This is a genomic window from Nocardioides sp. NPDC054178 (genome assembly GCF_055585005.1).
This window is the reverse complement of record NZ_JBVJKY010000003.1, coordinates 277,234-331,495: the sequence shown is the minus strand read 5'-3', so window position 1 is coordinate 331,495 and position 54,262 is coordinate 277,234. Positions and strand designations below refer to the sequence as shown.

Below are 54,262 nucleotides of genomic sequence, written 5' to 3'. Positions count from 1 at the left end.
CCGTCTGGTTGTGGAGCAGCTGCTCCCACCAGCGGCCGACGACGTACTCGGGGATGTAGACAGCCACCACGCCACGCGGGTTGGCGTCACGGATCGCGGAGGCGTACTCGACGACGGGGCGGATCAGCTCGCGGTAGGGCGAGTGGAGCACCTTCAGCGGCATCGGCAGGTTGCGCTCGTCCCACTGCTTGAGCAGCTCGGCGGTGTCGGAGTCGGTGGTCGAGACCGTCACGGCCTCGAGCGCGTTGGGCCGGGTCGCTTGGGCGAAGGCCAGCGCGCGCAGCGTCGGCTTGTGGAGCTTGGAGACCAGGACGATCGCGTGGACCCGGGTCGGCATGACCTTGTCCTGCTCGTCGGCGGCCAGTTCGCGGGCGACGTTGTCGTAGTGACGCCTGATCCCCAGCATGACCAGGTAGAAGAAGCCCATCGCCAAGATCGTGATCCATGCTCCGGCGAGGAACTTGGTGATCAGCACGATCACCAGCACGACCGAGGTCATCCCGAGACCGAAGGCGTTGATCGCTCGCGACCGCTGCATCCGGTGGCGCTCGCCCGGGTCCCGCTCGGTGGCCAGGTGGCGGGTCCAGTGGCGGATCATGCCCAGCTGGCTGAGGTTGAAGGAGACGAAGACGCCGACGATGTAGAGCTGGATCAGCTTGGTGGTCTGCGCCTCGAAGATGACGATCAGCGCGATCGCCAGCACGGCCAGGAAGACGATGCCGTTGCTGTAGGCGAGCCGGTCGCCGCGCGCCCCCAGGGACCGCGGTGCGTAGCCGTCCTTGGCGAGGATCGAGCCGAGGACCGGGAAGCCGTTGAACGCGGTGTTGGCGGCCAGGACCAGGATGATGCCGGTGACGGTGATGACGAAGTAGAAGCCCGGCGGGAAGTCGCCGAAGACGCCGGCCGCGATCTGGGAGATCACCGGGTGCTGCTCGTAGCCCGCCGGCACGGCGTCGCCGGCGGCGGTGCGGAGGTTCTCGAGGCGGTGCGGGTCGACGTAGCGGATGCTCATCTGGTTGGCCAGCACGATGATGCTCATCATCATCGTCACCGCGATCAGGCCGAGCAGCAGCAGCGTGGTGGCGGCGTTCTTGCTCTTGGGCCGCTGGAAGGCGGGTACGCCGTTGGAGATCGCCTCGACACCGGTCAGCGCCGCACACCCGGAGGAGAACGCCCGGGCCAGCAGGAAGACCAGCGCGATCTGGTTGAGGGTGCCCTCCCAGCCCGCCTCGGGCTGGATGTGGAGGGCCGCGCTCTCCGCCTGGGGCAGGTTGCCGCCCACCAGCAGCACCAGCCCGTAGAGGCCCATGCCGAGGATCGCGAACATGAACAGGTAGGTCGGGACCGCGAAGAACGTCCCGGACTCGCGTACGCCACGCAGGTTCATCGCGGTGAGCAGCACGACCGCGACCGAGGCGACCAGCACCTCGTGGCCGATCAGACCGGGGATCGCGCTGGCGGCGTACTGGGCGGCGTTGGAGATCGACACCGCCACCGTGAGCACGTAGTCGACCAGCAGCGCGCTCGCCACGGTCACGCCCGCGTTGCGCCCCAGGTTGACGGTCGCGACCTCGTAGTCGCCGCCGCCGCTGGGGTAGGCGTGCACCGTCTGCCGGTAGGAGGCGACCACGGTGAGCATCACCAGGGCCACGACCAGGCCGATCTTCCAGGACCAGGCGTACGCCGAGGCTCCAGCCACCGCCAGCATGATGAAGATCTCGTCGGGCGCGTAGGCCACCGAGGAGAGCGCGTCGCTGGCGAAAACGGGTAGCGCGATGCGCTTCGGCAGCAGCGTCTCGCCCAGCTGAGAGCTTCGAAGCTTGCGACCGATCAGGATCCGCTTGGAGACATCACCGACACCCACAACGGCAGACGCTACGGCACATCGCGGCTTCCTCGCGCTTCCGGATCGCCACACCCACCGGGACACGCCAGCGAACACGCCAACTTCGAGGGCGTAGGCGACGCGCGACCCGGGCGAGTGCAATCATGACACGGTGCACGTAGTGATCATGGGCTGTGGCCGTGTCGGCTCGACCCTGGCCAGGAGCCTCGAGGACCGCAACCACACGGTCTCGGTCATCGACCAGAACTCCGACGCCTTCCGTCGGCTCGGACCGGGGTTCAACGGCGACAAGGTCGCCGGGATGGGGTTCGACCGGGAGGTCCTGCTCAAGGCCGGGATCAAGCGGGCCGAGGCGTTCGCGGCGGTCTCCAGCGGTGACAACTCCAACATCATCTCCGCCCGGGTGGCGCGCGAGGAGTTCGGCATCCAGCAGGTCGTGGCGCGCATCTACGACCCCGGCCGCGCCGAGGTCTACCAGCGCCTCGGGATCAGCACGGTCGCGACGGTGAAGTGGACCGCCGACCAGGTGCTCCGCCGGCTCCTGCCGGCCGGCGCCGAGCCCGACTTCCGCGACATGTCGGGCAACATCCGCATCGACCAGATCATCATGCCCGAGTCCTGGGTCGGCGAGCGCACCATCAAGTTCCAGCGCCAGTCCGGTGCGCGGATCGCGTGGATCGACCGGCTCGGCGAGGGGATCATCCCGGTCCGCGAGAGCGTGATCCAGGAGGGCGATGTGCTCCACATCGTGATGCGCGAGGAGAACACCGCGCAGGCGTACAAGACGATCAAGAACGGCCCCGAGGAAGACTGATGCGCGTCGCTATCGCCGGGGCCGGGGCCGTCGGCCGGTCCATCGCCCGTGAGCTGATCACCAACGGCCACGAGGTGCTCCTCATCGACAAGAACCCGGGCTCGATCAAGCCCGAGCGGGTCGCCGACGCGGAGTGGCTGCTCGCCGACGCGTGCGAGCTCTCCTCGCTCGAGGAGGCCAGGCTCGACAACTGCGACGTGGTCATCGCCGCGACCGGTGACGACAAGGCCAACCTGGTCTGCTCGCTGCTGGCCAAGACCGAGTTCGGCGTCCCGCGCACCGTGGGCCGGGTCAACCACCCCAACAACGAGTGGCTCTTCACCGAGGCCTGGGGGGTCGACGTCAACGTCTCCACCCCGCGGATCATGTCCGCGCTGGTCGAGGAGGCCGTGACCGTCGGCGACCTGGTGCGCCTGTTCACCTTCCGGCAGGGTCAGGCCAACCTGGTCGAGATCACCCTGCCCGCCGACTCGCCCTACGTCGGCAAGCCCACCGGCCTGGTGCCGTTCCCGGAGAACTGCGCGCTGGTCACGCTGCTGCGTGACGGCCAGGTCTACGTGCCCACCCCCGAGCAGCCTCTCGAGCAGGGTGACGAGCTCCTCTTCGTCGTACCCACCGAGAAGGAGGACGAGCTCGAGCGTCTCCTGGCTCCGACCGGCCACGGCGGCTGACGCCGCAGACCTCGTCCGCAGCAACCCCACGATCTCGGCAGGACGACAGTTGGCGCGCTCTCCCCTCCTCCAGACGCTTCGTCCTGTCCGGGGAAGGCTGGTCGCCAGCCTGCTGCTGATGGTCGTCTCGACCGTCGCCGGGCTGGTGCCGCTGGTCGGGATCGTCGAGCTCGCCCGGATCCTGCTGCCCACGGCCTCCGGAGACGCCGTCGACGCCGACCGCGCCTGGCTCGTGGTCTGGGTGAGCGTGGCGGCGCTGCTGGTGCGCCTGGCGACCGTGCTCGGCTCGTCCTGGCTCTCCCACGTCGCCGACCTCGACCTCTCCATCCACCTGCGCCGGCTGCTGGTCGCCCGGCTCGGCCGGGTGCCGCTGGCCTGGTTCACCGAGCGCAACTCCGGCACCGTCAAGAAGGCGGTGCAGGACGACGTCGCGGCGCTGCACCATCTGGTCGCCCACTCGGTCATGGAGCTCACCGCGGCGATCACGCTGCCCGTGGTCGTCGCCGGCTACCTCTTCGCGGTCTCCGCGCCGCTCGCCCTGGTCACCCTGCTGCCGCTCGCGCTCGGGCTGGTCGGGTTCCGGATCTCGATGCGAGGTGCCGCGAGGCTCTACCGTGACTACGACGCCGGGCTGGCCGAGCTCGCTGCGGCGACGGTCGAGAACACCGGCGGGATCGCGGAGATCAAGACGTTCGGCGCCACCGGACAGGCCCATCGGCGGCTGGCGGAGGTCGCGACCCGGTTCGGCGGGTTCAACCGGGCCTGGATGCGCCACTCCGCGCTCGGCATGCTGCTGATGGAGCTCGCCCTGACACCGGCACTGACCCTGGTCCTCGTGCTCGGCGCCGGGATCTGGATGCTCCGGGCCACCTGGATCACCGGCCCCGACCTGGTGCCGTTCCTCGTCCTCGGGCTGGCGATGACCGCGCCGGTCACCGTCGCCGGCTACGCCGCCCGCGAGCTGCGCGAGGCCACCGAGGCGGCCCGGCGGATCCAGCGGCTGCTGGCCGAGCCGGAGCTCCCCGAGCCGGCCGTTGCCGCCCCGGCCCCGGCCTCTGCCCGGGTGGAGATCCGCGACGTCTCCTTCGCCTACTCCCCCGGCGCCCCGCCGGTGCTCCACGACATCGACCTGGTCCTCGAGCCCGGCACCGTGACCGCGCTCGTGGGCCACTCCGGGTCGGGCAAGTCGACGCTGGCCAAGCTGCTGCCCCGCTTCGCCGACCCGAGCGCCGGCGGGATCACCATCGCCGGGGTGGACCTGCGGGAGATGACGAGCGCCCAGCTCTACGAGCAGGTCTCCTTCGTCTTCCAGGACACCGGGCTGCTGCGTACCTCGATCCGGGACAACATCCGGCTCGCCCACCCCCAGGCGCCCGACGAGGACGTACGCCGCGCGGCGGAGGCCGCCCAGATCGCCGACCGCATCGACGAGCTCCCACGCGGCTACGACTCGGTGGTGGGCGAGGACGGGCAGCTCTCCGGTGGCGAGCGGCAGCGGGTCGCGATCGCCCGCGCCCTGCTGTCCGACACCCCGATCCTGGTCCTCGACGAGGCCACCGCCGCGGCCGATCCCGAGTCGGAGGCGCTCGTCCAGCGGGCCCTGTCCCGCCTCGTCGCCGGACGTACGCTGCTGGTGATCGCGCATCGGCTCTCGACGGTCACCGCGGCCGACCAGATCGTGGTCCTCGACGAGGGCCGGGTCGCCGAGCTCGGCACCCACGAGGAGCTCCTCGCCCGGGGCGGGCGCTACGCCCGGCTCTGGGCCGCCGACCAGCGCGCCCACCCGGCCCCCGTCGGTAAGAAGGAGTCGGCATGATCACCATCGTCCGCCTCCTCGCCGACCTCCTCGATCACCCTCACCGGCGCCAGCTCGCCCGCGTCGTGGCGATGTTCGTCGCCACCGGCGTACTCCAGGGTCTGGCCTTCGCCTGCGTGGTGCCGGTCCTGGACGCCGCGCTGCGCCAGGACTGGGACGCCGCGACCACCTGGCTGGGCGTGCTCGCCGGCCTCTTCGTGGCCCATCACATCGCCCTGACGGTGGGCAACCTGGACGGCTACGACCTGGCCTGCGACCTGCTCGACATCACCCTGGCCCGGCTCGGCGACCACACCGTGCGGCTGCCGCTGGGCTGGTACGACCAGGACCGCACCGGGCAGCTCTCCCGGATGGCCTCCAAGGGCGCCACCGACATCGCCTCGGTGCCGGGGCACCTCCTGCGGCCGCTGATCGCCGCCGTGGTCAGCCCGGTCACGGTGGTCGTCGCGATGGCCTTCCTGGAGTGGCGCCTGGCGCTCGCGCTCCTCGTCGGGGTGCTCGCGGTGCTGGCCGCCACCCGGCTTCTGGCGCGGATCGTCGGCCGCGGCGAGGGGGCCTACGACGCGGCGATGGCGGAGGGCTCGGCACGGGTGGTCGAGTTCGCGCTCAACCAGCCGGCGCTGCGGGTCTTCGGGCGCACCGTGCACGGCAACGAGCTGGTCGAGACCGCGCTGAGGGAGCAGCGGCGGGCGTCGCGACGGCTGCTGGTGACCGGGTTCGGCGGCCTGGGGATCCAGCTCCTCTCCATCCAGGCCCTGCTCACCCTGGTGATCGCCCTGGCCGTCCACCTCAGCCTCGGCGGGACGCTCGCCCCGGCCACCGCGATCGGGCTCCTCGTCCTCACGGTGCGGTTCGTGGAGTCGCTGATCGACTACGGCGAGCTCTCCAGCGCGCTGCGGATCGCCGAGGGCTCGTTGCGACGTGTCCTCGACGTGCTCGCGCTCGACCCGCTCCCCGAGCCCGCCACGCCCGGCGAGCCGGCCGACAGCGGCATCGAGCTGCGCGGCGTGGCCTTCTCCTACGACGGCACCACCCGGGTCCTCGACGACGTCTCCCTCCTCGCACCGCCGCGGTCGCTGACCGCCGTGGTCGGCCCGTCCGGCTCGGGCAAGAGCACCCTGCTGCGCCTGGTCGCCCGGTTCCACGACGTCACCGCCGGCTCGGTGATGCTCGGTGGCGTCGACGTACGCGATCTGGGGACCGAGGCGCTGATGCACCGCGTCTCGATCGTCTTCCAGGACGTCTACCTCTTCGAGGGCACCCTGCGCGACAACGTGATGATGTCGCGGCCCGAGGCCACCGACGACGAGCTGCGAGAAGCCGCCCGCCTGGCCCGCGTCGACGACATCGTCGAGCGCCTCCCCCACGGCTGGCAGACCCGGATCGGCGAGGCCGGCTCCACGCTCTCGGGCGGCGAGAAGCAGCGGGTCTCGATCGCCCGGGCGCTGCTGAAGGACGCCCCCGTCGTCCTTCTCGACGAGGCGACCGCCGCCCTCGACGCCGAGAACGAGGCCGCCGTGCAGGAGGCGCTCACCGCGCTGTCGGCCGACCGGACCGTCATCGTCATCGCCCACCGCCTCCAGACCGTCGTCGCCGCCGACCAGATCGTCGTCCTCGACGGCGGCCGGATCGTGGAGCGCGGGTCCCACGAGGAGCTTCTCGCCCACGGTGGCCGCTACCTCGACTTCTGGCGCGAGCGCACGCAGGCCGAGGGCTGGCGGCTTCTCGCCGGAGAGTAGCCGCCGGGCCGTCCCCGAGGACGACCCGGCGGGCCGGGCGAGCGCCCCGTTCAGAAGGCGTCGGGGTGCAGTCCCTCGGCGATCGTGCGCACGGCGGTGACGTTGCCGAGCGTGCCCGGGAACGTGTCCGGGGTGCGCAGGGCGATGAAGCGGTCCTCCTTGACGGCCGTGACGCCGGGGAAGGTCTCGCGCAGGTAGGCCTCGACCCGCTCGGCCTCGGACGGCTCCCGGACGGCGAACACGATGGCGTCGGGGTTGCGGGCGGCGACCTCCTCCGGCGAGACGACCGCGGAGAAGAACCGGGCGAAGAGCTCCTCGTCCGGGCTGAAGACGTTCTCGCCACCGGCTCGCTCGATCATGTCGTACTCCACCCCGGCGCCGATCGCGGAGAGCGTCGTGCCCTCGACGAAGAGCTGGGCGACCGTCGGCCGCGGGCGGTCCGCCACGGCCTTCTCGACGGCCTCGAGGTCACCGCGGGTCTCGGCGACCAGCTCGTCCGCGGCGGCCGTGACCCCCAAGATGCTCCCGAGCGCCTCCAGGTCGGTGAACAGGTCGGCGACCTCACCGGTGGAACGACGCTCGGGGCAGCCGCCCGCGGCGACGTAGGTCGTCACGCCGGCATCGGTGAGCTGGTCGATGGTGGCGAACCCCTGCTCCGCGGTGAACTCGTACTCGGTCGGGGCGACGACGGCGTCGGGCTGCACGTCGAGCAGCTGCTCACGGGCCGGCGGGGCGTCCGTGCTCAGCTCGGGCACGTCGTCCGCCTCGGCCGCCACGTCCTCGGGGAGGTCGTGCATGGCCGTCTGCGCCTGACCGACGAGCCGGTCGGCGACCCCGAGCCGCAGGAGCAGCTCGGTCTGGGCCGGGCTGAGTCCGACGATGCGCTCCGGGGCCGACTCGACCGTGACCTCGCGGCCGCAGTTCTCCACGGTCACCGGGTAGCCCTCGGCGGCCTCCCCCTTCGCCGCGGAGCCGTTCTGGAGGCCGGTGGCGCCGCATCCGGTCGCGGCCAGGAGGGTGAGCGCTGCCACCGGGACGGTGCGCAGCAGTGGGGTGGTGTTCATGTGTTCCTCTCTCGAACCCGCGCGGACGTCCCGCGCAGGAGCAGGTGTGGGGTGCCGGCCTCGGGGTCGGTGATCCGGCTCGCCTCCACACCGAAGACCTCACGCACCAGATCGGGGGTGAGGATGTCCGCCGGCTTCCCGAGCGCGACGACGTGCCCGCGGTCGAGCACGGCGACCCGGTCGCAGTAGGCCAGCGCGAGGTCGAGCTCGTGCAGCGCGACCACGGTGGTGATCCCGAGCTCGGCCACGGTGTGCATCAGCTCGAAGCGGTAGGAGACGTCGAGATGGTTGGTGGGCTCGTCGAGCAGCAGGAGCTCGGCCTCCTGCGCGATCGCCCGGGCGAGCAACGTACGCTGCCGCTCCCCGCCCGAGAGCCGGTGGACCGCACGGTCGGCGAGCGCGGAGACACCGGCGAGCTCCATGGCCCGGCCCACCACCAGCCAGTCCTGCGGGCTGTCACGGCCGAGCACCCCCCGGTGCGGCGTACGTCCCAGCAGCACGCTCTCGGCGACGGTGAGGCCGAACTCGTCGGGCGGCTCCTGGGCCATCACCGCGACCCGGCGAGCGATCTCGCGACGGCTCATCGTGGCGACGTCGGCGCCGTCGAGGCGCACCTGGCCCGAGACCGGCCGGAGGGCGCCGAAGCAGGCCCGCAGGATGGTCGACTTGCCGCTGCCGTTGGCCCCGAGCAGGCCGAGGACCTCTCCCGCCTCGACCACCACGGAGGCCCCGGTGACGACCTCCCGGTTGCCTCGGTTCAGGGTGAGGTCCAGCGTCTCGAGCCTCATCGCGCCATCCCCTGCTCGTCGGCGGCCCGGCCGCGCATCAGCCACAGGAAGAACGGCACCCCGATCAGCGCCGTGACGATGCCCAGCGGCACCTCCGCGGGCGCCGAGACCGTCCGCGCGAGCAGGTCGGCACCACACAGGAACAGGGCACCGCCGAGCACCGCCACCGGGACGATGCGCCGGTGGTCGGAGCCGACCAGGACCCGGGCGATGTGCGGGACCACCAGCCCGACGAAGCCGATCCCGCCGGCGACCGAGACCACGGTGCCGGTGAGCAGCGCGGCCGCGAGCAGCAGGACCGACCGCAGCCGGTTGACCCGCACGCCCAGCGCCGTGGCCGTCTCGTCGCCGACCTGGAGCGCGTTGACCGCGCGCCCGGTGGTGATCGAGACGCCGAGCGCGACCACGAGGGCCACCAGCGGGCCGGCCAGGTCGGTCATGGTGGCGGCGGAGACCGAGCCCAGCAGGAAGAACATCACGCTGAACACGTTCTGCGCCTCGGTGGTGAGGGTCAGGTAGCTGGTGATCGCACTGAAGAACGTGCCCAGCGCCACCCCGGTCAGCACCAGGCGCTGCGGGGCGATGCTGCCGTTCTTGTACGCCACCCTGAACACCGCCGCCGTGGCGACCGCGGCGCCCACGAACGCCGCGGTGCCGATCCAGGCGCCGACCGCCGCCGCGCCCAGGACCACCACGGCGACTGCGCCCACCCCGGCCCCCGAGGAGACACCGATGATCGCCGGCTCGGCCAGCGGGTTGCGTACGACTGCCTGGATGAAGACCCCGGCCAGGCTCAGCGCCGCCCCGGCCAGAGCGGCCAGCAGGGCGCGCGGCAGCCGGAACTGCCAGACCACCTGGTCCTGCAGCGGGGTGTAGGTGCCGTCGCTCATCCACGGCATCCCGGGCAGCAGGTGCCCGGTGACGAGCCTGGCGGCGTCGAGCGCGGTCAGGTCGACGGTGCCCGAGGACGCGGACAGCGCGATCACGACGACGAGGACGACCGTGAGGCCGACGGTGAGCAGCCGGGCGCGCCATCGGCGCCGGGCGACGGCGGCGGGCACGACCACCTGGTCGCCGGGTCGCCGCAGCGCCGGTGGCGAGACGTCGGCGGTGGTCGCGGAGAGATCGGTGGGGATCATCACACTCCTGGGGAGACGCATGCTGAGTCGAGGGCGAAGTCGAGGACGGAGGCGGCGAAGTCGTGCACGGCGTCGAGGTGGTTGCCGCCGTGGCCCATCCGGGGGCGGTGGCTGCGTACGACCTCTGCACCACGGGCCCGTAGGACGTCGGCGAGCCGGTCGGTGGAGGCGGGCGAGACCCGGGAGTCCTCCGCGAACGTGGTCAGCAGGAAACGAGGCCAGCGGGTGCCCGCAAATCGGCCGGCACGCTCGATCGGCGAGTAGTCGTCCATCGCGGCCCGCACCTGCGGGTCGCTCGGGTCGCCGAACTCCTCGGCCCAGTGCCGCGCGCCCGGGTGCTCACCGATCCGGTGCGGGTCGAGCGGTGCGGTCGTGCAGGCGACCCCGGCGACGAGTCCCGGTTCGGCGAGCGCCGCCGAGACGGCGACCAGTCCCCCGAGCGAGGCCCCGGCGAGCACCAGCCCTCCCGGCCGGGTCAGGCCGAGCCGGACCAGCTCGCGGGCGACGGCGACCGCGTCCGCGACCGTACGCGTCTTGCCCACGCCCTGCCCCGAGAGGTGCCAGGGCGTGCCCGCCCCGCCCCCGCCACGCAGCCGGGCGGTCACGTGCAGCCCGCCGAGCTCGCACCAGGCCGCGACCGAGGGCTCGAAGGCCGGGAGGTCGACGATCCCGAACCCGCCGTAGACCTCCAGGAGCGTCGGGCCGCCGGGCTCTCCGGTCAGGATCAGCTCGATCTCGGCGCCGTCGTCCGCGGTGACCGTGGTCAACCGCGACCGCCGGCCCTCGCCCGTGGAGCGTGTCGCGTGCCCGAGCGGCACCACCCGCGGAGGGTCGGCCGGCGACTCGATCCGCACCCAGGCGCGCTCCTGCGCCCAGGAGAGGCCGGAGACGGTGCGTACGTCCTGGTCCTGCGAGATCGCGAGGGTCTGCGTCGGTGCGAGGACGCCGGCCTCGGTCACGAGCCGGACCAGCCGCGAATGACCGTCGCCGACCACGTGCACCAGGCAGCCGCCGGGGACGGCCTGGGCGTGCACCGGGACCCCCGGCAGGGTGTTGAGCCGGCACCGAGCCGGAGCCGGTCCCGGGACCCGGAGACTCACCAGCTCCTCATGGGTCACCGCCAGGACGGTGTCCTCGGCCGGACTGATGCTGCGGATCGGCGGAAGCTCGAGGATCGTCCCGCCGTCGGCGCCGACCAGCCGGGTCCGGTGGGCCTCGGTCCGGGCGATGACCATCCGCCCGTCCACACCGATCGGCGTCGCACGCTCCGCGGCGGCGGTGGTGAACAGCGTCCGCGGCCGCTCGCCGGGCCGGACCCGCAGGCAGCGCCCCGCCGCGTCGACGAGGAACAGGTCCGCGCCGGCCCAGGCCATCCGCGCGTGCCGGACCGCCACTCCCTCGAGCTCGCTCGACGCCCCCGAGGAGGCGTCCACGACGACCACACGCCCGCTCTCGGAGCCGTCATCGCTGACCTCGAGGGCGACCCGGCGCCCGTCCGGCGACGGCGCGAAGCCCTGGATCCTGACGCCCGGGTCGAGGACGAGGCCACCGGCCTCGTCGACCAGGACCGGAAGCAGGTCCCCCGGGCGTCGGGACAGGCGGAATCGCCCCAGCGGCAGCCCCGGACGGCCCGACCGCTCGGCACGACGCAGCGCGTCGCGCACGCTCGAGCGCCTCATCGGCCCACCCCGTCGACCCACGTCTGCGCAGGCCGGATGACGCCCAGGTGCCCGCCCTCGTCGAAGGGGGATCCCAGGTCGATGCTCGACTCGATGCCCGAGCTGCGGACGAGATGGAGCTCGCCGTCTCCTCCGCGCGTGACCGCGGCCAGGTCGCCGGAGACCAGGGCCAGCGCGCGGCGCTGGGCGGACCCGCCTCCGACGGGGTCCCAGGGTGCGACCCCGGGGCGCGGGGCCGCGCTCATCGGCGGTAGCTCGACCTCGCTGAGCCTGCCGTCGATGAGCATGGCCAGCCGGTCACCGTCGGGATGGACGATGGTCCAGGCGAGCGTCCCACCGGCGGCGTCGGGCCGGAAGACCAGGCCGTCGCCGGTCCGGGTCACCTCGGCGGAGCCGTCCGGGTGCCAGCGCACCAGGTGGTTGGTCCAGGTGTGCCACCGCGCCGCGTCCGAGTCGGCCCCACGGACGGCGGCGACGATCCCCGCGGCCGGGTCGAAGCGGAGGAAGTACGCCCGTCCGGGCACCGGCCACGGCCAGGTCTCCAGGCGCTCCGGCCTGCCTCCGGTGACCCGGAGCCGTTCGATGCCCGCCTCGGTGGAGAGGTGGACGACCCCCGAGCGGTGGTCGGCGGCGTCGCCGTGCCCGAGGTCCCCCGCGAGCTTCAGACGCTCGCCGCGTACGACCGGGCAGTGGGGCCCGGCCCGGAGCAGGTCGTGCAGCGAGATGACCTCCGCCTCACCGGGCTCGCGGTGTCGCAGCACCACCATCGGCTCGCCTGTTCCGACATCCGGAACGATCACGACGCCGGGTTCGCCGACGCGGACCCGCACCCGCACCGCGGTGGTGCCGCTCGGGTCGGCCAGGTCCACGACCGTGACCAGGTCGCTCCACGGATCCCACGAGGCGCCCAGCCCCGTGGTGAGGACGATGTAGCGCCCGGTGGGATCGCAGGCGAGATGCTCGGCGGGGATGGCGACCGGCACTCTGCGCGCCTGACCTGCGTCGTCGAGCACGACGAGCGTGCCGAGCGCGTCGTCCGCGAACACCGCCCGCGCACCACCCGGGGCGCCCGCCGGGAGGGTGAGGAGGCCCGCGTGCTCGGCCAGCGTCGCCCTGCTCCACGGACCGGGCGCACCGCCGGGTTCGGAGGTCCGCCAACGACCGGCGCGATGGTCTGCCAGGACCAGTGTGGGGTTCATGGTCGGACACCCTACTGGTATTGGGAATGATTCTCATATACGTTTTGCTGCTGTCCGCACCAGCGGGCCCCGGCGACGCCGGGCCGAACGATCCGACAGAGGAGACAACCGATGAACAACGACATCGTGAGCGAGATCGAGGACACCGAGCAGCTGGCTCACCTGTCCGCCACCCACTCCAACGCGCTGGTCGAGAACCCCTTCGACTGATCGCCGACGGGTGAGCACTCAGTGCCGTTCGGGCGACCTGGCCACCGTCTGATCGCGGGGGTGCCGGGCTGACGAGCCCGGCACCCCCGGCCCTGTCCGAACCATCACCACCGAGCAGCCCACCGAGCAGCCCACCGAGCAGCCCACCGAGCAGCCCATCGAGCAGCCCATCGAGCAGCCCATCGAGCAGCCCATCGAGCAGCCCATCGAGCAGCCAGGAGACCCCGATGTACCCCAGACACGACTGGCGCCCACTCCCCGCCGCCCGCGGGGAGGTCCGCCTCTCCCCCGACATGCCGGCGCTGCGTACCGGATCGGGCTACTTCCTCAGGCTGCACGACCTGCCCGGCCCCGGCCGGTTGTCGACCTACCGCTACCTGCTTCGCGTACGCCGGGCCGCACGGGAGCGGGACCGGAGAGCCCGGTCCTCACGGTGGCCCGAGGGCCGGCGCAGCGTCCTCGTCCTCGGCCGCGGCCGGATCGGCCGCGCGCTCGCCGCCGAGCTCACCCGCTCGGGCGCCGAGGTCGTCCGCGACGACGGGGCCCGCCGACCTCCGCGCGCCGATGCCGTCGTGGACGTGCGCGAGGTCCCACAGCGGCCCGAGCTCGACCAGCGTCTCGAGCACCTCACCGCCACCGGAACGGCCCTGCTGTACGGCCGGCGCGAGGGCAGCCGGATGCTGATCTTCCCGCTCGTCGTCGACGGCAGCGAGGCGACCCCCGACCAGGTGAGCCGCCGTCGGCTGGCCGCCTCGCCGGCCGCGCCCGAGCTCTCCTCGTGGCTCTCGAGCAGCCGCCGCGACCCGCGCCCGCTGCAGCGGGCGACGCTGACCCTCACGGTCGCTCGCTGCCTGGCCATCCTGGAGGACTGGGCGGCCGGCGATCCCGCGGTCGCCGAGCACCGGCGCCTGCTGCGCGTCGTCGGCGACGGGCCGCGCGAACGCGCCCACACGGTCCTCGGCTTCGACGAACCGGCGCCGCGCCCGCAGGAGTCCGCGCGGTGACCGATCCGGGCGCCGATCCCTTCCCGGTCACCACCCGCGACGGCGTCGTCCTCGGCGGCTGGCTCGTCCGCTCGGCCGGCACCGCACGTGCCGTCGTGCTCGTGCGGACCCCCTACGACGCCCGCGCGCACCTCCCGCTGGCCAGGTCCCTGGCGCGTCGCGGTTTCGACTGCCTGGTCCAGGACGTACGCGGCCGCCACTCCTCCGCCGGGACCTGGCGGCCCTACACCACCGAGGCCGTCGACGGGACCGACACCGTCGACGCCCTGCACCTGCGCTGCCCCGGGACACCGGTGGTGACCTACGGCGCCTCCTACGCCGCCCACACCGCCCTCGAGACCGCTCGGAACGACGCCCGGGTGACCCGCGTCGTCGCCGTGGTGCCGGCTCTCGGTCCGTACGAGACGGCCTACTCGGCCGACGGCGTCCCGCAGCATCTGGACCGGCTCGGCTGGTGGGCGGTCCACGGGTTCGCCCGCGAGGACGAGGCCACCCTGGACCCCGCTGTCCTGCGAGCCGCGGCGGCCGTCGCCGACCGCGAGGGGCCGGTCGCGGCCGCCGCACGTCTCGGCTGGGACCCGGCGCGCCTCGACATCTTCCGCGAGCTGTGGACAGCGCCCGCGATCGAGCCGTCCGACCACTTCGGCGACGTCACCGCGCCGCTGCTCGTCGTCACCGGCGATGCCGACCCGTTCGACGCGTACGCCCGCGGGCTGGCCGACGGCTGGGGCGCCCGCAGCGGAGCGGGCTGTGCGCTGGTCAGCGGTCCGTGGGGCCACGACCTCGGCATCGGCACCACGGACCCCGCGCTGCGGGCGGCGTACGACGCGGCCGGCTCCCCCGGCCGCATCATCCTGCGCTGGCTCACGCACGCCGAGCCCGCTCCCGGGCGCGAGCTCCGGCTCGATGTCGCCGCCCGGACCTGGTCCGAGCGGCCGCGTGCCACGACAGCGCCGGCAACCGAGAGAGGAACCGCATGACCGGGTCGCCCACAGCCATGCCACCCCTGGACGTCGAGCGCCTCGTGGACGAGGAGACCGGAGTGATCCGGCGGGTGCGTGAGGTGCTGCGCCCCGAACGGGCGCCGTTGCGCTACACCTCGCTGACCGCCGAGGTCTCCGATGCCCGCCGCCTCGGCGACTGGCCGGCCGACCGGGTCTCGCTGGGCACCACCTTCGGCGACGTCGCCGGCGCCCGGATCGCCGCGATCGCGGAGGGGGTGGAGCGCTACTGCGGCAACTTCGTCCCCGACCGGCTCGACCCCGCCGACTACCGGACCGGGACCGCCGCGGAGCTGCGGGACCAGGGCCTGCGCGTGGTCGACCTCGACGACCTTCCCCGCTGGAGCGCGGCACAGCTCGCCCGGCCCGGCTTCCCCTATCGAGCCCTCGACGACCAGGTGCCGACGCTGTGGAGCCGCTGCCAGGAACACCCGGCCGCGGGTCGGGCCGATCCGGCGACCGAGATCTGGATGCCGCACGCCCTCATCGGTCTCAACTGGCGCCAGCGGCGGTTCGCTCACCTGGACCGCGTCTTCCACCTCAACTACGCCGGCATCGCCACCGGCCAGGGCGCCGCCGACGCCCACGACCGGGGTCTGCTCGAGGTCGTGGAGAGGGACGCCCTCGAGGTCTGGTGGCACCACGGCGGACCGGCGCAGGGGATCGAGACCGGCTCGGTCCCGGGACTGAGCGCCGATCTGGAGGGAGCACCGCTCGACGTGCACGTCGTCCAGATGCCCACCGAGCTGGCGCCGGCGATGGCCGCCCTCGTGCGCGACCGGGAGACGGGCGTCTACGCCGCGGGTTTCTCGGCGTCCACCGATCCGGTGCGCGCGGTCCGCAAGGCCGTTCTCGAGGCGGTCCACACCTGGATCTACACCCTCGGCTGCCGCGACGCCGACGGCTGGGTCTTCCAAGCCGTACGCGCCGGGCTGATGGCGCCCGGCCTCTACCTCGACCACCGCGAGGACCGCCGCTACCTGGACGCGGCGGGGACGGACTTCGCGAACGTCCGCGATCTCGGCGCCCATGTCCAGGTCTGGCTCGACCCGCGGGTGCACCGGCTCGCCGAGCGGTTCACCGCACCCGCCCTCGGCACCGCGCCCGTCTCCGAGGTGGCTGTCACCGACGTCGCCGAGGTCCGCCGCCGGCTGGACGAGGGTGGGCATCGGGTCATCACCCGCGACCTCACGACGCGAGACGTGGCGCAGACATCGCTGCGGGTCGTACGCACCTTCGTCACCGGCCTGGTGCCGAACGCCCCGGCCGCGTTCCGCTACCTCGGGATGCCGCGCTTCACCGAGGCCGCGCGCGGCCGGGGCTGGACCCCCGCCGACCCCGACGAGCCGCTGGCCCTGTGCCCGCCGCCCCACATGTGACCAGGAGACTCGAGATGACCGCGAGCACGGCGCTGCTGGAGACCGCCTTCTCCCCCGACCTCCCGGGCGATCCGCTGCCGCCCGGACCCCGCGAGAACCGCTGGCCCGGCGAGCTCGTCGAGGTCAGCGGCACGGTAGCGACCGCCGTCCACCGGCTGTGGCGCGCACACGGTCACCATCTCCGCCCCGACGGGAGCCCGACGAGGATCCCGCGCCGGGCGGTCCCCTCCGCGGGAGGCTCCTACCCCGTGCAGTGGCACCTGGTGGTCCCACCCGGGGACCGCGGACCGCTCGGCCCCGGCCGCTACGTCTACCAGCCGTCGACCGAGATGCTCGTACGTCGCTCCGAGCCACGACCGGACCTGCGCGCGGCGGACCAGGCCGAGATCGTGCTCACGGTCCAGCCGGGACGCACCTTCGGCCGCTACCGCCACCGGGCGTGGCCGCTGTGGGTCGCTGATGCGGCGTACGCCCTGGAGGCACTGCTCCTCCTGGTCCCGGGCGCCCACCTGGCCGAGGACTGGTTCGAACTCGCCGCCGCCCGCCGCGCCCTCGGCCTGCCGCCGGCGGCGCAGACCGCTTGGTGGCTGGAGCGCGGCCTCGTGCCCGAGATCGCTCTGGCCCGGATCGGGCTGCCCCGCGACCCGCACCTCGACGAGGTCGCCTCCGCCGCGATCTGCTCGCGGCGCAGCCCCGGGCTGGAACGCTTCCTCGAGCGTCGCGGCCAAGTCCCCGCCATCGGGCCCGGCGCCGAGACCGCGCGGCAGAGCGGCCAGGCCTGGGTGCTCGGCGCCGACCGTGTCCTCGGCTGGCCGCGCCCGCCGCGGCTCGACGCCACCGGCTGTGCCCGGCTGTGGCAGGTCCATCGCGAGGCCGCCCGGCACACCTACTCCCTGACCGCCCGCGGCCATGGCGTCCGCGCCGTCTCCGGGTTCTGCGCACCGGCGACGGGGACCCGACCGCTGGTCCATGCCATCGCCGTCCTCGAGGACGGAGCGGTCGGATGATGGTCGACACGCTGCTTCTGCGCACCGCGCTGCGACACCCCGCCCCTGCCGCGGCGACCGTCGGGCTGCAGGTCCTCGTCACCGCGACCCATCTCCCGCAGGCCTACGCCCTGGCCCAAGGCCTCTTCGCGGTCGTCGATCACGACGACGACCGCGCGGTGACGGCAGCACTGTGGATCGCCGGGATCGTGGCGGCGCGCTGGCTTCTCTCCTGGCTGCAGGCGAGCGCTGCGGGACGACTGGGTGAGGACGTACGCCTGGGGGTGCGGGACGAGGCGCTGCGAGGCGTCCTGGTCCCCGAGGCGCTGCACGACCCCGCCCGGCGAGACGGCGGCCTCCGCACGGCCCTGGTCGACGGGGTCGACGGGGTCGACGCGTACGTCACCCGCTATCTGCCGGCGCTCGCCCAGGCGCTCGTGCTGATCCCGTCGGTGACGGTCCTGCTGGCGCTCCTCCACCCGCTCACCGGCCTCATCGCGGGGCTGGCTGCGGCTGGCGCCCTGGCCGCTCCGCTGCTGTGGAAGCGCCTCATGCGACGGCGCTCGGACGACCACTGGGACACCTACGAGGGCCTCGGCTCCGACCTGCTCGAGGCCTTGCGCGGGATGGCCACGCTGCGTCTGCTCGGGCAGGTGGACAGGACCCGTGCCCGGATGGTCCGGCGGAGCGAGGACCTGCACCGCGCGACGGTGAGGGTGATGCGTACCTCCCTGCTCGACACCGCGCTCATCGACCTCGCCGTCCAGGGTGGCACGGTCGCGGCCGCCGGGCTCGCGCTGGTCGCGAGCGTCGGCGGAACCGGGGTGCCGCCGGCCGAGCTCTACCTGGCGCTCATGCTCGTGAGCGAGGTCTTCCGGCCCATCCGAGACCTCTCCGGCGCCTGGCACGCGGGCTACCTCGGGACCTCCGCCGTCCCGGCGCTCCGCAGGCTCGGGGTCGGCACGCATCACGACGCCCCGAGCGGCCCGGCCGAGGCGGACCGGACGGTGTCGCCCTCGGCGGCACTCGTCCTCGACGACGTCTCGTTCGCCTACCCCGACGGCCCGGCCATCCTCGACGACGTCCGGGTGCGCTTCGAGCCCGGCGCCGTCACTGCCGTCGTCGGCCCGAGCGGCGCCGGGAAGACCACCCTCCTCGACCTGGTCCTCACCCACCTCTCCCCCACCGGCGGCCGGGTCCTTCTCGACGGGCGCCCGGTGCGTACCTCCGATGTGGCCGTGGTCTCCCAGCGCCCGGTCCTCTTCGAGGGAACCGTCCGGGAGAACCTCCGCGTGGCCCGCCCGGACGCGAGCGAGGAAGACCTGTGGCAGGCGTGCGCGGCGGCCGGCATCGAGCAGGAGGTACGCAGCCTCCCCACCGGTCTCGACACCCCGATCGCCAGCGCCGGAGCGAGCCTGTCCGGTGGTCAGCGCCAGCGGATCGCGCTGGCCCGGGCGGTCCTCTCGGACCGGCCGGTCCTGCTCGCCGACGAGCCGACCAGCGCCCTCGACCCGGCCTCGGCGCGCACCGTCACTGCCACGCTCGCCCGGCTCTCGGCCGACCGCATCGTCATCGTCGTCGCCCATCGCGAGGAGTCGCTCGACGAGGTGGAGCGCATCCTCGAGCTCAGCGACGGCCGACTGGCTCCGCTGCTCGACAGGAGCCGGGTATGACCGCACCAGCCCGCCCTCTCACCGCACTGCTCCGCCATCTCGGTGGCGAGCGCCGCGCCATCCTCGCCACCATCGCGCTGGTCGTCGTCAGCCAGGTGTGCCTGGGCGCGATCTCGGTGCTGCTCGCCGCCGCCGTCGGCCAGGCCGTCGTGCTGCGCGACGCCCCGCCGGGCTGGTTCTGGACCCTGCTGGCCGGCCTGGTGATCCTCCGGGCACTGCTGACCTGGGGTGAGATGGATGCCTCCCACGCTCTCGCGTTCCGGGTGCTCGCCCGGCTCCGGATGGCGCTCTTCGACCGCTACGCGGTCGCGTTGCCGACCAGGCGGCGCGAGAACGTCGGCCGCGCCGCCTCGACCGCGATGACCGACACCGAGCGCCTGGAGTTCTTCTACGCCCACACCGTCGCCCAGCTCGTCGCCGCGGCCCTCAACGCGCTCCTCGGCCTGGTCCTCCTCGTCCTCGTGGAGCCGGCGCTCGCACCGGTCACCCTCACGGCGCTCGCGCTCGTGCTCTCGACGGTTCCGCTCGGCCGGCGCCGCCTGGAGGCTCTCGGGCAGGAGGTCGTCGAGGCGACCGGCGCGCTCTCCGACCGTGTCGTCGACGTGCTCGGCGGCCTTCGCGAGGTGCTGGGCTACGGCATCCACGAACCCGTCCGCGGTCAGATCGGGGAGACCGGCGCCGTGGCCGCCCGCGCCGCGGGCCGGCTCGAGACCACCCATCGCGTGCTCGCCGGAGCGCGGGAGGCCGCGGTGACCCTCGCCGGCGTGGGCGTGCTGGTCGGCGTGCTCGGCCGTGACGTCGCCGCCGAGCACGTCGCCGCCCTGGTCGTCCTCGCGCTCGCGACGGTCGCCCCGGTCGCCGACGCCGCCGCGACCTGCGCACGCCTGCCCGCGCTGCGCGCGGCCGCCGCCCGGGTCGGTGCGGAGCTCGCCCGCCCGTCCGTGCTCACCCGTGAGACGCCGCGGGCGCCCCTGCCCGAGGGCCCGCTCGGTCTGCGGATGAGCGAGGTCGGCTTCGGGTACGACGAGCGGCGGGTCCTGGACGGGTTCGGCCTCACCATCGCCCCCGGGGAGCACGTCGGTCTCCGCGGGCCCTCAGGAGCGGGCAAGTCCACGGTCGTCGCGCTCGCCAGCCGGCTCTGGGACCCCGACACCGGGACCGTCGACCTCACCGACGCGGCCGGCGGCAGCGTACCGATCTCGGCCGTCGAGGACGCCGCCCTCCGGGCGGTGCTGTCCACGGTCGAGCAGGACGGCGCGCTCTTCTCCGGCACCGTACGCGAGGCGGTCGCCGGTCCCTCGACGACCGATGCCGAGATCGCGGACCTGCTCGTCCGGCTCGGCCTGGCACCCACGGTCACTGTGGAGAGCCACCTCGGCGAGGACGGCCTGCGCCTCAGTGGTGGTCAGCGAGCACGGCTGCGGTTGGCGCGCGCGGTCCTGAGGCATCCCCGGATCCTGATGCTGGACGAGCCCACCGCCGACCTCGACGAGGCCTCCGCCCGGCAGGTGAGCGACCTGCTCGCCACCATCCCGGCCACGATGCTGGTCGTCTCCCACCGTCCCCAGACGCTGGCCGCGATGGACCGGGTGGTCGACATCGCCCCGAGCAAGGCCTCCGAGGTCTCCCCGAAGGCCCGCAAACCGCGTAACCACGCGGGACACGCGGCGCGTGAACGTTGAAGATCTCCAGGTCTGGCCTACGCTGGCGACGAGCCGCATCTCGTCAACCTTTGCGGCTCGGATCAACGATTAAAGGAGATCGCATGAACCGCACCGACCTGGTGAGCGAAATCGCCAAGCAGGCGGAGATCACCCAGACGCAGGCCTCCGCCGCCCTGGGTGCCGCTATCGAGGCGATCAGCGCGGCCGTTGCCAACGGCGACAAGGTCACGCTGCCCGGCTTCGGTACGTTCGAGTCGCGCGAGCGCTCGGCTCGCACCGGCCGCAACCCGCAGACCGGCGCCGAGATCAAGATCCCGGCCTCGAAGGGCCCGGCTTTCAAGGCCGGCTCCGCTTTCAAGGAGCGGGTCGCCAAGGGCTGAGTCCCCTGGATACCTGAGAAGGGCCGGATCGATCTTCGATCCGGCCCTTCTCGCGTCTTCTGCTCTTGAGTCCTCGCGCTACACTATTGATGATAACCGTTGTCATTAGTATTAGAGGTCGAGCATGGCAAGCAGGTCATCGGACGTACGCCCCAAGATCAAGCTCCGTTCCACCGCAGGCACGGGCTACACCTACATCAGCATGAAGAACCGCCGAAGCACTCCTGACCGGATCGTGCTGCGCAAGTACGACCCGGTGGTGCGACGCCACGTCGCGTTCCGCGAGGAACGCTGAGACTCGCAGCACGCCGTGCCGCCCTCTGGCGATCATGGCTCCCGATACACGACGGCGCCGAGCCCCGACCAGGGACTCGGCGCCGTCGGCGCGTCCGATCAGCCCTGCCGGGCCTTCAGGCGCGGGTTCAGCTTGTTGATCACGTAGACCCGGCCGCGGCGGCGTACGACCTGGGAACCGGGCTGGTTCTTCAGCGAGCGGATGGAGTTGACGACCTTCATGGGAACTATCCCTTCGTGCTCGTGTAGGGCAGCAGCGCGACCTCGCGGGCGTTCTTGATCGCCTTGGTCACGGCGCGCTGCTGTTGCGGGGTGAGCCCGGTGACGCGACGCGAGCGGATCTTGCCGCGGTCGGAGATGAACGTACGCAGCAGCTGCACGTCCTTGTAGTCGACGTAGGTCACGTCCGGCGCCAGCAGCGGCTTGCGCCGCTTGCGGACCGGAGACGGCGGTCGCTTGGGCATCTGATCGGTTCCTTTCGGCAGAGTCGCTCAGCGGAGCTTGGCAGGGTCGAGGTAGCCGCGCTGGACCGCACGGACCAGGCGACGGGGTACGTCGTAGCTCTGGCCGTCGACGGTCACGGGCACGAGCGCTACCGGGGTCGCCTTCCAGCTCGAGCGGCGGTGGCGGGTGTTGCTGCGCGACAGCTTGCGCTTGGGTACGGCCATGGCGGCCTCCTTCGGGGTGGTGTGATGCGATTCAGGCGGCGCGGCCGATGGGGCCGAGCCAGTCCTCGAGCCCGTCCCAGGACTCCTCCCAGATCTGGCCGCGCCCGGCGATCTCCTGGTCGGTGAGCAGGGCGCGCTCGAAGGCCCGCGGGATCTCCTCGGCCTCGTCGTCGATGCCGACCACGACGATCCGGGTCAGCCGATCGGTGCGGCCCCACTTCTGGGTCGAGCCCACGCTCGCCTGACCGCCGGCCCCGTCCCACACACAGATGTCGTCGGGCCGGGTCGGCACCCAGAAGCAGCCGCGCGAGCGGCGCGGGCCACCGCCCAGGACCTCCAGCTCCTCCTGGAAGCGCACCGGGTGGATCGGGCGCTCGGAGCGCAGGTCGAGCCGCCAGGCGCCGCCCTCGGGCAGCGGCGGCAGCGGGTTGCGGCGCACCTCGGCGACCCAGGCCTCCACCGCGTGGTGGCGGTGCACGCCGGCGACCAGGCCGGCGGCGTCCAGGAGCGAGGGATCGGTCACCACCGGCGTCCCGGGGCGGGCGAGGGTCGCGACCAGCGACTCCTCCTCGGGGTCGGGGGTCTCGGTGATGCTGACGACGTCGGCGTACTCGACGATCGCGCTGGCGACCTCGGCGACCCCGCGACGATCGTCCTCGGAGGTGGCCAGGCCACGCTCGTCGAGGAGATCGGGACCGAGGAGATCCTCGGCGACCGTCGCGCCCTCGAGCGCCGCGACGACGGCGGCGACCGCGATGTGCGGCGCCATCCGCGGGGCCCAGGCCAGCACCCGGCAGACCTGGATCGCCTCGGCGGCGACCGGCAGGCAGGCCACGATGCTTCCCCAGCGGCCCTGCGCGGCGAGACGCTCGAGCGTCGGCACGATGTCCTCGCGGATCGCGCAGGCGACGCAGGCGTGGGCGAGGTTGATCTCCTCGTGCTCGATCACCCCGCTCAGGTCGCTGACGACGCGGGTGAGGAGCTGGCGCTCCGGGTCGATCACGTGGCGCACCATGACCGCGTCGGGGAGGCCGAACTGGAGCGAGATGGTCGCCGAGAGCATCGCGCTCTCCGCGACCCCGCCGACCAGGATCACCGGCACCTTCGGGCGGGACAGGTTGCGCGGCGACGACCGCGGCCTGGGCGCGCTCATCAGCCGCGCCCGTAGCGGCGCTTGAACCGCTCCACTCGGCCCTCGGTGTCCACCACCCGGCCCCGCCCCGTCCAGAACGGATGGCTGGCGCTGGAGACGTCGACGTCGACGACCGGGTAGCTCTCGCCGTTCTCCCAGGTGACCCGCTCGTGGTCCTCGGCCAGACGCTCGAGGATCGTCGACTGCATCAGGAAGAGCGTGTCCGCCGAGCGGTCGCGGAAGACGACCGGCCCGGAGACGGGGTGGATGCCTTGCTTCATGGGGACCTCCCGTTTTCGTTAATGATAACGATTCTCATCTTACTCACATCGCGTCCCCATCGCTCACATCGAGGCGAACATCACTCCTCGGCGGTGTGGGTGTGCATGCGTACGCCGTCGCTGTTGAAGATGCTCAGCACCTGCGCCGGGCGCGACCCGGTCGCGAACATCGCGTGCGGCACCCGGGTGTCGAACTCGGCGGCCTCGCCCCGGGTCAGCACCAGGTCGCGGTCTCCCAGCAGCAGCCGGAGCTTCCCGGAGATGACGTAGAGCCACTCGTAGCCGTCGTGGACCCGCGGTTCCGGCACCTCGGTCACCGGCTCGTAGGTGATCTTGAACGTGCTGACCGGCGAGCCCTCGGGGGTCAGCGGCGCGATCACCATGCCTTCCTTGCGGATCACGGGCCGGCGGATGCGCGGGTCCGGGACCGAGGGGGTCACCAGGCTGTCGAGCCCGACGCCGAGGTGGCGGGTCAGCGGGATGAGCAGCTCCAGGCTCGCCTGGCGCTTGCCCGACTCGAGCCGGGACAGCGTGCTCGGAGACATCTCGGCCATCGCGGCCAGCTGCTCCAGGGTCCAGCCCTTGCTGTGCCGGATGGCCCGGATCCGGGGGCCGACCTGCTTCAGCTCGTCGATCATGTGCTCCATCTCCCATTTGCCATTTCAGCAAGAATCCTTGCCGTTTCTTCATTGTGCCACTGAACTGGAGGACATGAACGCACACGCAGAACACCTCGACGCGATCGTCATCGGCGGCGGTGCCGCCGGGCTCTCCGCGGCTCTCATGCTCGGCCGCTCCCGCCGCAGGACCCTCGTGGTCGACTCCGGCCTGCCCCGCAACCGCTTCACCACGCACATGCACGGCGTCCTCGGCCACGAGGGCATCGACCCTGCCGAGCTCCTGCGCAGAGGACGCGAGGAGCTGGCGGCGTACGACGTGGGGATCCGTCCCGGGCGCGTCGCCCGCCTCGATGAGACCGAGGAGGGAGTGAGCGTCCTCCTGGAGGACGGCGAACGGCTCACCGGCCGCATCGCGATCGTCGCCACCGGAGTCACCGACGAGCTTCCCGACATCCCCGGACTGGCCGAGCGCTGGGGCACCACCGTCCTGCACTGCCCCTACTGCCACGGCTGGGAGGTGCGCGACCGGCGGATCGGCGTCCTGACCACCTCACCGCTCGGGATGCACCAGGCGCAGCTCCTCCGGCAGTGGAGCGAGGACGTCGTCGTCTTCACCGCGGGGCTCGGTCCGCTCGAGGAGGCCGACGAGCAGCGGCTGCTCTCGCGCGGGATCACCCTGGTGACCGCTCCGGTCACCGAGGTGCTCGGCGAGGGCGACCAGGTCACCGCGGTGCGCACCGCGGACGGGTCGACCACCGAGGTCGGCGCCATCTTCACCGCCGGCACGCTACGGCCGCACGACGGCTTCCTGGCCCATCTCGGCCTCGACCGCGCCGACACTCCGGTCGGCAGCTTCCTCGCCGTCGACGCGACCGGCAAGACCAGCAGCGACCGGATCTGGGCCGTCGGGAACGTCTCCAACCCGATGGCCAACGTGCCGATCAGCATGAGTGCCGGCACGATGGCCGGCAGCGTCGTGAACGCGACCCTGGTGACCGACGACTTCGACCGCGCCGTGTCCGGGCCGGCCCCGGTGGACTTCTGGCAGGAGAGGTACGCCGGCTCCGACCGGATCTGGTCCGGCAAGGTCAACACGGTGCTCGGTGACATCGCCGCCGACCTCTCGCCCGGGACCGCGCTCGACCTCGGCTCCGGGGAGGGCGCCGACGTGATCTGGCTGGCGCAGCACGGCTGGCAGGCGACCGGAATCGACATCTCCGAGAACGCCGTCGCCCGCGGCCGTGAGGCCGCCGCGGCCGCCGGCCTCTCCGAGGAGCAGGCACGGTTCGTCGTCTCCGACCTCTCCTCGCCGGCCGGCCTCGACGGGAGCTACGACCTGGTCACCGCCAGCTTCTTCCAATCCCCCGTCGAGCTCCCACGCACCGACATCCTGCGGCGTGCTGCCGACCTGGTGGCCCCGGGCGGACACCTTCTGGTCACCTCCCACGCCGCCGCACCGTCGTGGGCCGACGCCGCCGCGCGCGAGCACCGCTTCCTGGACGCCAAGGAGGAGCTGGAAGCACTCGACCTGCCCGAGGACGCCTGGGAGACGGTCGTCCTCGAGCACCGCGACCGTCCCGTCACCAGCCCGTCCGGCGAGCCCGCCACCCTCGAGGACTCGGTCGTCCTGCTCCGTCGGCGCTGATGTGACTCGCGTCCGCTCCGGGCGGCGTCGGAGACGCAGTCCCGGCTAGGCCGCGCCGCAGCTCTCGGTGAGGAACTCGCCGAGGCGCTCGTAGGCGAGATTCTGGGCGTCGCTGCGCGCCAGCGGGTCCTGGCCCCGACCGGTGCGCAGGGCGTCCTCGATCATCATCCGCACGCCCTCGACAGCGGCTGCCGGCGTACCTTCGGGAACGCCCATCGACTGCAGGTCCGTCGCCGCCAGGCCGAGCGCGGTCTCGTTCTCGTCGTTCGGGGTGGTCATCTGGGTGGCATGGGCGTTCGCCATGGTCTGTACGGCACCACAGAACTCCTCCAGGGATGCGACCGGGCCCGCAGCAACCGGAGCCGACGAGGTCGCACCCGAGGGGGCCGAGACCGCCGGAGCGTCGCCACCGCCCAGGTCGCGGGTGAGCACCACGACGCCGATCGCGACCGCGATGAGCACGCCGATGATGAGCGCACGCGGGTGCGGGAGCCGGTCGCGCCAGGTCGGCTCACGCACCGCCTGCGCCCGGCGGGCGGGGTTGCCGGAGCGTCTCGGGTCACCCATCGATGCTCACTGGTAGGTGTTGGCCGGCGCCTCGCGCGGCTCGACGGAGACGGCCTCGATCGCCGTCTCCGACTTGCCGCCCGGCGCGGTGCCCTCGACCCAGCGACCGGTGACCGCGACCCACGAGTCGCGCTCCGGGGCGTCGTCGTAGTCCTCCACCCGCACCCGTGAGGCGCTCGCGTCGGCGGCGCAGCAGGCGATGGCGATGCGGGTGACGTACCAGTTGCCGTTCTCGTCGGTGCTGACGAAGCCGGTGAGGCGTACGTCGCGGTCCTTGATCGTCGAGCCGTCCTCGACGCCGGCGCGCCACATGAACTCGGCGACCTCGACGTCGACCGGGCCGTCGGTGGCGGGCAGCGGCAGGATCTCGGCATCCGGGGCCGCCGCGACCGGGTCGTCGGCCCGTCGCTCGGCGAGGTAGGCGCCCAGGGACGGCGGGCTGGCGACGAAGACGATCACGCCGGGCACGATCGCCAGCCAGGTCATCGCCGGCACCTTGTGATCGTGCCCGTCGTGGCCCTCATGGTCGTCGCCGTCCTCCGCTGGCGCGGGACGCAGCAGCATCCACACGGTCAGCCCGAGCAGCACGACACCGGTGGCGACCAGCGGCCACTTCATCCAGTCGGTGACGTACCGCAGATAGCCCTCGCCGAGCGAGAGCCGGAGCAGGACGGCACCGAGGAAGCCGACGACCAGGGCCTGCGTTGTCCGTGTCACAGCAGCCACCATCCGATGCCGACGGCGGAGGCGACCGCCGTGATGATCACCAAGGGTACGAAGCGGAGCGCGAAGCCCATCCCGAACTGGCCGGCCTCCATCGAGGCGAGCTTGATGTCCATCGCGGGGCCGACGACGAGGAAGACCAGCTTCGCGGTGTCGGAGAAGGCGGTGAACGAGGCCGCGACGAAGGCGTCGGACTCCGAGCAGAGCGCCACGATGAACGCGAACAGCGCCAGCGTGGCGATCCCCAGCACCGCCTGACCGGCGACGGTGTTGACCACCGAGCGGGGTACGAAGGTGTTGACCGCCGCGGCCAGCATGGCGCCCAGCACCAGGAAGCCGGAGGCGTGCAGGAAGTCGTGGCTGACGTTGCCCAGGAACGACCTGTCGTGAGCGTGCTCGTCGCGCCCCAGGTTAGCCAGGCGCTCGAGCAGCAGCTTGCCGCGGGCGAGCATGATCCAGCCGACCGCCACCGCCGTGATCAGCGAGGCCAGGAAGCGCGCCAGCACCATCACCGGCTGGCCGGGGAACGCGACCGCCGTCGAGACGAGCACCGCCGGGTTGACCGCCGGCGCGGCCAGCAGGAACGTCAGCGCGACCGCGGGCGCCACGCCACGACGGATCAGTGAGTTGGTCACCGGCACCGCGGCGCACTCGCAGCCCGGCAGCCCGATCCCGGCCAGGCCCGCGACCGGGACCCCGAGCGCCGGGCTCTTGGGCACGATCCTGCTCAGCGCCTTCTCCGAGAGGAAGGTCGAGATGACCGCGCTGAGCAGCACGCCGCCGAGCAGGAACGGGGCCGACTGCACCACGATGGCGACGAAGATCGTGCCCCAGGTGTTGAACAGGTCGTGGTCCAGCAGCGGCAGCAGCCAGCGCTGGGAGAGCAGGATGGCGAGCAGGACGATCGCCACGACCTCTGTCTGCCCCAGCCGGAACCCGGACTTCTCGGCTGCCCGCACCGGGGTCTTCGTGCTCATGGTGCGTGTTTTTAGCACAGCCCGAGGGCGCGCAGGGTGCGCCTCGCCGACTCGGAATGGTTCCGGTTAGGATTTTCCGGAGTCACCAGCTGGACTTGGTGATCCCGGGCAGGTGCCCCTTGTGCGCGAGCTCGCGGAACCGGATCCGGGAGACACCCGCCTTGCGCAGATAGCCGCGCGGGCGGCCGTCGACCTGGTCGCGGTTGCGCAGGCGTACGGGCGAGGAGTCGCGCGGGAGACGGGACAGGGCGCGGACCGCCTCGGCCTGCTCTGCCGAGCCCGGCTCGGCGGTGCGGATGAGCTCCTTGATCTGGGCACGACGCGCTGCGTACCGCTCCACGATCTCACGACGCTTGGCCTCGGCCGCGATCTTGGATTTCTTCGCCATCAGAGCCTCTCCCCTCGGGCACGCATCTCGGCGACGACGGCGTCGATGCCACGTACGTCGATCCGCTTGATCGCGTTGGTGCTGAGCCGCAGCGTGACCTTCCGGCCCAGGCTCGGGACGTAGTAGGTCTTCTTCTGCAGGTTCACCTCCCAGCGTCGTCGGGTCGCCTTCTTGGACCAGGGGCGGTTGTTGCCGAAGCCGGGGCGGGCTCCGGTGACCTGACACGTACGCGACATGGCAGCCTTTCGTCTTATTAGGAATCGTTCCCATTATGGCACACGTGTCTCACGCCGCGTCATCGACCGCCCTGCTCGACACGGGATCCATACCGATACCGACTAACATGTCGCTCATGGCACCAACCCAGCAGGTCAAGCGGCGCGCAACCAACCAGGGCGCCGCGGTGAAGGAGGCTCTCGCCGCCGAGGACACCTTCCGCAGCGCCCAGGACGTCTACGCCACGCTGCGGGCCAACGGCGAGAAGATCGGCCTCTCCACGGTCTACCGCCACCTGCAGATCTTCGTCGACGACGGACTCGCCGACGTGATCCACAAGCCCGACGGTGAATCCACCTACCGACTGTGCGGCGACGCCTCCACGACCCATCACCACCACCTGGTCTGCCGCAGCTGCGGCAAGGCCGTGGAGATCGAGGGCCCGGCCGTGGAGACCTGGGCCGACAAGGTGGCGGCGCAGAACGGCTTCACCGACGTCAACCACACCGTGGAGATCTTCGGTCTCTGCGCCGCCTGCGCCGCCTGAGTCGGAGCCGGGGTCAGCTGCGGCGACGCACCGCACCGAGCGTGGCGTCGACGACCAGGAACCCGATGAGGCTCACGCCCAGCATCGGGACGAACCAGCCGACCACGGCGGTGACCAGGACCGTGGCCGTGAGCGCCGGCCAGGGCAGGCGGCGCCAGGCTCCGCGTGGCACCGGCCGGCCGAACCGCAGCCCTGCCGAGCCGGGTGGCCGTCGCAGCCACCACATCCGGTAGCCGAGCAGCGTCGTCACGATCAGCCCGATCGCCAGCACCGCCAGCGCCAGCTGGTTGACGATGCCGAACAGGATGCCCATGTGGGCGCCGATGACCCAGTCGGTCAGCTTGGCCATGATCGGCCAGTCGGCGAAGTCGACCCGGTCCAGCATCCTGCCTGTGGCGGGGTCGACGCTGATCGCGTCGTAGCGGGTCGGCCAGTCACGCTTGTTCTCCGCGGCCGTCCACGCGCTGGCCCCGTCGGCCGGCGGGACGAGGTAGAGCGGGTCGCCCAACCCCTCGTGGCGCGCGGTCGCGAGCACGCCGTCGACACCTGCTCCCTCGGTGAAGACCGCATCCGGGTCACCGGTGTGCGCCGCCGCACCCGAGGAGCCGTGATGCGCGTGCTCGGCCGCGGCGCCGGTGTGCAGCGAGGTGGCCGGCGTGGGCTCGGTCCACGACAGCGCCGTACGCACCTCGCCGATGTTCGCCCCGGCGAAGCGCGACCAGGTCAGCCCGGAGACCGACAGCGCCAGCACGCCCAGCAGGAGCCACACCCCGATGACGGCGTGCCACGACATCACCCGGGTACGCCCCGTGGCGGTGAGGTCGGGGGTGACCAGCCGGCGCAGGCGCCGGTCACGGCGAGCCCTGCCGATCCACAGCACGAGCCCGCCGAGGACGACCACCCACAGCCAGCTCGCGGCGAGCTCGCTGTAGTGGCGCCCGACGGCGCCCAGATGGAGGTTGCGGTGCAGCTCGTCGAGCCACGCCCGGAACCCGAGCCACTGGCCGTAGCTGCGCACCTGGCCCTCGACGGCGGCGGTGTAGGGGTTGACGAAGACCGACATCGCGTAGTCGTCGGGCACGCTCTCGTCGGTGAAGACCACCCGGGTGCTGCGGTCGGCCGCGGGCGGCACGTCGACCCGCAGGATCTCACCGTCGGGGTGACTCGCCCGGGCGGCGGCGACCTGCTCCGCGAGCGGCACCCGCTCGCCGGCCGGCGTGACATGGGTCAGGTCGTGATAGGCGATCTGCTCGACCTGCGGGGCGATGGTGTAGAGCAGCCCGGTCACCGAGGCGACCAGGATGAACGGGGCGACCAGCACCCCGGCGTAGAAGTGCAGCCGCAGCACCAGCGGCCGGATCGTCGGCCACCAGCCGCGCAGCGGCGGCTCGGTCTGTCGGGCGGTCTCCGGCTCGGCCGGTGGGGCGGTCCGGGAGGGGGTCGGAACGGACATCCGTGGTTCTCTTCTCGCGAGTTCTTCGGGGTACGCGAGACAGCCACCGGGACTCACCCGGTGGTGCTCGCAGTGGGATCTCAGAGGCCGGCCGGCCTCGGCGGTCCCCTTCGCGGAGAGACATGGGCCCACAGGGCCGGTCGCGGGACGATCTCGCGCACCTCGGCGAGCAGGCGGCCGACAGGGGCGATGCGTGGCTCCGGGAGACGGCGTACGGCCACGGCGAGGGCCCGGCGGTGCAGCACCCAGACCACGACGGAGAGCACCGCGGCACAGGCGTGGGCCAGGAGCATCGCGACACCCTCGGCGGAGCCGAGCGAGGTGCTGACGCCGTGCTGGTGCTCGGTGCCGGGGGCCGCGGAGAAGGCGACGAACACCTCGTGGAGGCCCAGCTGGGACAGTCCGGCCAGAACTGCACCGGCAAGGAGACCGACCCGGCGCTGCAGCACCACGATCCCGGACCCGAAGACGGCCACGGCCGCTGCGACCAGCCAGCCGGCGCTCGGCAGCGTTCCGCCTGCGGCCAGGTGGGCCAGAGCGGCACCGGTCATGATCTCGAGCGTCGCGAGCAGGGAGAGCCACGCGCTTCCACGCGTCGGCCTCACCACTCGCAGCTCCACGCGCAGCACCGTATCCGAACCGCGCACTCAGAGTTCGTTGGCCGCGCCCTCGACGAGGAAGGTCGGATATCCGGCCTGGTCCTCGTCGTCGGTCGGGATCACCGGGCTCACCGGCGTGCACGCGAGGGTCCGTACCTCGCAGGTGACGACCTGCTGAGCGCGCAGCACGTTGGCGGCGTTCTCGTCGATGTGCTGCGCCACGCCGAAGAACGTGTGCTCGTCGCTCCAACCGGCCAGCGTGAAGTGCTCCCAGGGAGCGTCGATCGGACGCTGGCGCCCGGTCGCTGCGTCATAGGCCACCGCCTCGGTGGGCCACTGGCTGGTGTCGAAGATCGTGCTGCGGTCCGGGGAGAGGAGCCCCACCCCGGACAGCCAGGTCTCACTCACCTGCCGGTGTCGGCCCTCGCCCTCGAGATAGACGCGGAAGCCGTCGGGGAACAGCGTCTCGGCATATTCCTGGTAGACCTCCCCGTCGGGCCCCTCGCTCGCCTGCGTCGTGGAAGCATCGTCGAGATCGATGGTGGCCCCGTCGAAGAAGAGGCGCTCGTCGCTGACCCCGATCAGCAGCGGCATGATCTCGCCGTAGAGGTCGGCGAGGTCCGCGCCCTCGTCGGGCTCGCGGTCAGGGGTTCGGTAGAGCTGCTCGCCGGTGCGCGTGTCGAAGGCCGCGACCTGGAGGACGTGGGTGCCGAACTCGTCGGTCGGACCGCGCGACTGGTCCACCGTCGCGAAGACCGACCGGTCCGCCGAGACCGCCAGGTTGCCCCACCCGACCTTCTCGACCTTCTCCGTCTCACCCTCGGCGCTGGTGAACCACAGCGTCTCACCACGCATCCAGTAGGCGCCGGTCGCACCCAGCACGAACTGGTCCACACGCTCACCGAGCCGGACGGTCCGCTCCCCCACGTGCAGCGTGCCGTCGGCGTACCAGGCCGGGGCGGTGGCATCCCACTCGCTCGGCCCCACGGGCAGCGAGAAGGGCTCCTTGCCGCTGCCGAGGGCCGTGAGGTTCCCGCATCCGGCGACGGAGAGCGAGACGAGCGCGGCGGCGACGGCCGCGCGCAGGTTCATCGTGCTCGCTGGACCGGCGTGTGGTTGCGCGCGAGGAGCCAGATCATGGTGCCGTAGCAGGCGATCCGCAGCACCCAGCCGAGGCCGGTGCGGAGGATGCCGAGGGCCAGGATGGCCCAGTCGCGGTCGATCGCGCCGCTCCAGGCCAGGAACCAGATCGGACCCTGGATGGCGGCCCCGATCGCGCCGGGGGCCAGGAAGAGCCAGGTCAGCCGGGAGCACAGCTTCACGATCTGCTTGTCCTGATGCCACTCGAGCGGATCGCCGCTGGCCATGCCGATGAAGAAGCCGAAGATCGGCCAGCCGATCAGGCACAGCCCGCCGACCACGACGGTGTAGCCGAGGCTGATCAGGATGCCGGGCAGGAAGTAGGCCAGCGCCTGCTCCTCGGCCGAGCCGCCCATGGACTGGGCCAGCCGCACCACCGCGAAGCCGATGAGGATGCCGAAGATCGCGTTGCCGACGTACTGCAGGCTCGAGCGCTGCACGAGCCGGACCACCAAGAAGGCAGCCGCGGTCGCCGCCGAGGCGATCAGCGCGACCTTGAGGTCCTTGACCACCAGCCAGGCGATGGTGAAGACCAGCCCGGGCACGCCGGCCTCGAGCATCCCGCGCACACCGCCCAGCCCGGCCGACATCTGGCGGCGTACGACCGCCTCGACGGTGTCGACCGTCGGATGGTTGTGGTCATGCTCGCCGGCCTGGTCGTCGGCGGGGCCGTCGTCGGCGGGGGTCTCAGAGGTGGGGCTCACGTGTGGTTGGCTCACTCGTTGGGGTCCGGTATCAGCTCGTAGCGTGGGTTGAACATGATGCGCTGGCCATCGGTACGGCCGATGCGGCCCTGCACCTGCAGCGACCGGCCCGGGCTGATCCCGGCGATGCGCCGGCGTCCCAGCCAGATGATCGTCAGGGTGCCGGAGCCGTCGAACAGCTCCGCCTCCAGCGCCGGGACACCGCCGCGGGGTCGCAGCGTGATCGTACGCAAAGTCCCCCGCAGCCGCACCGGCTCGCGGTCGGGCGCGTCGGCGATCGAGGCGACATCCTTGGCGACGTAGGCCGCCCGGATCTCGCTCGCGTCGATCGAGGCGGTGTTGGCCCACTCACTGAGCTTGGCTCGCAGCCGACCCTTGGACACCGCCGGCTCACTTCTCCACGCGGCGCGCGTTGGGCGGCAGCTTCACCTCGAGCGCCTCGCCCTTGGGCTTGGCCCCCTCACCACGGCGCACGACGACCCGCTCGAGGAGCTTCTCCCACTCCTTGCCGGCGGTCGGCTCCATCGCGGGGCGGCCCATCATGGTCGCGCGCAGCATCCAGCGCGGGCCGTTGACGCCGATGATGCGGGTCTGCTGGACGGCCGGCTGGCCGTCGGGCAGCTTGACCTTCATCTGGGTGATCAGCTCGGTGCCCCACGGGCCCTCCAGGTCGGCGGTGGCACCGCCACGCTGCTGGACGTCCTCGCGCAGCATCGGCAGCGACTCGGTCCACAGGTCACCGTTGCGGGGGGCGGCGAAGGCGCGCAGCTCCATCGCGCCGTCCTCGGCGGTCAGCATCACGGCCGCGATCTGCCCGGACTTCTCATCGACCTGCAGGCGCAGCTCCTTGCCCGGGGCCGGGGCGAGCATCATCGAGCCGAGGTCCACCCAGTCGCCGGTGATCAGCCCGTCGGGGACGGAGTCGATGTCGAACGGCCCGATCTCGGGAGCCGCCGGCACCGGCCGCTCGGGGGCCATCGGCCCGTCCTCGACCGAGGCAGATGGCTCTCCGCGGTGGGAGGGCGTGGACTTGCGACGGAACTTCACGACCATCTGCTTTCAGGTTGCGGTGACTCTGTGAGGAGACCTATCTAACACTGATTCCTCAGCGGCTGGAGAAGCCCCCTGTAGAACCGTATCCCCCATCGCCACGGACCGAGCCCGGCAACTCGGAGACCTCGACGAAACGAGCCTGCTCGACGCGCTGGATCACCAGCTGGGCGACCCGGTCGCCACGGCGAAGCTCGATCGCCTCGACGGGGTCGAGGTTGATCAGCGCCACCTTCACCTCGCCGCGGTAGCCGGCGTCGACGGTGCCGGGGGCGTTGACGATGGACAGCCCGTGCTTGGCGGCCAGCCCGGAGCGCGGGTGAACCAGGCCGACGTACCCTTCAGGCAACGCCATCGCGATCCCGGTCGGCACCAGCGCGCGCTCGCCCGGTTTCAGGGTCACGTCCACGGTCGTGCGCAGGTCGGCGCCGGCATCGCCCGGGTGGGCGTAGGCAGGCGGCGGCAGCTCGGCGTCGAGACGGACCATGGCTACTTCGAGATCAGACACAACCCGCACCTTAGATGCTGAGAGGCTCACCCGATTCGTGACTGGCTTGACCGACGTGAAAAACTCACGATTCGTGAGCACCCCCGCGTACGACGAGCGACTGACCGTGCCGCTGCGGTGGTGGGTCCAGGGCGTCATGTTCCTGGCGACCCTGTGGATCGCGGTCATCCTGTGGGTCCCGGCCGCGCTCGCCTGGGGGATCACCGCGGCCATCGCCAGCCTGTTCGCGCTGGCCATGATCGCCTTCGGCAACGCCCGGATCACGATCGCCGACGGCGTCCTGCGCGCCGGGCCCGCCCGGATCGAGGCGCGCTTCCTCGGCGAGGCGGTCGCTCTCGAGGAGACCGAGGCGCATCACCTGGCCGGGCGTGACGCCGACGCCAGGGCGTACCTGCTGCTGCGTCCCTATCTCAAGCGCGCGGTGCGGGTCACCATCGAGGACCCGGCCGACCCGACGCCCTACTGGCTGCTCTTCACCCGTCACCCGGTGGCCCTCGCGAAGACCGTCAACGCGCTCCGAGCGAGTCTCTGAGCGGCAACCCGCGGGCCATGGCCTAGGCTCGAGCCATGTCCAAGTCCACCAAGGCTGACAAAGCCGACAAGGCTGACAAGGTCTGGGCGATCATGGCCCTCGTCAGCGGAATCGGGGCCGCCAAGGTCACCAACAAGCTCCTCTCCTCCGGCTGGAAGGCGTCCACCGGACGCAAGCCGCCGGCCAACCCCGCCGACCCCGACGTACGCCTCGTGGAGGCCGTGCTCTGGTCTGCTGCGACCGGCGCGACCGTTGCGCTGGCGCGGATGTTCGCCCAGCGGCGCGCGGCCAACTACTACGTGAGGTCGGTCGGGCGGTTGCCGAAGCAGTTGGAGAAGGACGAGTCCTGAGATAGAGCGAAGGCCGCACGGATTCCGTGCGGCCTTTGCTTATCGGCCCGGCTTGCGCCGGGCTTTCCGTCGAGTCGGCGCGTTTGTACAAAGCGCTTGCTAGCGCAAGCTATACAAACGCGCCGACTCGACGGCTTTCGACAGCGCTTACGCGCAGTCGAAGCAGATCATCTTCTTCTCGTCAGCCAGCTGGCTGCGGTGGTGGACCAGGAAACAGCTCATACAGGTGAACTCGTCCTCCTGCTTCGGCTTGACCTCGACCGCGAGCTCCTCGTGGCTGAGGTCGGCTCCCGGGAGCTCGAACGACTCGGCCGCCTCGGCCTCGTCCTCGTCAACCTTGCCCGAGTTCTTGTCGTGACGACGAGCCTTGAGCTCTTCGATGCTCTCCTCGGACTGGTCCTCTTCATTTTTACGCGGTGCGTCGTAGTCCGTCGCCATATGCGCCACTCCCCTTCTCACTCATCTTCAGTCCCCCCGCGCGCCCCCGAGGGCAGCGGCACGGCCCGTGATTGTGCACCATCAACGTGCATTTCGCACACTCAACCGGATCCGCGTCGCCGAAACGTTCTGTCATCTGGCGGTATTCCCTATCACGGGGATAGATGAGCAGTGAGTTTCGGGTGGGTGAACGCGGCTGTACCAACGGGGCTCCGGGACCTTCCCGGCCCCCGGCCGGTCATAGATCTACATCAACCAGCGGCTTTCAGTCGGGTACGACACCCGGGAGCGAGTCAACTGGCAGAAAACCGGCCTGAACAGCCGCTTTCCGTAGTTCATCGTAGCCATGGGCTGGTGCCACGATGACGAACCGGCGACCACCGATGCCGGTCGTCGCCTCCCAGCGAGCACCGGCGGCCTCCGCCACCAGGCCGGCTGCGGCATGGTCCCACAGGTGCAGCCCCTCCTCGAGGTAGCCGTCGAGAGTCCCCTCGGCCACCCCGCAGATGTCCAGAGCTGCCGAGCCGATGCGACGAACGTCACGTACGACCGGCAGGAACCGCACCAGTGCCTCGGCCTGAACCCGGCGGAGCTCGGCGTCGTAGGAGAAGCCGGTGGCGATCAGCCGCTGCCCGAGCTCAGCGGGTTGACGTACACCGATGGGCTCTCCGTCCTTGACGGCGGCGGCCGACCCGTCAGGCTGCCGGAAGGCGGCGTAGAGGGTGCCTGCGGGCACGTCGACGACCGCTCCGGCGACGACCTCGCCGGCGTACTCCGCGGCGATCGAGACGGCGTAGCGCGGCAGGCCGTAGAGGAAGTTGACGGTGCCGTCGATCGGGTCGACGATCCAGCGCACGCCGCTGGTGCCGGTCGTCTCCTCACCCTCCTCGCCGAAGAAGGCGTCCTCCGGGCGCTCCTGGGAGATCAGCCGCCGGATCAGGGCCTCGGTGTCCCGGTCGGCCTCGGTGACCACATCGGTCGCGGTGGACTTCGTGGCCGCCACCTCGACGACGCCGGCGGCCCGCTCTCGGACGAGATCGGCGGCCGCACGGGCGGTCACCACCGCGAGCGCGAGCAGGTCTCCGGGCTTGGGGGCGGGCTGAGCCGGCGCTGGATGCTCTGTCATGAGGCCGACCCTATGCCGCGGGTGATCACGCGGAGTACTGGGGCGAGTCCTCTCCCGACAGGGTCGGCAGCTGCGAGCGCTGGTTGAAGCAGCAGCCCGCCGGGCAGCGGTCGGGTCCCGGGCCCAGGTCGCCGACCGTGGGCCGCTCAGGGGCCTCCCCGCGCTCTGCGGCGGCGCGCTCGAGGAGCAGGTCGCGTACGGCGGCCACGAAGCGCGGGTCCTCCCCCGCGGTCGGGCTGCGACGGGCCTGGATCCCGAGCTTCTCGGCGGTGGCCAGAGCCTCGGTGTCGAGGTCGTAGACGACCTCCATGTGGTCGGAGACGAAGCCGACCGGGCACATCACCACCGCGTCCACGCCCTTGCCCGCAAGGTCCTCGAGGTGGTCGTTCACGTCGGGCTCGAGCCACGGGATGTGCGGGGCGCCGGAGCGGCTGCAGTAGACCAGGTCCCACTCGTGGGTGACCCCACGCCGCTGCGCCACCTGATCGGCGATCACCGCGGCCACGTCGAGGTGCTGGGCGACGTAAGCGTTGCCGTCGGGGCCGGCGTTGTCGTTCATCGAGGTCGGGATCGAGTGGGTCACGAACAGGATCCGTGCGCCGTCGCGCTGGCCCTCGGGAAGGTCCTCGATCGAGGCGAGCACGCCGTCCACGACCGGGGCGACGAAGCCCGGGTGGTTGTAGTAGCGGCGCAGCTTGTCGAGCACCGGCGCGCTCTCGACGTCACCGGTCTTGTCGCACGCCTCGAAGAGGTTCTCGCGGTACTGCCGGCACGAGGAGTAGGAGGAGTAGGCGCTGGTCGCGAAGACCGCCGCCCGCTTGATCCCGTCGGCCCGCATCTGCGCGACCGTGTCGGTCAGGTAGGGGTCCCAGTTGCGGTTGCCCCAGTAGACCGGCAGGTCGATCCCGTGCTCGGCCAGATCGCTGCGCAGCGCCGCCAGGAAGGCCCGGTTCTGGTCGTTGATCGGCGACTTCCCGCCCCGGTCGAAGTAGTGCTGCCCCACCTCGACCAGCCGCTCCCGCGGGATCCCCCGCCCCCGGGTCACGTTCTCCAGGAACGGCACCACGTCCTCGGTCTTCTCCGGCCCCCCGAAAGAGACGAACAGCAGAGCATCGTAAGGAGAGACATCCACGACCCCATCATATTGATCGCCCCGAAGAGTCGAAATCTGGCGCCGAGAAGTCAGTTTCTGACCGCGAGGAGTCGACATCTGATGCCGAGAGGTCGAACTTCCGAGGGCCCGGGGTCCATGTTGGTCACACCTCGGAACGCCGGCTCTCGGTCCAGAGCAATGTCGCCAGCGCCTCGTTGTCGCGTCGGATCCATGCGTTCAGCCGAGGATGCCAGGCCGAGGTTGCCAGGATGACGGTGATCCTGCCCTGGGAGTCCCGGCAGCGCACCCACGTACGCTGGAACAACATGTCCACGTCCGCGATGTCGGCCCAGGGGATCGTCCGACTCCAGAATGTCGACCTCAGGACCACTCCGTTCCGGGTGACGCTGAGCCGACTGCGGAACCCGACCAGCAGTCCGACCGAAGCCACCGCGCTGACGAGAACAGCCATCGGGTACCCGGCCGGCGGCAGCATGTGCTGGTAGGCGGCAAACCCGACGCCCCAGATGCCGAAACCGATCAGCAAGCCCGTCACCATGACGGCGACCCAAGTCCTGCCGACGTAGGCGTGAACCAGATTCCCATTCCGCACGGCGGACAATGTAGCGGCGCGGTGCCCGGTCCGCTGCGGATCGGGTCCAGAAACTGACGTCTCGGCGCCGAGAACTGACGTCTCGGCGTTATTTGATCAGCGGGGCTACTCCACGACGGAGGAGTACGCCACGACGCCGCGCTTGAGGAGGTCCATGGTCTGGCGGGCCGTACGCCGCAGGGGGACGTCGCCGGCGGCGTCGGCGACCTGGCCGCACATGTCGATGAGCTGCTTCATCCAGCGCACGAAGTCACCGGCGGCGAGCTCGACGACCTCGAGGACGTCGTCGAGGTCGTCGCCCTCGGCCCAGCGGTAGGCGGCCCAGGCGAAGCCGAGGTCGGGCTGGCGGAGGAAGTCGAGCTTGTGGTCGCGCTCGAGGGCGTCGAGCTGGCCCCACAGCCGTACGGTCTCGGCGATGACGTCCTTGACCCGACCGCCGGGGAGGCGGGGCGGGGTGGCGTCGTCGGCGCGACGGGCCTCGTAGACCAGCACCGAGAGCGCGGCGGCGAGCTCTGAGGGGGTCAGGTCGTCCCAGAGTCCCTCGCGGAGCGCCTCGGCGGCGACCAGGTCCATCTCGGAGTAGAGCCGCATCAGATGGGTGCCGCGCTCGGTGACGGTCTCGCCCTCGAGATAGTCGAGGGCGACCAGCACGTCGCAGACCCGGTCGAAGGTGCGCGCGACCGTGTTCGTACGCGCCTCCACCCGGCGACGCAGGGTGTCGGTGTCGCGCGAGAGCTTGAACCAGCGCTCGGCCCAGCGGGCATGGTCCTCGCGGTCGGGGCAGTCGTGGCAGGGGTGCAGCTTCAGCTCGCGGCGCAGCTCGGAGATCTGGGTCTCCACCGAGCTCTTGCGCTCCTTGCGAGCGGTCGGAGAGCCCTCGTAGGGCACCGGTCGCAGGTCGCGGGTCTTCTCCCGCAGCCGGGAGGCCATGTCGCGGCGCATCTGCGGGTTGCGGCCGTTGAACGACTTCGGCACCCGCAGCCGGGTCTGGGCGACGATCGGCACGTTGAAGTCCATCATCGCCAGGCGGCGGGCCTGCCGGTCCTGGGTGATCACGTAGGGACGCGGCCCGTCCGGGTCGAAGCCCGGGTCGACGATGACCGCATAACCGGCGAACTTGCCCGTCGGCACGTCGATCACGTCACCGATCTTCAGCTTGGAGAGCGACTCGATGATCTCCTCGCGGCGGTCGGCACGCCGCTCGCGGGAGGAGGACTTCTCGACGTCGGAGATCTTGCGGCGGATCGCGGCGTACTCCATGAAGTCACCGCGGTCGCACGTCGCGGCCTCCTGGTAGCCCTCGAGCGCGTCCTCGGCCTTGCGCACCTGGCGGGCCAGCCCGACAACCGCCTTGTCGGCCTGGAACTGCGCGAAGGACTGCTCCAGCAGCTCGCGCGAGCGCGCCCGCCCGAACTGGTGCACCAGGTTGACCGCCATGTTGTAGGACGGCCGGAAGCTCGACCGCAGCGGATAGGTGCGGGTCGAGGCGAGGCCGGCGAGCTCGCGCGGGTTGAGCCCCTGCTGCCAGAGCACGACGCCGTGGCCCTCGACGTCGAGGCCGCGACGGCCGGCGCGACCGACGAGCTGGGTGTACTCCCCCGGCGAGAGGTTGACGTGGGCCTCGCCGTTCCACTTCGAGAGCTTCTCGATGACCACCGTGCGGGCGGGCATGTTGATGCCCAGCGCGAGCGTCTCGGTGGCGAAGACGGCCTTCACCAGCCCGCGCAGGAACAGCTCCTCGACGACCTGCTTGAACGCCGGCAGCAGCCCGGCATGGTGGGCGGCGACGCCGCGGGTCAGGCCGTCGATCCAGTCGTGGTAGCCGAGGACGTGACGGTCCTCGTCGGGCAGGTCGGCGCAGGCCTCCTCGACGTAGCCGAAGATCTCGTCGCGCTCCTCGGGCGTGGTCAGGCGCAGGTTGGCCTGGATGCACTGGCTCACCGCCGCGTCACAGCCGACCCGGGAGAAGACGAAGTTGATCGCCGGCAGCATGTTCTCGCGCTGCAGCGCGGTGATGACCTCCACGCGCGACGGGATCCAGACGCGGCGCCCGTTGCCCACGCGCCGGTTGCCGTTGCCCTTGCGCTTGTCCTTGGGGGTGCGCCGGTCGGTCATCCGCCCGGCGGCCCAGTCGTCGCGCGCCAGCCTCATCAGCTCGCCGTTGACCGGGGCGCCCTCCTTGACGAACCCGGCCGCTGCGTCGACGTCGGAGGAGGCGAACAGGTCCATGATCCGCCGGCCCGCCATCACGTGCTGGTAGAGCGGCACCGGCCGCTTCTCCTCGATGATCGTGGTGGTCTCACCACGCACCGTGGTGAGCCACTCGCCGAACTCCTCGGCGTTGGACACGGTCGCTGAGAGGGACACCACCGAGACCGACTCGGGCAGGTGGATGATGACCTCCTCCCAGACCGCGCCGCGGGAGCGGTCGGCGAGGTAGTGGACCTCGTCCATGACCACGAACCCGAGGCCCATCAGCGTGCGCGAGCCCGCATAGAGCATGTTGCGCAGCACCTCGGTGGTCATCACCACGACCGGTGCCTCGCCGTTGACGACGTTGTCGCCGGTCAGCAGGCCGACCTGGTCGGGTCCGTAGCGCTTGACCAGGTCGTTGTACTTCTGGTTGGAGAGCGCCTTGATCGGGGTGGTGTAGAACGCCTTGCGGCCGGTCGCGAGCGCCAGGTGGATGGCGAACTCACCGACGATCGTCTTGCCCGACCCGGTGGGCGCGGCGACCAGGACACCTTTGCCCTCTTCGATCTCCCTGCACGCTTGGATCTGGAAGTCGTCGAGCCCGAAGTCGTAGAGCGAGGCAAAGTCCCGGAAGACGGGGAAGTCCTTGTCACGCTTGAAAGCGGCGTACTTCTCCGCTGGCGAGGCGTCCATGGCCCCGAGCCTATCGACCGACACCGACAATCAGGTGGGCGGCGGCACGAGTACGCCCAGAGCGGACGGTACGCACTCGACCTCCAGCGGCAGCGGCCCGAGGCGCTCCCCGTCGCTGTAGGCGATCACGCCGGGCGCGGAGGCGGTGATCCGGCGGGCGCGGATGCGCTCGAAGGCCGGGTGGGTGAGGTGCTTGGCCTGGCGTACGCCGGGGAAGACGCGCAGGAACTCCAGCCGTGAGACCGGCTTGATGAGGATGGCGTCCAGCAGGCCGTCGGCGGGGTCGCACTCCGCCGCGATCCGCAGGCCACCGCCGTACGACTCGGTGTTGGCGACCGCCAGAAGCATCGCCTCCTGCTCGCGCACGACACCGTCGATCTCGAGCCGGTAGGGCACCGGCTTCCAGCTACGGATCACCGCCAGCGCGGCGAGCGTGTAGCGGAGGTCGCCGTGCGGCCAGCGCATCGCGTTGGCCCGCTCGTTGACGGCCGCGTCGAACCCGGCGGCCAGGACGGTCGCGAACCAGGTGTCCCCGCTGCGCCCCAGGTCGATACGGCGGGAGTGGTGACGTACGACGACGTCCGCGGCGGCCAGCGGATCGCCCGTCGGGATCCCGAGGGCCCGTGCGAAGTCGTTGCCGGTGCCGAGCGGGACGACGCCGAGGTCGACCTCGGTGCCGGCCAGCGCCTGGACCGCGACGTGGACCATGCCGTCGCCGCCGAGGGTCACGACCGTGTCGACGCCGTCGGCGGCCGCCTTCCGGGCCAGCTCGAGGGCGTGGTCGGCGTCGTCGCCGATCAGGTGCTCGACGACCGCGCCCGAGGCGGCGAGCCTCGCGGTGACCGCGTCGAGGATCTGGTCGGCGTTGCCGCGGCCGGCGGTGGGGTTGGCGAGCAGGGCGATCTGGCGCGTCACCTGCCGCATCGTAGTGGTCAGATCACCGACGGGACGTCAGGATCCCCGATCCTGTCCTCGCGCTTGGCCGCCTTGCGCTTGTCGTGGGACCGCGTGATCACCTCGGAGATCCCGAAGAGCAGGACCATCGGGATGGCCATGATGCTCATCGTGAACGGGTCACCCGACGGCGTCGCCACCGCGGCGAAGACGAAGGAGCCGACGATGATCCAGGCACGGTACTTCCCGAGCGCGGCGCCGGGCAGGACCCCGATCCGGTTGAGCAGGATGCAGAAGACCGGGATCTCGAAGGCGATGCCGAAGACCAGCAGCGTACGGCTGAGGAAGCTCAGGTATTCGCTGAACTCGACGATGTTGGTCAGCCCGTCGGGGACGAAGGCGAACAGGATCTCCAGGCCCTTGGGCAAGGTGACGTAGCCCAGCACGACGCCGACCAGGAAGAGCGGCCCGGCGACAGCCACGAAGATCCGCGACATCCGCTTCTCGTGCGCGTGCAGGCCCGGCATCAGGAACGCCCAGATCTGGTAGAGCCAGATCGGCGCGGTGCCGATCAGCGCCGCCAGACCGCACAGCTTCAGGTAGAGCATGAAGCCGCCCGCGGCGCCGTTGACGGAGCTCAGCGAGGCAGCGCCGCCCTCCTGGTCCATCATCTTGACGGCCTGGAGATACGGGTCCATGACCAGGTCGAAGAGCTGCTCGAAGAAGAACAGCGAGACGATGAAACCGACGATCAGGGCCAGGGACGCCTTGATCACCCGCGCGCGAAGCTCACGCAGGTGGTCGGAGAGCGCCATCCGGCCGTCGTCGCCGATGGCGTGCTTGGGGGTGCCGCGCAGGAGCGCGACAACACCGGCGATGGACAATGTCGGCCTCAGTTGCCGGAGAGGCGCTCGCGCTCGGCCCTGATCTCGGCCTCACGACGCTCGAGCTCGGCGATGCGCTCCTGCTCGGAAGCGGTGAGCTCGGCCGGCTTCTCGACCTTGTCGCCCTTCTCCTTCTCGTCCTCGTCGCGAAGACCCTTGGTCTCGGACTTGAAGATGCGCAGCGCCTGACCGGTGCCGCGGGCGAGCTCGGGAAGCTTGGCGGCGCCGAAGACGAGGATCACGATCGCCAGGATGATGAGCCACTCGGCTCCCTGCGGCATACCGATCAATGGAGTGAACATGAACTACCTCATCTACGTCTTAGGGGGAACGCTTGAAGTCTACGCGTCCGAACGGTACAGGCCGAGAGCCTGCCGTGCAGTCTCGGCAAACGATTCAGTGAACTCTGTGCGTGTCTGCGTCTGGCGGCCGTCGTCGGCCTCGACGATCTCAGCATAGGGCGCCAGTCGCAGCAGGAAGCGGGTGAGCCACCGCTGGTCGTAGACCCGCAGCCCCACCTCGAGACCACCACCGGGCAGCTCGACCGGGTCGATCACCGCGTAGTACTCACCGACCCAGCGGGCCTCGGCGGCCAGCCGCACGCGGACGACCGTGCCGGAGTCCGTACGCAGCACCGACTCGCTCCCGTTGTCGAGATCCGCGCCGTCCTTGATCTCCGGCGCGACCACGATCGGCGTGTCAAGCACCTCCGCGCCCCGGATCCGGTCGAGGCGGAAGCTGCGTGGCGCCTCGGCCGTGTGGCACCAGGCGTCGAGATACTCGATGTCGCGGATCGAGACCAGCGCGCGCGGATCGATGACCCGCGAGGACTCCTCGTCGCGCGCCGGGACCCAGTAGTCGATGCGGACCTGACGGCCCTGGTCGATCGCGGTCGCGATCGCGGCATGGATCTGGACCAGCGAGGTGTCGATCGACTCCTCGCCGGGATCGACGCGCGCCGCAGCGCCCTCGGCGGCCGCCTGCTCGAGCTTGGCCAGCGTGCGGTCGACGACCTCCTTGGTCTCCGCGCTCACCGCTCCGCCGCGCAGCGCGCGGAGCGCGACGATCACGGCGGTGGCCTCGATCGGGGTCAGCCGCAGCTGGCGGTCGAGGTAGTCGGCGTTGGAGATCCGGATGACCCGGTCGCCGTCGGGCTCGGTCAGCGCGTCGATGTCGACGTCGATCAGGTCGTCGGGATAGCCACCGGGCAGGCCGCACATGAAGAGCACCTGCAGGTCCTTGACCAGCTGCTTCTCCTCGACACCGAGGTCGGCGGCGGCCTTGTCGAGGCGTACGTCGACCTCTTGGGAGTAGAGGTAGGGCACCAGCGTCAGCAGCCGGCCGACCTGTCCCTTGGCACCGGTGGCACTCATCGATCGACTCCGTCCAGGCGGGCGACCAGCCGCTCCAGCCGCGCTCCGACCTCGTGGCGCAGGTCCTCGGGCTCCTCGACGTAGGCGTCGGGGCCGTGCCCCAGCACCGCCCCGACCAGGTCGGCGGGCACCCGGGTCAGCACGACGCGGTCCCAGTCGTCGCGACCATCGGGACCACTGACCCCGGATTCGGTCGAATCGGCGGCCCGGCGCAGCGTGTAGCCGCTCCCCTGCCGCAGCAGCAGGACGGCCTTCCCCGTGGGCGGCGCCGGCGCCAGGTCTCGTGCGATATCGCGTACGTCCACCTCGGCCGGCACCTCGAAGGCGTCGAACTCGCCGACCGCCCGAGCCTCCCCCAGGACGCGGGAGAGCCGGAAGATGCGGGTGTCGTCGCGGTCGACGTCATGGCCCACGGCGTACCAACGTCCCGAGTAGCGCACCACGCCCCAGGGCTGCAGCAGCCGATGGGACGGCTCGGCCGCCCGTGACCCGCGGTAGTCGAACTCGACGATCTGCCGGTCCTGGGTCGCGGCCACGAAGACGTCGAAGGAGCCCTCCTCGGCGGCCAGCCGCGGCTGCACGATCTCCAGCGCCGAGACGTCGGTCTCGAGCCCGGCGGCGTTGAGCTTGCGTACGGCCTCCGTGGTCGCCTCCGCCATCGAGGCGTTCTCCCAGACCCTGGTGGCCAGGGCGACGACCGCGAGCTCGTCGGCCTCGAGGGTGATCGGCGGCAGCGCGAACTGCTCGGGGCTGACCCGGTAGCCGATCTCGTCCTCGAAGAAGGAGTCGATCACCCCGGTCTCGATCGGCACACCGAGGCTGCGCAGCTCCTCCTTGTCGCGTTCGAACATCTTCTCGAACGCCTCACCGTGGGACGACGGGTAGAGGACCTCGCGGATCCGCTCCTTCGACACGTTGTCACGCTGCACGAGCAGCATGATGAGCAGGTTCATCAACCGCTCGGTCTTACCCGCCGCCACGGTGTTCTCCCCCTAGAGACTCTTCTACTGCGGCGCCGGGGTGGCTTCGGCCTTGACGACGTCGATGACGAAGTAGAGCGTGCTGTTGGCCGGGATCCCCGGCGTGCCGCCCTGGCCCGGCTTCTCCTCTGCACCGTAGCCCAGCTCCGGCGGGATCTGCAGCAGAACACGGCTGCCGACCTTGACGCCCTCGAGGCCGTTGGTCCAGCCCGCGACCACCTGGTTGAGGGCGAACGGCACGGCCTCCTTGCTGAAGCTCTCGTCGAAGGGCTTCTTGGCGCCGTAGGTCATGCCGAGGTAGTTGGCGGTGACCGTCTGGTCGGTGGTGATCTCCTCGCCGTCGCCCTCGGTCACGATGACCCGCTTGAGCACGTCGTCGGCCTTCGGCTTCGCGATGCCGGTGAAGTCGAACCCGGTCGGCTTGCCGTTCTTCTCCACGACCTTCGGGAGCTCGGAGGCGTCGACGTCGTGCGGCGTCTTGTCGGCGGCGGGCTTGACCACGTCGACGACGACCAGCAGCGTGTCGTGGTTGCCGATGCCCATCTGCGGGTTGCCGCCCTCGCCGAGCAGGTCGGCCGAGCCGACGATGGCCTCGATCCGGTCGCCGACCTTGGCGCCCTTCAAGATGGTGCTCCACGGCTTCTCCGCCGGGAGCTCCTCGCCCTCGGCGGACTGGCTCTCGTAGGACCAGTCCTTGTCCAGCGTGGTGGCGTTGCCGATGTAGATCTTGGCGAACACGCCGCGGTCCTTCGGGATCTCCTCACCCTCGCCCTCGGTCAGCGTCTTGACCTTGGGGTCCTTGGGGTAGGCGATCTCGGACTTCCACTTCAGCGTGGGCGCCTTGTCGACCGCGGTCGAGACGGTGACGCCGTCGAAGCCGGAGACGGTCTCGTCGCCGTACCCCGTCTTCTCCTCGCCGCCGCAGGCGACCAGAGCCGGGATGAGCAGGGTGACGGCCAGCGCGCTCAGCGCATGGCGCAGACGAGGCCGAGGAGCAGTGGGCACAGTGCAAACCTTCGTGACGTGAATAGATAGACGACAGCGGAGCACACCATATCCGCCCGGTGGTTACCCCGCGGCGAAGCCACCCCGGCAGCTGTTCTACATGCCGTCGATCAGCCGCTGCACGCGCTCGTCGTACGCCTTGAGCGGGTCCTTGCACAGCACGGTGCGCTGGGCCTGGTCGTTGAGCTTGAGATGGACCCAGTCGACGGTGAAGTCGCGGCGGCGCTCCTGCGCCTTCTTGATGAACTCGCCACGGAGCCGGGCCCGGGTGGTCTGCGGCGGCACCGACTTGGCCTCGAAGATCTTCAGGTCGGTGGTCGCCCGCTTGACCGCGCCCTTCTTCTCCAGCAGGTAGTAGAGGCCGCGGTTGCGGTGGATGTCGTGGTAGGCGAGGTCGAGCTGAGCTACGCGCGCGTGGCCCAGCGGAAGGCCGTGCTTGGCGCGGTAGCGGTCGATCAGCTTCCACTTGATCACCCAGTCGATCTCGCGGTCGACCAGGGAGAGGTCGTCGGACTCGATCGCCTTCAGGCCCCGCTCCCACAGGTCGAGGGAGGCGAGCATGGTCGGGTCGGTGATCTCGCGGCGGTCGACGAACTCGCGCGCCTTGGAGAGGTACTCGTTCTGGATGTCCAGCGCGCTGGCCTCGCGGCCGTTGGCCAGCCGCACCTTGCGACGACCGGTCAGGTCGTGGGCGATCTCGCGGATGGCGCGGATCGGGTTCTCCATCGTCATGTCCCGCAGGACGACGCCCTCCTCGATCATCCGCAGCACCAGGTGGCAGCTGGCGATCTTGAGCATCGTGGTGGTCTCGGACATGTTCGAGTCGCCGACGATGACGTGGAGTCGCCGGTACTTCTCGGCGTCCGCGTGCGGCTCGTCGCGGGTGTTGATGATCGGCCTCGACCGCGTCGTCGCGGACGAGACGCCCTCCCAGATGTGCTCGGCACGCTGGCTCACCGCGAACCCGGCGCCGCGGGGCGTGTGGGTGACCTTCCCCGCGCCGACGATCAGCTGACGGGTGACCAGGAACGGGATGAGCACGTCGGCGAGCTTGGAGAACTCCCCGGCGCGGCTGACCATGTAGTTCTCGTGGCAGCCGTAGGAGTTTCCGGCCGAGTCGGTGTTGTTCTTGAACAGGTAGATGTCGCCGGCGATGCCCTCGTCGTGCAGCCGCTGCTCGGCATCGAGGAGCAGCCCCTCCAGGATCCGCTCCCCCGCCTTGTCGTGCGTGACGGTCGAGATCACGTCGTCGCACTCGGGCGTGGCGTACTCGGGGTGGGAGCCGACGTCGAGGTAGAGCCTCGCGCCGTTGCGGAGGAACACGTTCGAGCTGCGGCCCCAGCTCACCACCTTGCGGAAGAGGTAGCGGGCCACCTCGTCCGGGCTCAGCCGCCGCTGGCCACGGAACGTGCAGGTCACGCCGTACTCGTTCTCGATGCCGAAGATGCGCCTGTCCATACTGAAACCCTAGACGGTCGGCGGTCACTCCGGAGGCGTTCGGAGGTACGACACGGCGAGCCGCGCCGCCCACCGGCACGTCGGTGCGCACCGGGCGCCGGACGGGTCGAATCTCACACCGCTCACGAAGCCGGGACGGCGGCGGCCCGGCCCTAGGATTGCGGCTCGTGCCGTCGCCCCTGCCTCCGTCCTCCCCGGCCGACCAGCCGGGGGTCCTCGCCGCGCTGCGTTCGCCGAAGATGCTGCGTACCGAGGTGCTGGCGGGTCTCGTCGTCGCGCTCGCGCTGATCCCCGAGGCGATCTCGTTCTCGATCATCGCCGGGGTCGACCCGCGGGTCGGTCTGTTCGCCTCGTTCACGATGGCGGTGGCCATCTCGTTCCTGGGCGGGAGGCCGGCGATGATCTCGGCGGCCACCGGCGCGGTCGCGCTGGTGATCGCCCCGGTGATGCGGGACCACGGCTACGACTACCTGATCGCGACGGTGCTCCTGGGCGGGCTGATCCAGATCGCCCTGGCACTGGCCGGGGTGGCCCGGCTGATGCGCTTCCTGCCCCGCTCGGTGATGGTCGGCTTCGTCAACGCGCTGGCGATCCTCGTCCTCGAGGCGCAGATCGTCCACATGGTCGGCGTGCCCTGGGCGGTCTACCCGATGATCGCCGCCGGCATCGCCGTCATCGTCGGCTTCCCGCGGATCACCAAGGTGATCCCCGCCCCGCTGGTGGCGATCGTGGCGCTCACCGCCTTCACCGTCATCGGCGCGGTCGACGTGCCGAACGTCAGCGACCAGGGCGAGCTGCCCGACAGCCTGCCGACCTGGTTCCTGCCCGACGTACCGCTCACCGTCGACACGCTGCAGATCATCGCCCCCTACGCCCTGGGGATGGCGCTGGTCGGCCTGCTCGAGTCGCTGTTGACCGCCAAGCTCGTCGACGACATCACCGACACCCCCTCCGACAAGACCCGCGAGGCGGGTGCTCAGGGCCTCGCGAACCTGATCACCGGCCTGTTCGGGGGCATGGGCGGCTGCGCGGTGGTCGGCCAGACGATGATCAACGTCAAGGTCTCCGGCGCCCGTACGCGCCTGTCCACCTTCCTCGCCGGCATCTTCCTGCTCGTCCTGGTCGTCGGGTTCGGCGACGTCGTGGGGCTGATCCCGATGGCGGCCCTGGTCGCGGTGATGATCATGGTCTCGGTCAGCGCCTTCGACTGGCACTCGGTCCGGCCGGCCACCCTGCGGCGGATGCCGCTCTCGGAGACGGCGGTGATGCTCACGACCGTCGCCGTCACCGTCGGGACCCGCAACCTCGCGATCGGGGTCATCGTGGGGGTCCTGGTCGCGATGACGCTCTTCGCGCGCCGTGTCGCCCACCTGACCGAGACGCACCGCGAGCTCGTCGCGGGCGCCGACGGCGGCGTGCGCGCCGTCTACCGGGTCACCGGCGAGCTCTTCTTCGCCTCCAGCAACGACCTCTACACCCAGTTCGAGTACGCCGAGGATCCCGACGAGATCGTCATCGACCTCTCCGAGTCCCACATCTGGGACGCCTCCACGGTCGCGGCGCTCGACGCGATCACCCACAAGTACGAGACCAAGAACAAGTCCGTACGCATCGTGGGCCTCAACCGGTCCAGCGCCGACCGGCACGAGCGGCTGACCGGTCGGCTCAGCGGTCACTGACCCAGCGACACCTTCGCCGCCACCGGCAGATGGTCGCTGCCCGAGCGTGGGAGCACCGTCAGCTCCGTCACCTCGGCACCACGCGCGAGGACATGGTCGAGCTGCACGACGGGCGCCGCCGAGGGGAAGGTGAACCGGAAGCCGTGCTCCTCGCGCGAGACCTCGTCGGTGATGGGGGCGAGCCCCGGATCCATCAGGTTCCCGTTGAGGTCGCCGGCCAGCAGCACCTCCGGCGCCGGGTCCTCGGCGATCGCCTCGGCCAGCAGCTCGGCGCTCCGGTTGCGGCTGTGAGCCGCGAGCCCGCGCGGACCCAGCCGGACGGAGGGAAGGTGTGCCACGTAGACGGTCACCTCGCCCTCCGGGGTCCGGACGACCGCTCGCAGGCACCGGTCCCAGGACGCCCCGATGCCCGCCGGACGGATGTCGACCCGCGTACGCTCCGAGATCGGGTGCCGCGACCAGAGCCCGACCGTCCCCTGGGTCGCGTGGTGTTCGAACGTGCGGCCCAGGATCGCCTCGTACTGCGGGAGGTTCTCGGAGGTGAGCTCCTCGAGCGCCACGATGTCAGGATCCTCGGCCAGCAGGAGATCGACGGTGCGCTCGATGTCGAGATTGTCGTCGGCGACGTTGTGCTGCACCACCGTGAGGTCGTACGCCGCCGCCTCGACGGGCATCAGCCGCGGGCCGAACACACCTGCCCAGGCGGCGAGCGGGGTCAGCGCGAGCACCGCGGCGAGGGCCGAGCGCCGCAGCACCGCGGCCAGGACCAGCACCGGGACCGCCAGGACGAGCCACGGCAGGAACGTCGCGACCAGCGAAGCCAGATTGCCCCAGTGGTTCGGCACCAGCGCGTGCAGGCCGATCACCATCGCGAGCATGACCGCCGCGAGCGCGAGCAGCCTCCCTCGCCGCCACGGCGACCTGTCCACCTCCACGTCCAGCGACCCTAGCCAACCGGCCATGACGATGTAGACAACGGCGTGCCGGCCTCGTTCACCGGGCAGAGACACCCGACAGACACGAGGATGAGAGTCATGACCCAGCAGCTGCGCTTCGACCACATCGGCGTCACCGTCGCCGACATCGACAAGGCCACCGAGTTCTTCGTCGGCCTCGGCCTGGAGATCGAGGGCCGCACGTTCGTGGAGGGCGAGTTCATCGACACCGTCTGCGGCATCCCCGGAGCCCGCTGCGAGGTCGTGATGCTGCGGCCTCCGGGTGGCGGCACCGCCCTCGAGCTCGCCCGCTTCGTCCGGCCCGACCACACCCCCGGCTCACCCGGGGCGATGGCCAACGAGCTGGGCCTGCGCAACGTCTGCTTCGAGGTCGACGACCTCGATGCGGAGCTGGAGCGGCTGGCCGCGCACGGCTACGGGCTCGTCGGAGGCGTCGGCGTGCACGAGAACATCGTGCGGATGGCGTACGTCCGGGGCCCGGAGGGCATCGTCGTCTCGCTCTCCGACCGGATCGGCTGAGCTCCGCAGACGAACGTGGGAGTGCTGAGGTCACCAGGTGACCCCCGCACTCCCACGTTCTCGGACTCAGTCGAGCGGCGGAGCGATCGGCGGCTCGCCGTCGTCGTCGGCCGGCGGGGCCAAGGGGGCCTCGTCGACCGGCTTCTCGGCTGGCTTCTCGGCCGGCTTCTCGGGGGGTGGCTCGACGGCGGCCGGCTCGGCTGCCCCGACCTCCGCGGTGGCGACGGCCGAGCCGAGGATCTCGACCAGCGTGGCCGGCCGGATCCTGCGGAACTTGCGCGGCTGGGTGCGGTTGCGGTCGAGGACCGCGACCTCGAGGTTCTTCGCCTCGATCTCCCGGTCCTCGGTCTCGGTGTGGCCGAGCGCGGCCACGGCCAGCTTGATGGCGTCCTCGAGCGAGGCGCCCTCGGTGTAGCGCTCCTTGAGGTAGCCACCCACCGCCTCGGCGGCGCCGCCGATGGCGGCGAAGCCGTGCTCGTCGACGACCTGGCCGTCGTAGGTGAGCCGGTAGAGCTGGTCGTCCGCGGCGGAGTCGCCGATCTCGCCGACGAAGAGCTCGACCTCGTAGGGCTTCTCCCCGCCCGAGGAGAAGATCGTGCCGAGGGTCTGGGCGTAGGCGTTGGCCAGGCCACGACCGGTGACGTCACGCCGGTCGTAGGCGTAGCCGCGCATGTCGGCCAGCCTCACCCCGGCGATGCGGAGATTCTCGAACTCGTTGTAGCGCCCGACCGCGGCGAAGGCGATCCGGTCGTAGATCTCGCTGACCTTGTGCAGCGCCGCCGAGGGGTTCTCGGAGGCGAACACGATGCCGTCGGCGTACTGCAGCGAGACCAGGGCCCGGCCCCGGGAGATGCCCTTGCGCGCGAAGTCCGCGCGGTCGCGCATCAGCTGCTCTGGGGAGACGTAGAAGGGAGTGCTCATGATCAGGCCTCCAGCTCGGCGATGGGACCGTCGGGCCGCTGGAGCCTCCCGGCGATGACAGCCTCGGCGACCGCGGCGACCTCGGCGTCGGGCAGGGTGTGCCCGCCGTCGGCGGTGATCACGTGGACCAGCGGGAACAGCCTGCGGGACAGGTCGGGTCCGCCGGTGGCCGAGTCGTCGTCGGCCGCGTCGTAGAGCGCCTGGACCAGGACCGCGACCAGGGTGTTCTCGTCGAGGTCGGGCCGGTAGAGCTTCTTGAGCGCGCCCTTGGCGAACAGCGAGCCCGAGCCGACGCCGGCGTACCCGGTCTGCTCGTAGCGGCCGCCGGTCGGGTCGTACCCATAGATCTTGCCCAGGCCCGCGTCGGGGTCGAACCCGACGAAGAGCGGGACCACGACCAGGCCCTGCATGGCCATCGCGAGGTTGCCGCGCACGAGCGCGGAGAGGCGGCTGGCCTTGCCCTCGATCGAGAGCGTGGTGCCCTCGATCTTCTCGTAGTGCTCCAGCTCGGTCTGGAAGAGCTTGACCAGCTCGACCGCGAGCCCCGCCGAGCCGGCGATGCCGACCGCGGAGTATTCGTCGGACGGGAAGACCTTGCGCATGTCGCGCTCGGCGATCAGGTTGCCCTGGGTCGCGCGCCGGTCACCGGCGATGATCACGCCACCGGGGAAGGTGGCCGCGACGATCGTGGTGCCGTGCGGGGCGATGTCGCCCAGGTTGCCCGGGACCGGGTGGTGCCCCGGGAGCAGCTCTGGGGACTGGGCGGTCAAGAAATCGGCAAAGGACGAGGTGCCCGGCGTCATGTAGGCCGCCGGGATACGGGACTCCGACATCTGCTACTGCCCGCCCTTCTGGATGAAGGACTTCACGAAGTCCTCGGCGTTGGTCTCCAGGACGTCGTCGATCTCGTCCAGGATGTCGTCGACGTCGGAGTCAAGCGCTTCCTTGCGCTCGTTCACATCGGTCTCGGGCGCGGTCTCGACGGACTCCTCCGTCTCGGAGGACTTCTTCGGCTGCTTCTGCTCCTGTGCCATGTCTTCAACCTATCCACTAGCACCGACAAACCTGAGGAAACAATGCCCGATTTCGCTACGGGAGGAAGCAGAAGTCGAACGTTGGACCGAGATGTGGCACGAGTCGCGATCGACGCTCAGGAACCGGTCAGCCGGTTGAACAGGTCGACGGCGGTGTCGGAGGAGTCGAGCAGGCCGCCGACGTGCTTCTTGGTGCCACGCAGCGGGTCGATGGTCGGCACCCGCTGCAGCGACTCGCGACCGGGCAGGTCGAAGATGACCGAGTCCCAGCTCGCCGCGGCGACGTTCTCGGAGTACTTCTCCAGGCAGCGGCCGCGGAAGTAGGCCCGGGTGTCGGTCGGCGGCTCGTGCATCGCCTTCTCCACCAGGTCGTCGGTCAGCAGCCGCTCGATCCGGCCGGCGCGGACGAGGCGCTGGTAGAGACCCTTCTCGGGGCGGATGTCGGCGTACTGCAGGTCGATCAGGTGGAGCTTGGGGTCGTCCCACTCCAGACCGTCACGGTCGCGGTAGCCGAGCAGGAGCTTGTACTTGGCCACCCAGTCGAGCTCGGTGGCGCACTCCATCGGGTCGCGCTCGAGGCGGTCGAGGACCGACTCCCAGCGCTCCAGGACGTCCTTGGTCTGGTAGTCGGCGTCGGAGCCGTAGCGCTCCTGGACGAACTTCTTGGCCAGGTCCAGATACTCCATCTGGAGCTGGACACCGGTCAGCTTGCGACCGTCCTTGAGCGTGATCAGGGTCTTCAGCGACGGGTCGTGGGAGACCGCGCGCAACGCCGAGACCGGACCGTCGACGCTGAGGTCGCGGGTGATGTAGCCGTCCTCGATCATGGCGAGCACCAGCGACGTACTCCCGACCTTGAGGTAGGTCGAGATCTCGGCGAGGTTGGCGTCACCGAGGATCACGTGGAGGCGCCGGTACTTCTCCGGGTCGGCGTGGGGCTCGTCGCGGGTGTTGATG

At 71.1% G+C, this 54,262-nt stretch carries 60 protein-coding genes (2 of these 60 running past the window's edge); 19 read left to right on the top strand and 41 right to left on the bottom strand.

Annotated elements, in window-relative coordinates:
- On the bottom strand, window positions 1-1,864 hold the 5' portion of the coding sequence (locus ACZ6WN_RS14185) for an APC family permease (protein WP_465865335.1). 152 nt of this gene lie to the left of the window's left edge; the window shows 1,864 of its 2,016 coding nt (coding positions 1-1,864); its start codon is at window positions 1,862-1,864; its stop codon lies beyond the left edge, outside the window.
- Window positions 1,865-1,997: 133 nt separating this feature from the next.
- On the opposite strand from ACZ6WN_RS14185, the gene ACZ6WN_RS14180 reads away from it, so the two are divergent.
- From ACZ6WN_RS14180 to ACZ6WN_RS14165, 4 genes are all read left to right on the top strand, one after another.
- Window positions 1,998-2,660: a potassium channel family protein gene (locus ACZ6WN_RS14180; RefSeq protein WP_465865334.1), complete on the top strand. Its 663-nt coding sequence runs from the start codon at window positions 1,998-2,000 to the stop codon at window positions 2,658-2,660.
- Window positions 2,660-3,331 (top strand): potassium channel family protein, encoded by a 672-nt coding sequence (locus tag ACZ6WN_RS14175; protein WP_091041412.1) that lies wholly within the window; start codon window positions 2,660-2,662, stop codon window positions 3,329-3,331. The genes ACZ6WN_RS14180 and ACZ6WN_RS14175 overlap by 1 nt, the downstream gene beginning before the upstream one ends.
- Window positions 3,332-3,449: 118 nt before the next feature.
- Window positions 3,450-5,147, top strand: coding sequence for an ABC transporter ATP-binding protein (locus ACZ6WN_RS14170; RefSeq protein WP_465865332.1), 1,698 nt, complete (start codon window positions 3,450-3,452; stop codon window positions 5,145-5,147).
- Entirely contained in the window at window positions 5,144-6,886 is a 1,743-nt protein-coding gene (locus ACZ6WN_RS14165; RefSeq protein ID WP_465865331.1) for an ABC transporter ATP-binding protein, read from the top strand. The genes ACZ6WN_RS14170 and ACZ6WN_RS14165 overlap by 4 nt, the downstream gene beginning before the upstream one ends.
- Before the next feature lie 50 nt (window positions 6,887-6,936).
- Here ACZ6WN_RS14165 and ACZ6WN_RS14160 read toward each other — a convergent pair whose 3' ends face one another.
- The 5 genes from ACZ6WN_RS14160 to ACZ6WN_RS14140 are packed head-to-tail and all read right to left on the bottom strand — an operon-like array spanning window position 6,937 to window position 12,755.
- Entirely contained in the window at window positions 6,937-7,950 is a 1,014-nt protein-coding gene (locus ACZ6WN_RS14160; RefSeq protein ID WP_465865329.1) for an ABC transporter substrate-binding protein, read from the bottom strand.
- On the bottom strand, window positions 7,947-8,738 hold the full coding sequence (locus ACZ6WN_RS14155) for an ABC transporter ATP-binding protein (protein ID WP_465865328.1): 792 nt from the start codon (window positions 8,736-8,738) through the stop codon (window positions 7,947-7,949). Before ACZ6WN_RS14155 ends, ACZ6WN_RS14160 begins: the two co-directional genes overlap by 4 nt.
- On the bottom strand, window positions 8,735-9,877 hold the full coding sequence (locus ACZ6WN_RS14150) for a FecCD family ABC transporter permease (protein WP_465865326.1): 1,143 nt from the start codon (window positions 9,875-9,877) through the stop codon (window positions 8,735-8,737). Before ACZ6WN_RS14150 ends, ACZ6WN_RS14155 begins: the two co-directional genes overlap by 4 nt.
- Complete coding sequence (locus ACZ6WN_RS14145) at window positions 9,877-11,556, bottom strand: prolyl oligopeptidase family serine peptidase (protein ID WP_465865324.1); 1,680 nt, start codon at window positions 11,554-11,556, stop codon at window positions 9,877-9,879. Before ACZ6WN_RS14145 ends, ACZ6WN_RS14150 begins: the two co-directional genes overlap by 1 nt.
- The gene (locus ACZ6WN_RS14140) at window positions 11,553-12,755 is read right to left on the bottom strand and encodes a hypothetical protein (RefSeq protein ID WP_465865322.1); all 1,203 of its coding nucleotides are present in this window, start codon (window positions 12,753-12,755) and stop codon (window positions 11,553-11,555) included. The genes ACZ6WN_RS14145 and ACZ6WN_RS14140 overlap by 4 nt, the downstream gene beginning before the upstream one ends.
- Window positions 12,756-12,866: 111 nt before the next feature.
- Between ACZ6WN_RS14140 and amiA the strand changes: the two genes are divergently transcribed.
- The 9 genes from amiA to rpmG all read left to right on the top strand — a co-directional run bounded on the left by amiA (window position 12,867) and on the right by rpmG (window position 21,347).
- A complete protein-coding gene (amiA, locus tag ACZ6WN_RS14135; RefSeq protein ID WP_241248494.1) occupies window positions 12,867-12,965 on the top strand; it encodes a streptamidine family RiPP in 99 nt (32 codons plus the stop codon).
- Between the two features lie 227 nt (window positions 12,966-13,192).
- Window positions 13,193-13,969: a hypothetical protein gene (locus ACZ6WN_RS14130; protein ID WP_465865320.1), complete on the top strand. Its 777-nt coding sequence runs from the start codon at window positions 13,193-13,195 to the stop codon at window positions 13,967-13,969.
- Window positions 13,966-14,949 carry a CocE/NonD family hydrolase gene (locus ACZ6WN_RS14125; RefSeq protein ID WP_465865318.1) on the top strand — a complete coding sequence of 328 codons (984 nt, stop codon included), beginning with the start codon at window positions 13,966-13,968 and terminating at the stop codon, window positions 14,947-14,949. Before ACZ6WN_RS14130 ends, ACZ6WN_RS14125 begins: the two co-directional genes overlap by 4 nt.
- Complete coding sequence (locus ACZ6WN_RS14120) at window positions 14,946-16,349, top strand: YcaO-like family protein (protein WP_465865316.1); 1,404 nt, start codon at window positions 14,946-14,948, stop codon at window positions 16,347-16,349. Before ACZ6WN_RS14125 ends, ACZ6WN_RS14120 begins: the two co-directional genes overlap by 4 nt.
- A gap of 14 nt (window positions 16,350-16,363) precedes the next feature.
- The gene (locus ACZ6WN_RS14115) at window positions 16,364-17,356 is read left to right on the top strand and encodes a nitroreductase family protein (RefSeq protein ID WP_465865314.1); all 993 of its coding nucleotides are present in this window, start codon (window positions 16,364-16,366) and stop codon (window positions 17,354-17,356) included.
- Entirely contained in the window at window positions 17,353-19,008 is a 1,656-nt protein-coding gene (locus ACZ6WN_RS14110; protein ID WP_465865312.1) for an ABC transporter ATP-binding protein/permease, read from the top strand. Before ACZ6WN_RS14115 ends, ACZ6WN_RS14110 begins: the two co-directional genes overlap by 4 nt.
- The gene (locus ACZ6WN_RS14105; protein ID WP_465865310.1) at window positions 19,005-20,690 is read left to right on the top strand and encodes an ATP-binding cassette domain-containing protein; all 1,686 of its coding nucleotides are present in this window, start codon (window positions 19,005-19,007) and stop codon (window positions 20,688-20,690) included. Before ACZ6WN_RS14110 ends, ACZ6WN_RS14105 begins: the two co-directional genes overlap by 4 nt.
- The gene (locus tag ACZ6WN_RS14100; protein ID WP_465865308.1) at window positions 20,687-21,052 is read left to right on the top strand and encodes an HU family DNA-binding protein; all 366 of its coding nucleotides are present in this window, start codon (window positions 20,687-20,689) and stop codon (window positions 21,050-21,052) included. Before ACZ6WN_RS14105 ends, ACZ6WN_RS14100 begins: the two co-directional genes overlap by 4 nt.
- A gap of 124 nt (window positions 21,053-21,176) precedes the next feature.
- Window positions 21,177-21,347: a 50S ribosomal protein L33 gene (gene rpmG, locus ACZ6WN_RS14095; protein ID WP_465865306.1), complete on the top strand. Its 171-nt coding sequence runs from the start codon at window positions 21,177-21,179 to the stop codon at window positions 21,345-21,347.
- A 98-nt stretch (window positions 21,348-21,445) separates the two neighbouring features.
- Here the strand turns inward: rpmG and ykgO are convergent, their stop codons facing one another.
- The 6 genes from ykgO to ACZ6WN_RS14065 all read right to left on the bottom strand — a co-directional run bounded on the left by ykgO (window position 21,446) and on the right by ACZ6WN_RS14065 (window position 24,065).
- Entirely contained in the window at window positions 21,446-21,568 is a 123-nt protein-coding gene (ykgO, locus tag ACZ6WN_RS14090; RefSeq protein WP_045547214.1) for a type B 50S ribosomal protein L36, read from the bottom strand.
- A gap of 5 nt (window positions 21,569-21,573) precedes the next feature.
- On the bottom strand, window positions 21,574-21,810 hold the full coding sequence (gene rpsR, locus ACZ6WN_RS14085) for a 30S ribosomal protein S18 (RefSeq protein WP_141804807.1): 237 nt from the start codon (window positions 21,808-21,810) through the stop codon (window positions 21,574-21,576).
- Window positions 21,811-21,837: 27 nt separating this feature from the next.
- A complete protein-coding gene (gene rpmF, locus ACZ6WN_RS14080; RefSeq protein WP_465865305.1) occupies window positions 21,838-22,014 on the bottom strand; it encodes a 50S ribosomal protein L32 in 177 nt (58 codons plus the stop codon).
- A 31-nt stretch (window positions 22,015-22,045) separates the two neighbouring features.
- On the bottom strand, window positions 22,046-23,167 hold the full coding sequence (locus tag ACZ6WN_RS14075) for a GTP-binding protein (RefSeq protein ID WP_465865304.1): 1,122 nt from the start codon (window positions 23,165-23,167) through the stop codon (window positions 22,046-22,048).
- On the bottom strand, window positions 23,167-23,427 hold the full coding sequence (locus ACZ6WN_RS14070; protein WP_465865303.1) for a type B 50S ribosomal protein L31: 261 nt from the start codon (window positions 23,425-23,427) through the stop codon (window positions 23,167-23,169). Before ACZ6WN_RS14070 ends, ACZ6WN_RS14075 begins: the two co-directional genes overlap by 1 nt.
- Window positions 23,428-23,507: 80 nt before the next feature.
- Entirely contained in the window at window positions 23,508-24,065 is a 558-nt protein-coding gene (locus ACZ6WN_RS14065) for a helix-turn-helix domain-containing protein (RefSeq protein ID WP_465865301.1), read from the bottom strand.
- Between the two features lie 73 nt (window positions 24,066-24,138).
- Between ACZ6WN_RS14065 and ACZ6WN_RS14060 the strand changes: the two genes are divergently transcribed.
- A complete protein-coding gene (locus ACZ6WN_RS14060) occupies window positions 24,139-25,692 on the top strand; it encodes an FAD-dependent oxidoreductase (RefSeq protein ID WP_465865300.1) in 1,554 nt (517 codons plus the stop codon).
- A gap of 45 nt (window positions 25,693-25,737) precedes the next feature.
- On the opposite strand, the gene ACZ6WN_RS14055 is transcribed toward ACZ6WN_RS14060, so the two are convergent.
- The 5 genes from ACZ6WN_RS14055 to rpmB all read right to left on the bottom strand — a co-directional run bounded on the left by ACZ6WN_RS14055 (window position 25,738) and on the right by rpmB (window position 28,583).
- Window positions 25,738-26,259, bottom strand: a complete 522-nt coding sequence (locus ACZ6WN_RS14055) for a hypothetical protein (protein WP_465865298.1) — start codon at window positions 26,257-26,259, stop codon at window positions 25,738-25,740.
- A 6-nt stretch (window positions 26,260-26,265) separates the two neighbouring features.
- The gene (locus tag ACZ6WN_RS14050; RefSeq protein ID WP_465865296.1) at window positions 26,266-26,976 is read right to left on the bottom strand and encodes a TIGR03943 family putative permease subunit; all 711 of its coding nucleotides are present in this window, start codon (window positions 26,974-26,976) and stop codon (window positions 26,266-26,268) included.
- Complete coding sequence (locus ACZ6WN_RS14045) at window positions 26,973-27,959, bottom strand: permease (protein WP_465865294.1); 987 nt, start codon at window positions 27,957-27,959, stop codon at window positions 26,973-26,975. The genes ACZ6WN_RS14050 and ACZ6WN_RS14045 overlap by 4 nt, the downstream gene beginning before the upstream one ends.
- An 82-nt stretch (window positions 27,960-28,041) precedes the next feature.
- Entirely contained in the window at window positions 28,042-28,347 is a 306-nt protein-coding gene (gene rpsN / locus ACZ6WN_RS14040; protein WP_465865293.1) for a 30S ribosomal protein S14, read from the bottom strand.
- Window positions 28,347-28,583, bottom strand: a complete 237-nt coding sequence (gene rpmB, locus ACZ6WN_RS14035) for a 50S ribosomal protein L28 (RefSeq protein WP_465865291.1) — start codon at window positions 28,581-28,583, stop codon at window positions 28,347-28,349. The genes rpsN and rpmB overlap by 1 nt, the downstream gene beginning before the upstream one ends.
- Window positions 28,584-28,699: 116 nt before the next feature.
- Between rpmB and ACZ6WN_RS14030 the strand changes: the two genes are divergently transcribed.
- On the top strand, window positions 28,700-29,110 hold the full coding sequence (locus tag ACZ6WN_RS14030) for a Fur family transcriptional regulator (RefSeq protein WP_328530436.1): 411 nt from the start codon (window positions 28,700-28,702) through the stop codon (window positions 29,108-29,110).
- Window positions 29,111-29,123: 13 nt separating this feature from the next.
- Here the strand turns inward: ACZ6WN_RS14030 and ACZ6WN_RS14025 are convergent, their stop codons facing one another.
- The 7 genes from ACZ6WN_RS14025 to dut all read right to left on the bottom strand — a co-directional run bounded on the left by ACZ6WN_RS14025 (window position 29,124) and on the right by dut (window position 34,564).
- Complete coding sequence (locus ACZ6WN_RS14025) at window positions 29,124-30,563, bottom strand: PepSY-associated TM helix domain-containing protein (RefSeq protein ID WP_465865290.1); 1,440 nt, start codon at window positions 30,561-30,563, stop codon at window positions 29,124-29,126.
- Window positions 30,564-30,643: 80 nt separating this feature from the next.
- Window positions 30,644-31,183 (bottom strand): cell division protein FtsQ, encoded by a 540-nt coding sequence (locus ACZ6WN_RS14020; protein ID WP_465865289.1) that lies wholly within the window; start codon window positions 31,181-31,183, stop codon window positions 30,644-30,646.
- 27 nt (window positions 31,184-31,210) lie between these two features.
- Complete coding sequence (locus tag ACZ6WN_RS14015) at window positions 31,211-32,254, bottom strand: hypothetical protein (RefSeq protein WP_465865287.1); 1,044 nt, start codon at window positions 32,252-32,254, stop codon at window positions 31,211-31,213.
- Entirely contained in the window at window positions 32,251-33,006 is a 756-nt protein-coding gene (locus tag ACZ6WN_RS14010) for a DUF3159 domain-containing protein (protein WP_465865286.1), read from the bottom strand. Before ACZ6WN_RS14010 ends, ACZ6WN_RS14015 begins: the two co-directional genes overlap by 4 nt.
- A gap of 11 nt (window positions 33,007-33,017) precedes the next feature.
- Complete coding sequence (locus ACZ6WN_RS14005) at window positions 33,018-33,389, bottom strand: OB-fold nucleic acid binding domain-containing protein (RefSeq protein ID WP_160023048.1); 372 nt, start codon at window positions 33,387-33,389, stop codon at window positions 33,018-33,020.
- A gap of 7 nt (window positions 33,390-33,396) precedes the next feature.
- The gene (locus ACZ6WN_RS14000) at window positions 33,397-34,059 is read right to left on the bottom strand and encodes a DUF3710 domain-containing protein (protein ID WP_465865285.1); all 663 of its coding nucleotides are present in this window, start codon (window positions 34,057-34,059) and stop codon (window positions 33,397-33,399) included.
- 52 nt (window positions 34,060-34,111) lie between these two features.
- A complete protein-coding gene (dut, locus tag ACZ6WN_RS13995) occupies window positions 34,112-34,564 on the bottom strand; it encodes a dUTP diphosphatase (RefSeq protein WP_465865284.1) in 453 nt (150 codons plus the stop codon).
- A gap of 73 nt (window positions 34,565-34,637) precedes the next feature.
- On the opposite strand from dut, the gene ACZ6WN_RS13990 reads away from it, so the two are divergent.
- Both ACZ6WN_RS13990 and ACZ6WN_RS13985 read left to right on the top strand, forming a co-directional pair.
- The gene (locus ACZ6WN_RS13990) at window positions 34,638-35,096 is read left to right on the top strand and encodes a DUF3093 domain-containing protein (RefSeq protein WP_465865283.1); all 459 of its coding nucleotides are present in this window, start codon (window positions 34,638-34,640) and stop codon (window positions 35,094-35,096) included.
- A gap of 35 nt (window positions 35,097-35,131) precedes the next feature.
- Entirely contained in the window at window positions 35,132-35,446 is a 315-nt protein-coding gene (locus ACZ6WN_RS13985; protein ID WP_465865281.1) for a DUF4235 domain-containing protein, read from the top strand.
- Between the two features lie 147 nt (window positions 35,447-35,593).
- On the opposite strand, the gene ACZ6WN_RS13980 is transcribed toward ACZ6WN_RS13985, so the two are convergent.
- The 12 genes from ACZ6WN_RS13980 to pafA all read right to left on the bottom strand — a co-directional run bounded on the left by ACZ6WN_RS13980 (window position 35,594) and on the right by pafA (window position 48,196).
- Entirely contained in the window at window positions 35,594-35,884 is a 291-nt protein-coding gene (locus tag ACZ6WN_RS13980) for a DUF4193 domain-containing protein (RefSeq protein WP_040755057.1), read from the bottom strand.
- 265 nt (window positions 35,885-36,149) lie between these two features.
- Window positions 36,150-37,010: an inositol monophosphatase family protein gene (locus tag ACZ6WN_RS13975; protein WP_465865278.1), complete on the bottom strand. Its 861-nt coding sequence runs from the start codon at window positions 37,008-37,010 to the stop codon at window positions 36,150-36,152.
- Window positions 37,011-37,035: 25 nt separating this feature from the next.
- Complete coding sequence (locus ACZ6WN_RS13970) at window positions 37,036-38,142, bottom strand: ferrochelatase (protein WP_465865276.1); 1,107 nt, start codon at window positions 38,140-38,142, stop codon at window positions 37,036-37,038.
- A gap of 124 nt (window positions 38,143-38,266) precedes the next feature.
- Window positions 38,267-38,650, bottom strand: a complete 384-nt coding sequence (locus ACZ6WN_RS13965) for a PH domain-containing protein (protein ID WP_465865275.1) — start codon at window positions 38,648-38,650, stop codon at window positions 38,267-38,269.
- A gap of 171 nt (window positions 38,651-38,821) precedes the next feature.
- The gene (locus ACZ6WN_RS13960; protein WP_465865274.1) at window positions 38,822-41,602 is read right to left on the bottom strand and encodes a DEAD/DEAH box helicase; all 2,781 of its coding nucleotides are present in this window, start codon (window positions 41,600-41,602) and stop codon (window positions 38,822-38,824) included.
- A gap of 30 nt (window positions 41,603-41,632) precedes the next feature.
- On the bottom strand, window positions 41,633-42,517 hold the full coding sequence (locus ACZ6WN_RS13955) for a diacylglycerol/lipid kinase family protein (protein WP_465865272.1): 885 nt from the start codon (window positions 42,515-42,517) through the stop codon (window positions 41,633-41,635).
- Between the two features lie 17 nt (window positions 42,518-42,534).
- On the bottom strand, window positions 42,535-43,380 hold the full coding sequence (tatC, locus tag ACZ6WN_RS13950; protein WP_465865271.1) for a twin-arginine translocase subunit TatC: 846 nt from the start codon (window positions 43,378-43,380) through the stop codon (window positions 42,535-42,537).
- Between the two features lie 8 nt (window positions 43,381-43,388).
- On the bottom strand, window positions 43,389-43,682 hold the full coding sequence (gene tatA / locus ACZ6WN_RS13945; RefSeq protein ID WP_465865270.1) for a twin-arginine translocase TatA/TatE family subunit: 294 nt from the start codon (window positions 43,680-43,682) through the stop codon (window positions 43,389-43,391).
- A 39-nt stretch (window positions 43,683-43,721) separates the two neighbouring features.
- The gene (locus ACZ6WN_RS13940) at window positions 43,722-44,753 is read right to left on the bottom strand and encodes a helix-turn-helix transcriptional regulator (protein WP_465865269.1); all 1,032 of its coding nucleotides are present in this window, start codon (window positions 44,751-44,753) and stop codon (window positions 43,722-43,724) included.
- Complete coding sequence (locus ACZ6WN_RS13935; protein ID WP_465865267.1) at window positions 44,750-45,733, bottom strand: helix-turn-helix transcriptional regulator; 984 nt, start codon at window positions 45,731-45,733, stop codon at window positions 44,750-44,752. Before ACZ6WN_RS13935 ends, ACZ6WN_RS13940 begins: the two co-directional genes overlap by 4 nt.
- A gap of 24 nt (window positions 45,734-45,757) precedes the next feature.
- Window positions 45,758-46,738 (bottom strand): FKBP-type peptidyl-prolyl cis-trans isomerase, encoded by a 981-nt coding sequence (locus ACZ6WN_RS13930; protein ID WP_465865265.1) that lies wholly within the window; start codon window positions 46,736-46,738, stop codon window positions 45,758-45,760.
- A gap of 96 nt (window positions 46,739-46,834) precedes the next feature.
- Window positions 46,835-48,196, bottom strand: a complete 1,362-nt coding sequence (pafA, locus tag ACZ6WN_RS13925; RefSeq protein ID WP_465865263.1) for a Pup--protein ligase — start codon at window positions 48,194-48,196, stop codon at window positions 46,835-46,837.
- A 167-nt stretch (window positions 48,197-48,363) separates the two neighbouring features.
- Between pafA and ACZ6WN_RS13920 the strand changes: the two genes are divergently transcribed.
- Window positions 48,364-49,875 carry a SulP family inorganic anion transporter gene (locus ACZ6WN_RS13920; protein WP_465865261.1) on the top strand — a complete coding sequence of 504 codons (1,512 nt, stop codon included), beginning with the start codon at window positions 48,364-48,366 and terminating at the stop codon, window positions 49,873-49,875.
- Here ACZ6WN_RS13920 and ACZ6WN_RS13915 read toward each other — a convergent pair.
- A complete protein-coding gene (locus ACZ6WN_RS13915) occupies window positions 49,869-50,810 on the bottom strand; it encodes an endonuclease/exonuclease/phosphatase family protein (protein WP_465865260.1) in 942 nt (313 codons plus the stop codon). The genes ACZ6WN_RS13920 and ACZ6WN_RS13915 overlap by 7 nt on opposite strands.
- Window positions 50,811-50,909: 99 nt before the next feature.
- Here ACZ6WN_RS13915 and ACZ6WN_RS13910 point away from each other — a divergent pair, with 99 nt between their 5' ends.
- A complete protein-coding gene (locus tag ACZ6WN_RS13910; protein WP_465865257.1) occupies window positions 50,910-51,350 on the top strand; it encodes a VOC family protein in 441 nt (146 codons plus the stop codon).
- Between the two features lie 66 nt (window positions 51,351-51,416).
- Here ACZ6WN_RS13910 and prcA read toward each other — a convergent pair whose 3' ends face one another.
- The 4 genes from prcA to dop form a co-directional block, all read right to left on the bottom strand.
- A complete protein-coding gene (gene prcA / locus ACZ6WN_RS13905) occupies window positions 51,417-52,271 on the bottom strand; it encodes a proteasome subunit alpha (protein ID WP_465865255.1) in 855 nt (284 codons plus the stop codon).
- A gap of 2 nt (window positions 52,272-52,273) precedes the next feature.
- Window positions 52,274-53,104 carry a proteasome subunit beta gene (prcB, locus tag ACZ6WN_RS13900; RefSeq protein ID WP_465865253.1) on the bottom strand — a complete coding sequence of 277 codons (831 nt, stop codon included), beginning with the start codon at window positions 53,102-53,104 and terminating at the stop codon, window positions 52,274-52,276.
- A gap of 3 nt (window positions 53,105-53,107) precedes the next feature.
- Window positions 53,108-53,305: a ubiquitin-like protein Pup gene (locus ACZ6WN_RS13895; protein ID WP_008356645.1), complete on the bottom strand. Its 198-nt coding sequence runs from the start codon at window positions 53,303-53,305 to the stop codon at window positions 53,108-53,110.
- 116 nt (window positions 53,306-53,421) lie between these two features.
- Window positions 53,422-54,262, bottom strand: partial view of a depupylase/deamidase Dop gene (dop, locus tag ACZ6WN_RS13890; protein ID WP_465865251.1) — the 3' portion only. 671 nt of this gene lie beyond the right edge of the window; the window shows 841 of its 1,512 coding nt (coding positions 672-1,512); its start codon lies off the right edge, out of view; its stop codon occupies window positions 53,422-53,424.

Coding starts and splice junctions, on each gene's coding strand:
- ACZ6WN_RS14175 (WP_091041412.1), top strand. CDS start 2,660: ATGCGCGTCGCTATCGCCGGGGCCGGGGCCGTCGGCCGGTCCATCGCC.
- ACZ6WN_RS14170 (WP_465865332.1), top strand. CDS start 3,450: ATGGTCGTCTCGACCGTCGCCGGGCTGGTGCCGCTGGTCGGGATCGTC.
- ACZ6WN_RS14165 (WP_465865331.1), top strand. CDS start 5,144: ATGATCACCATCGTCCGCCTCCTCGCCGACCTCCTCGATCACCCTCAC.
- ACZ6WN_RS14160 (WP_465865329.1), bottom strand. CDS start 7,950: ATGAACACCACCCCACTGCTGCGCACCGTCCCGGTGGCAGCGCTCACC.
- ACZ6WN_RS14155 (WP_465865328.1), bottom strand. CDS start 8,738: ATGAGGCTCGAGACGCTGGACCTCACCCTGAACCGAGGCAACCGGGAG.
- ACZ6WN_RS14150 (WP_465865326.1), bottom strand. CDS start 9,877: ATGATCCCCACCGATCTCTCCGCGACCACCGCCGACGTCTCGCCACCG.
- ACZ6WN_RS14145 (WP_465865324.1), bottom strand. CDS start 11,556: ATGAGGCGCTCGAGCGTGCGCGACGCGCTGCGTCGTGCCGAGCGGTCG.
- ACZ6WN_RS14140 (WP_465865322.1), bottom strand. CDS start 12,755: ATGAACCCCACACTGGTCCTGGCAGACCATCGCGCCGGTCGTTGGCGG.
- amiA (WP_241248494.1), top strand. CDS start 12,867: ATGAACAACGACATCGTGAGCGAGATCGAGGACACCGAGCAGCTGGCT.
- ACZ6WN_RS14130 (WP_465865320.1), top strand. CDS start 13,193: ATGTACCCCAGACACGACTGGCGCCCACTCCCCGCCGCCCGCGGGGAG.
- ACZ6WN_RS14120 (WP_465865316.1), top strand. CDS start 14,946: ATGACCGGGTCGCCCACAGCCATGCCACCCCTGGACGTCGAGCGCCTC.
- ACZ6WN_RS14115 (WP_465865314.1), top strand. CDS start 16,364: ATGACCGCGAGCACGGCGCTGCTGGAGACCGCCTTCTCCCCCGACCTC.
- ACZ6WN_RS14110 (WP_465865312.1), top strand. CDS start 17,353: ATGATGGTCGACACGCTGCTTCTGCGCACCGCGCTGCGACACCCCGCC.
- ACZ6WN_RS14105 (WP_465865310.1), top strand. CDS start 19,005: ATGACCGCACCAGCCCGCCCTCTCACCGCACTGCTCCGCCATCTCGGT.
- rpmG (WP_465865306.1), top strand. CDS start 21,177: ATGGCAAGCAGGTCATCGGACGTACGCCCCAAGATCAAGCTCCGTTCC.
- ykgO (WP_045547214.1), bottom strand. CDS start 21,568: ATGAAGGTCGTCAACTCCATCCGCTCGCTGAAGAACCAGCCCGGTTCC.
- rpsR (WP_141804807.1), bottom strand. CDS start 21,810: ATGCCCAAGCGACCGCCGTCTCCGGTCCGCAAGCGGCGCAAGCCGCTG.
- rpmF (WP_465865305.1), bottom strand. CDS start 22,014: ATGGCCGTACCCAAGCGCAAGCTGTCGCGCAGCAACACCCGCCACCGC.
- ACZ6WN_RS14075 (WP_465865304.1), bottom strand. CDS start 23,167: ATGAGCGCGCCCAGGCCGCGGTCGTCGCCGCGCAACCTGTCCCGCCCG.
- ACZ6WN_RS14070 (WP_465865303.1), bottom strand. CDS start 23,427: ATGAAGCAAGGCATCCACCCCGTCTCCGGGCCGGTCGTCTTCCGCGAC.
- ACZ6WN_RS14065 (WP_465865301.1), bottom strand. CDS start 24,065: ATGATCGACGAGCTGAAGCAGGTCGGCCCCCGGATCCGGGCCATCCGG.
- ACZ6WN_RS14060 (WP_465865300.1), top strand. CDS start 24,139: ATGAACGCACACGCAGAACACCTCGACGCGATCGTCATCGGCGGCGGT.
- ACZ6WN_RS14055 (WP_465865298.1), bottom strand. CDS start 26,259: ATGGGTGACCCGAGACGCTCCGGCAACCCCGCCCGCCGGGCGCAGGCG.
- ACZ6WN_RS14045 (WP_465865294.1), bottom strand. CDS start 27,959: ATGAGCACGAAGACCCCGGTGCGGGCAGCCGAGAAGTCCGGGTTCCGG.
- rpsN (WP_465865293.1), bottom strand. CDS start 28,347: ATGGCGAAGAAATCCAAGATCGCGGCCGAGGCCAAGCGTCGTGAGATC.
- rpmB (WP_465865291.1), bottom strand. CDS start 28,583: ATGTCGCGTACGTGTCAGGTCACCGGAGCCCGCCCCGGCTTCGGCAAC.
- ACZ6WN_RS14030 (WP_328530436.1), top strand. CDS start 28,700: ATGGCACCAACCCAGCAGGTCAAGCGGCGCGCAACCAACCAGGGCGCC.
- ACZ6WN_RS14025 (WP_465865290.1), bottom strand. CDS start 30,563: ATGTCCGTTCCGACCCCCTCCCGGACCGCCCCACCGGCCGAGCCGGAG.
- ACZ6WN_RS14015 (WP_465865287.1), bottom strand. CDS start 32,254: ATGAACCTGCGCGCGGCCGTCGCCGCCGCGCTCGTCTCGCTCTCCGTC.
- ACZ6WN_RS14000 (WP_465865285.1), bottom strand. CDS start 34,059: ATGGTCGTGAAGTTCCGTCGCAAGTCCACGCCCTCCCACCGCGGAGAG.
- ACZ6WN_RS13985 (WP_465865281.1), top strand. CDS start 35,132: ATGTCCAAGTCCACCAAGGCTGACAAAGCCGACAAGGCTGACAAGGTC.
- ACZ6WN_RS13980 (WP_040755057.1), bottom strand. CDS start 35,884: ATGGCGACGGACTACGACGCACCGCGTAAAAATGAAGAGGACCAGTCC.
- ACZ6WN_RS13975 (WP_465865278.1), bottom strand. CDS start 37,010: ATGACAGAGCATCCAGCGCCGGCTCAGCCCGCCCCCAAGCCCGGAGAC.
- ACZ6WN_RS13960 (WP_465865274.1), bottom strand. CDS start 41,602: ATGGACGCCTCGCCAGCGGAGAAGTACGCCGCTTTCAAGCGTGACAAG.
- tatA (WP_465865270.1), bottom strand. CDS start 43,682: ATGTTCACTCCATTGATCGGTATGCCGCAGGGAGCCGAGTGGCTCATC.
- ACZ6WN_RS13940 (WP_465865269.1), bottom strand. CDS start 44,753: ATGAGTGCCACCGGTGCCAAGGGACAGGTCGGCCGGCTGCTGACGCTG.
- pafA (WP_465865263.1), bottom strand. CDS start 48,196: ATGGACAGGCGCATCTTCGGCATCGAGAACGAGTACGGCGTGACCTGC.
- ACZ6WN_RS13910 (WP_465865257.1), top strand. CDS start 50,910: ATGACCCAGCAGCTGCGCTTCGACCACATCGGCGTCACCGTCGCCGAC.
- prcA (WP_465865255.1), bottom strand. CDS start 52,271: ATGAGCACTCCCTTCTACGTCTCCCCAGAGCAGCTGATGCGCGACCGC.
- prcB (WP_465865253.1), bottom strand. CDS start 53,104: ATGTCGGAGTCCCGTATCCCGGCGGCCTACATGACGCCGGGCACCTCG.
- ACZ6WN_RS13895 (WP_008356645.1), bottom strand. CDS start 53,305: ATGGCACAGGAGCAGAAGCAGCCGAAGAAGTCCTCCGAGACGGAGGAG.